Raw genomic sequence first — 57671 nt, forward strand, 5'->3', positions numbered from 1 at the left:
AAGGTGCAGGGTCAAGGTGCAGGGTCAAGGTGCAGGGTCAAGGTGCAGGGTCAAGTTGCAGGGCACGATGTTCTGCAAGAGCGCCTCGCGGGTTACCTTGCGGACATGCACGTCGGACTCGCCTTCGCCAACACCGGACCGTTCGCCGAACTGGACGGCCTCGTCTCGCTTGCCGCTGCCGCCGAAGGTGCCGGCATCGAATCGCTCTGGACCGTCGAGCACGTCATCTGGCCGAGTTCGTACGGGTCGGAGTATCCGTACTCGCCGACCGGCAAGATGCCCGGCGACAAGACCTCGCCGATCCCCGATCCGCTGATCTGGCTGTCGTTCGTCGCGGCGAACACCACCCGCCTGATCCTCGGCACGGGCATCGTCATCCTCCCCGAACGCAATCCACTCGTGTTCGCCAAGGAGGCCGCCACACTCGACCGCCTGTCTGGCGGGCGGCTGCGGCTCGGCATCGGTGTCGGCTGGTTGGAAGAGGAGTTCGACGCGCTCGGCGTTCCGTGGGCTCAGCGTGGCGCGCGGACCGACGAGTACGTCCACGCAATGCGGGCGTTGTGGGCCGGCGACGACGCCAGCTTCGACGGCGAGTTCGTGTCGTTCTCTGATGTCAGCTCCAACCCGAAGCCGGCGAACGGCTCGGTTCCCTTCGTCATCGGCGGACATTCGACGGCGGCGGCCAAGCGGGCGGGTCGGCTCGGCGACGGATTCTTCCCGGGCAAGGGATCGATCGCCGAATTGAGCGAGATGATCGACGTTGTTCGCCAGACCGCCGCCGATCACGACCGCGATGCGGCGGCCATCGAGATCACCGCTGCGCATCCGGGCCTGTTCGGCGACGATCCGGTCGGTGCCGCACAAGAACTGTCCGACATCGGGGTCTCCCGCACGATCATCCCGGCGTTCCTCCTCCTCGGCTCCGAAGGAGCGGAGGCGAAAGCGGCGCAACTCGCCGAGACGATCATCGGCCCGATCGCCGACGTCTGACCCAGGCACGTCTTGAACGTCAGGTCTCGAGCGTCACGTCTCGAGTCACGATGCCGCAACGCGGGTGCGTCGCGGTGACGGTGACCACCGCGCCCGGCGAGGCCCGTACGGTCCACCGAGCGAGGGCGCGGTTGGGAGTCCCGTCGTTGCCGTGTGAGAAGCGAGCAGCGGCGCGGCCGTCGAGCTGACCGAGTTGCTGGCGCGCCAGCGAACCCACCAACTCGATCGTGTCACCGGACAACTCGGCGACGAGCGGCGCCACGAGGCGCTCCTTGCGCGCGTGTGAGGAGATGTCGGTTGCGAGCCAACCGGTGTTGCAAATGCCGACGTCGAGGCTCCACAACCCCTCGCCCAGCGAGTCGACGGCGACATAGGTGATCTCGAGGTGCGGCGAACACATCGCCTGATGCACGGCGAAATCGGCATGCCCCTCGACCTCCTGTCGCAGCATCGACGGCGGCGGATTCGACCACGTCGTGAGCAGGTTCCACCCGCCGAGCTCGACCGGCCCGAGCGTCGGATGCTCGAACGGGTACCAGTCGACGTGCCCGTCGGGATGATGCTCGTCACACCAGTGCAGCACCGCCAGTGTCTGCTCCCTGGTCGGGCCCAGATACCAGAAGTCGGTTGCCTGCTTCGTGCCCGTTGCCGCGTCGACGATGTCCCAGAATTCCGTCGTCCAGGCGAACACGCCGAGGTGTTCATAGGCCCAGTCATCGGCAGCGCCGCTCATCGTCTCGTTCGGATCCCACGTGAAGTCCTCGAAGACCGAGTGTGCAGGGCAGCCGGTGAGTTCGGTGCCGCGTTCGGCGAGTCGGTTCCAGATCCACAGGTCGAGCGGTGCGAGTTTGGCATCGGGCCGCGTCGAGGACGGGCGCAGCAGGAGGCCGCCGCTCGTGTGGAACGCATTGGCACCGCAGATGTTGGGACGGGCGACGAACGCTCGCACGAGGGCGTCGATCTCGGGTTCGCTGAGCGGATGATCACCGCTCCCGGTCACCGAGGTACCCCACCCGGCCGGATAGTTGCGGTTGAGGTCGAGCCCCTCGGTCGCCGGTGGGGTCGGAATCGTGAACCCGTCATGGTCCACGACGCGGCCCTCGTCGAGCAGACGGTACGTCGCGACGCCGCGGGGCGCGCCGTCGGCGGGTACGGGAACCATGACCCGCTCGTCGTCGGGGTGCCCCATCCACGCACCGTGCGGGTCGGCGATGCGCATCTGCAGGATGCGGCCGTCAGCGTCGATGTCCTCGACGTGGAGTCCGGGCCAGTCGCGACCGTCGCGCCACGGCCATGGACGAGTGCTGGAGCGCCGGAACCGGGGGCGATCGGCGAGCGCCCACTCCGCACCGTCGGGATTGACCCGAGGCACCACGTAGAACGTGCGCGTCTGCAGTGCGCGGGTGATGCCGTCGTCGGTGCCGTATCCGTCGACGAGTCGACGGATCAGCGCGCAGGCCGCGACCGTGGCGGTGAGTTCGGTTGCGTGGATGCTGGCGTCGACCCAGTGCGCCGGCTTGGCGTGATGGCCGCCGGTGGCGGCGTCGGTGACGGTGACCAACCACAGGTCGCGACCTTCGTACGACGTTCCGTAGCAGTCGAGCGTGACGAGTTCCGGATGGTCGTCAGCGACTCGATGGAGCCAGGCGACGAGCTCGTCATAGCGAAGGAAACGATCGAAGATGTCGTCGGCGGCGGGGGCGACTGGCGAGGTGCTCACGTCACGAGTCTCGCGGTTCGTCACCGAAATCGCGCGTGAACCACTGGTGGATCGCAATAGCTATCATCTAATGTAGATACCACAAGGTGTTGCTCGCACATGAGTGACGCCGGTCAGAGGGAAAGTGAGTGACGGCCATGACTGCACTGCTCGCATCGACACCCGACACGGTCGATCTGCACGCCATCGCAGACGACCCAGTGCCCGATCCATCCGGCTGGCGCCGAGAACGAACGGTGGTCGTCGCCGTGAACGGCACGACCGAATCGATCGCTGCGCTGCGCTGGGCGGCGGCCACCGCCGACGACGCCAACCTGCACCTGTTGATCGTGACCGCCTTCTCGAGGGCACACGTGGGTGTCGACGCTCCGATCAGCTGCCACGATCTGCAGGTCGATGCCGAAGCATCGGCACGCGTCGCCGCACGGCGAGCCATCGATGCAGTGTTCAGCTCGACGTGGGGCGACCATCCCGATCGCCACGCCACGCGCCCGGTCAGGCACGTCGTCGACGTCGGCTCGATCGACACCGTGCTCGATCGCTACGGGACGGGCGCCGCGATGATCGTCATCGGCACACGACTCCGCCGCCGCTGGTGGCATCGCTTCCGCTCGTCGACCACCAACCGAGTGACCGGCTCGGCGACGTGCCCCGTCATCTCGATTCCGTCGACCGCTGCTCCGACCCCCCGAAAGGACGTCGCCGGATGAACCGTTCGCTCCTGAACCAGCTCCAACAGATGCGCAGCTACCCGAGCGTCACGATCCTGATGAACACGACCCGCGGGTCGGTGCTGGCCGACGAGGAGCTGACGAACGCCCGCAAGGCCGTAGCCGACGTCGACCGGCGTCTCGCCGGCGAGATCGACGATGTGGTGCTCGGCAATCTCGTCGACCGCCTCAACCGTCTCCTCGACCAGCGGAGTCGCACTCGCTCGGGCCGGGCGCTTGCGCTCTGTGTCTCGCGCGACATCGAGGTGGCCGTGCAACTCGGCGTGGAGGTCGACGAGCGCACGATCATCGACGAGACGTTCGCGACCCGCGACCTCGTGGCCGATCTGAACCGGACGGCGACATTCCGTCTGGTCACGGTCAGCGACACGATGACCAGGGTGCTGCTCGGCGATCGTCAGCGACTCGTGGAGCAGCGAGACGACGAGTGGCCGCTGGTGCGCGCCGACGACGTGAGCGACACCGTGTGGGCTCGCGAGATCACCGAGCGACTTCGCGAGCTCGACGCCGAACACCAACTGCCGGTCGTGGCGGCCGGGGTCAAGCGATCGATCTCGCGCCTGCTCGGCTCGGCCGAGATGGAGATGATCGGGGAGCTCCACGGCAACCACGATCGCTCCAACGCATCGACGTTGCACACGCTCGCGTGGCCCCTGGTGCTCGATTGGATCGCGACCGGCCAGCAGCGAGCGATCGAGCAACTCGATGCGGCCCGTTCGAGCCGACGCTTCGCGGCAGGCATCGACGAGATCTGGCCGCTCGCAAACGAGGGGCGCATCGATCTCCTCGTGATCGAGGAGGGGTACTCGCTGTCGGCCCGAATCGACGACAACGGCCATCTGCATCCGACCGACGACGAGCATCGCGACGTCACCGCCGACGTGGTGGACGAAGCGATCGAAGCGGTGGTCCAGAACGGTGGCCAGGCGATCCTCGTCGCCGACGACGCACTCTCCGCCGAGGGCCGCATCGCCGCCGCCCTCCGCTTCTGACCGCACCCCCAACACCTGGGGTCTGACCCTGGGTGATCAACACCTGGGGTCTGACCCTGGGTGATCAACACCTGGGGTCTGACCCTGGGTGTTGGGCGGGGCGGGTCAGCCTTTGGCGCGGCCGGTGTAGCCGAAGAGCTTGCCGGCGACCTTGCGGATCTGGATCTCGTCGGAGCCTTCGGTGATCCGGTAGCGACGATGATGCCGATAGATGTGCTCGAACGGCATCGCCCGGTTGTAGCCCTGGCCACCACAGGTCTGCATCGCCTGATCGGCGGCGTTGCAGCAGAACCGGTTGGCGCGGTAGTTGCACATCGCGACTTTGTCGGTGATCTCCATGTGGTCGTAGCCCTCGTCGAGCTGCCAGGCCGTCTTGTGGATCAGCGCGCGTAGCATCTCGGCTTCGGCGGCGAGGTCGGCGAGCGGGAACTGGATCGCCTGGTTGGTCGAGAGTCGCTTGCCGAACGTGGTCCGCTGGTTCGCGTAGTCGACTGCCATGTCGATGCAGTGGAGCCCGGCGCCCAATGACGACGCCGCCTGACGGATCCGGTTCTCGTGCACGAACAGCTGCGCCGTCTGGAGCCCGAGTCCTTCCTCGCCGAGGATGTCGTCGTTGCTGACCCGCACCTCGTCGAGCTTCACGTGAGCGTGATCGGTCGGCATGTTGAACGTCCACATGAACTCTTCGATACTGAATCCGGCGCTGTCGGTCGGCACGATGAAGCAGGTGATGCCACGGCCGTCGCCAGGCTCGCCGGACGTACGGGCGAAGATGTAGTCGTGGGTCGCGTGGTGGAGCCCGGTGTTCCAGTACTTCTCACCGCTGATGACCCATTCGTCGCCGTCGCGCACCGCGGTGGTCTCCATCCAGGTCGCGTCGGAGCCGTGGAGCGGCTCGGTCAACCCGAAACCGATGCGAGCGGTTCCTTCGAGCATCTTCGGGATCCACTCCGCCTGCTGTGCCGGAGAGCCGTACTTCTCCATCATCAAGACGGTGACGAGGTTGCCGACGATCGAGCTCTCGTTCTGCAGATCGTTGTGGAGGCCGAGCCCCTTGCGAGCGAGATGTTCGCGCACGATCGCCATCTCGAGGTTCGAGCCGTTCTTGCCGCCGAAGCGCTCCGGGAGTTGGTACCGGTAGAAGCCGGCCTCGTCGGCGGCGACGCGCATCCGTCGCAACAGCGCTTCCCACTCGGCGTTCGGAAGCCCGTCGCGGTCCCAATCGGTGCGCGAATCCTCTCGACGGTGATCGAAGAAGCGGATGTTGTCGTCCTCGTCTTCCATTGGCTTGATGGTCGACTCGATGAACGCGTCGAGGTCGTCGAGAAGCTGTTGCGTCGATGCAGGGATGGCGAAGTCCATGCATCGACCGTAGTGACCGGACAGAACGACGGCCGGATCGGAGCTACCACCGATCGTGGCCGCCGCACGGCGGTGCGCGCGTAGCGGCCGCCCAGGGAGCCTGTTGAGTAACGCGCTCTCGTCAATTCTCCGAGTTTGAGTAGCTTCGCGCTGGCAAGGACACTGCCACGAGGGTCAGGCTCGTTGCATGGAAGTCATTCCGGGAGGGATCCAGGCCGACCAGCACAGATGGGCACGTCGACGGCCCGGTGTCGGTCGTCCCAGTGCCGGGCGGCGCGGTGCCGGTCGGATGATCGGCGGTGCCGCCGCCGGGGGCCCCTCGGGCCCGGTGCGGAGCCGCCTCGGACGTGCGGGCGTCTTGTTCGGCGTGCTCGCGCTGCTGCTGGTCGGCTTGGTGATCGGTCTACTCGGTCTCCTCGGCCAACCCGCCGCCCGCGCCGCCACCGCGACCGTGGAGGCTCGCATCGCCGCCCCCGGTTCGCCCGGCATCGGATTCGCCGAACTCGACACGTCGTCGTTCTCGGCGGCCGAAACCCAGATCCTCGGGCTGCCGGACGGCACCGGCGTGGCCATCGGCTGGCCCGAGATCGACCCGACGAACGCGCTGAATGCGTTCGATCTGGGCACCGCCGACATGACGTCGTACCCCGGCACGCAGTCGATCACGTTCGAGGTGTCGGGCATCTCCTTCGGCGGCAACGAGGTCGACGCACTGGTCGTCGTCGACTGGGAGGCGGGTACGCCCGAGCCCTCGATCACGGTCGGGTTGGGTGGTCTCTTCGACCTGAGCACCTCCGACACCACCATGCTCCTCGGCGGCAGACTCGTGCTCGCCACGGGCCCCCAGGTCAACGCCACGCCCGAGGCTCAGGCGTTCTACCCCGACGTCGACAAGCTGCTCGTCGGTGTCACCTTCAGCGGTTCCGCCGACATCAGCGACCCACTCGGCGAGTTCCACGACGGCGGCAACGCGGCGGTCTCGGGTTCGATCGACACCAGCGTCGCCAAACTGCTCAACGACGGCACGATCGACACCAACACCAGCTTCTCGCTGAGCGCCTCGGTCGAAGCGAGCAGTCTGAAGCTGCCGTTCGGGCTCCCGTCGACCGCGTGGAGCTTCGCGATCGCCTACGACCAGCCGACCGACGCCGTCACGGTGGCCGGTTCGGCCGAGATCTCGCTCGACGACCCGGTGCTCGACGACGGCGAATTGACGTTCGAAGCTGCGGCGCAGATCACGGTCGGCGGCCCGAACGACGGCGACATCGCGTTCAGCGGTGCGTACTCCGGCGACACGCCCTGGGAGCCGTTCGGCCTCGGTGTCGGGGTGACCGGATTGAACCTCGACCTCGACATTCCCGGCTCGGGCAGCCCGACGATCACCGTGGGTGGCTCGCTCGTCGTTCAGGGCGTGTCGTTGGATCTCTCGGTGACCCTCGGTCAGACCGTCGCGGCGAGCCTCGATGTCGACGATGTCAGCCTCGGCAAGATCGCCGACATCGTGGCCAGCGGCACCGGCGCCACCCTCCCGACCCTGCCGACCGACGTCCGCAACGTTCGCATCGTCGACACGTCGATCTCGTTCGAGATCGACGACCAGAACACGCTGGCCGCCCGTCTGCAGTCGTCGACGGTCCTCCGGGTCGGGGGGCAGGACCGGGCGATCAGCTTCTTCGCGCAGTTCGACGATGCCGATGCGATCTTCGCGTTGGAATTGCCCGACGGACTCACCCTCGGCGACATCACCAGCTCCAACCTCGAGTCGACGTTCGCCTCGATCCCGATTCCGTCCGGATCGATCGTCATCAGCAAGAACACGCTGCAGCGCTCCGATCTCAGCGACGAGGCCGCCGACGCGCTCGCCCCGTCTACTGCGCCGACGACCTCGGGTGCGACTTCGAGGTCGCCTCCGGGATCGGCTTCACCGCGGGGATCCGGATCCCGTCGCTCGACGGTGTCCTCGAAGAACTGTGGCTCGCGCCCGGCTCGGAATTCCGCGTCACCGGTCAGATCCCGGTGTTCGGTGGCGGCGGACCGTTCTCGCTCGACATCGCACTGCCCACGATCGTCCCTCCCGCCAACAGCCCCGACGCCGAGTGGTTCAAGTCGGCGAACCTGAGCATGGCGATCGAGAAGGACGGCACCGACCTGTCGTTCAGCCTCGCGGGAGACCTCACGATCCAGTTCCCCGACGAACCGGCCCCGATCGAGTTCTTCGCCGAGGCGGAGCTGTCGATCTCGCCGACCGAGGTGTCGTTCACGCTCGCCGGCGGACTCAACGGGTGGGTCGAGCCGTTCGGTCTCGACTGGCTCTACCTGGAGAACGTCACCGTCGAGATCAAGGTGTTCACCGGCGTCCAGACGGGCGTGCAGCTGGGTGTGCGCGCCAAGGCTCGCTTCGGTGGCACCGACCAGGGCAACGGCACGATGGCGGGCGGCACCACGATCGACGCATCGATCGCGTTCGCCATCACCACGCCAGCGCCGACGCCGTGCAACTGCAAGCTCGACTTCGGCCTGCGACTCTTCGCCGACTCGCTGACGCGCGACGACATGGTGAAGTTCGCCAACCAGTTCGGAGCCGCCATCGACGGCGGCCAGCTGCCGGACTTCGCGGTCAAGAACGCCGAGTTCAGCTTCTCCACCATCGAATCCGATGCACTCTGCTTGCAGCGTGGTCTGATCATCGGCGGTGACCTCCACCTCGGCCCCGGCTCCTCGACGATCTCGGTCACCGACCCGGACCGCGATCTCGCCGCCTGCGGTGTCGAGTCGACCAGCGAGACCGACGGCGCCGAGCGGTGTTCGAACGACAGCACGTGCTTCGTCCACCTTCGTCTCGAGGTCAGCGAAGACGGCATCGTCGCCGAGGCCGCGCTCGGCGATTTCGAGATCGACCCGATCACCGTCGAGGACGCGTCCGTCGCACTCACGTTGACGAGTACCGAGCAGTCGTTCCGGATCGGGGGCGCGATCGCGATCGACGGCTTCCTGTCCGTCGAGGGCGAGGTCGCACTCAGCACCGACGGCTTCTCGTTCTTCATCACGACCGAGGATGCCGACGGCGACGAGAGTTGGTCGATCGCCGCGTCGGCCGGCATCGAGAACGGTCGACCGACCGCGTTCTCCCTCCAGGTGAGCGTGAAGAGCGAGTTCTTCGCCGACTTCTCCGAGGGTCTGACCGGCTTCGTCGCCGGCGCCGCCGACTTCTTCACCGGCGGCAATGCCAACCTCGATGTCATCCGGGTCCGGTGCTTCACGTTCGGGATCCAGATCGGTGGCGTCAACCCCGACGGCATCGACACCAACGGAGCGATCAACGGCGCGATCCGGTGGACGGCCACACCGAACCAGGGCGGAGCGACCCGAGCGTTCCAGTATGAGCTCGCCTGGGATTTCGACGAGTCGGTCGCGAGCAACCTCTCGGCGTTCACGAGCAGCTCGCCCGAGCCCGACACGGTCGGCTGCGGCGAACCGCCCGTCGGCACCGTCTTCGGCACCTCCAACGGCCTCGGCGATCCCGGCGGGCTGAACAACCAGAACGTCAACACCCAGGCCTTCATCGCCGCAAGCCAGAGCGGCATTCCCGGGGCGTGGAGCTGGGAACTGCTCACCGGCCAGCTGGTCGACGACCCCGGGGTGGTCGCCGTCCGCAACGGCGAAACCGTGCAGCTCGCTGCGGCGTTCCTGGCCGAGGAGCAGGCGAGCTACCAGGTCGTGTTCCGAGTGCCCGGTCGGTCCACCCCGATCGTCCGCAACGTCGGCACGGTCACCGACGGTGAGATCGGCTACGCACAGTTCACCTACACCGGGTCGCTTCCCGCTGATTCCGACTGGATCCAGGGCGTCGCATCGGCGACGATCCGCGTGACCGGAACCACCGAACCGCTCGTCGTCCAGACATTGCCGTTCAGCCTCTACCGCGACGGCGTCACCGACATCGAACTGTTCGCACCCGACACGAAGGTCGAAGGGACTGCGCTCAGGTTCGAGACGGCGTTCCAGCTCCCGCCGGCACCACTCGACATCACGTGGCGCTACGAGGTCACGGGCGTCCCGATCGACGTGTTCTCCGGCGCACTCGACCCGTTCGTGGCGCAGCCCGAACCGGTGGAGGTCAACAGCGCCTTTCCCGCCGAGTGGCAGCGCCGGCTCAACACCTCGCTGGTCCGCAACACGGCGGGCGAGCTGATCGAGCAGCCGTTGGTCATCTTCGAAAACGACGGCATCGCGTCGATCACCGTGATCGTGGAGACCGCCGCTGGAACCGAGCTGGGTCGGGCGACCCGCACCGTCGCGATCGTCGACCGGCTGCCAGAACCCCGCTCGATCCGTTTCGACTCCGACTCGGCCGCCGATGACATCACCCTCGACGCGCTCACCGACGAGTGGTCCGACACCTCGGTGTTCGTCACCACCGATCTCTCGATCGAGGTGGACTTCTCGTGGGTCGACAACCCAGCCGACGGACCGTGGACGTTCACGACCTTCACGCCCGATGGCGCAACCACGAGCACGACGATCCCCACCAGCGGCGTCTCGGGCTTCTTCCGTGTCGACGACGTCGTCCACACCCTGACCGACGTCCCGGTCGGACTCATCGACTTCTCGGCGGTCGTCCTCGACAAGAACGGGGAGACGTCGCGTTCATACGAACGACAGATTCTCGTCGTCCCACCGAACGACTCCGTCGCGAACGCGACGCCGATCAGTGGCATCACGACGGTGTCGGGTACGACCGCGCGCGCCACACACGGTGGTGCCGTGGAGGAGACCACGGGCGGCTTCGACCAGTGCATGGTCTGGTACCGGTGGACACCGCCGGCACCCGGCACGTACCTCGCCGAGGTCGAGGGCACCACGGCCGCCGACGGTTCGCCGCAGTTCCCCGAGGTGATGGAACGCGTGTCGAAGGACTCCGAGCTCGGCCAGTTCGGTCTCGAGATCACCGCGCCGAACACGTCGCCGATCGACCTCGGCGTCTATGTGCGCAATTCCTGCGACCTCGCCACCGGTGCGATCGACCTCACGAAGGTCGGACCGTTCGAGCTGTCGCTCCGCCGGACCCCGCCGATCCAAGACGATCACCCCGGTTTCTTCGTGAGGGTCGACAGCCCGCCGGTGACGACGAGTTCGGTGTTCGCCACGGCCGAGCCGGGCGAACCGAACTTCTCGGCCAGCCAACCGGCGCGCAAGACGACGTGGTTCCGAGTCAACCTCGACCCGTTCGGCATCCAGTTCGACGAGTACGACCCGTTCATGAACGCCGGTCGTCTCCGCATCACGACGGAGGGCAGCGACTTCGACACGCTGATGTCCGTGTACGTCGGGCCCGGACTCGCGCCGTTGAACGAGCTCTCGCTCGTCGCACGCAACGACGACGAGAACCCGCCACTCCGCTACAGCGCCGTGGAGTTCGAACTCCATGACCACATCATCCCGGGCACCGAGTTCCCGCAGGAATTGATCGTGCAGGTCGACGGGTTCGGCGGCGCGTCGGGCAACATCGTCCTCTCCGCCGAGTTCATCCCACCGGTCAACGACACCCCCGAGACGGCACTGCCGATCGCCCCGGGCGGCGGCACCAACCCGTCGATCACGGTCGGACACGCACTGCGCGAAACAGACGGCGACGGTGTCTGGTACCGGTACGAGGCGCAGGACGATGCGCTCATCGACTTCGACGACGCATCCGGACAGTTCGCGGTGTACGCCGCACGCGATGATCGGGCGGCGGGCGCCTCCAGCCCCGACCTCACATCGATGGGCTTCTCCCCGATCCAGACGTTCGCCGGCGAGACGTACTACTTCCAGGTCGACGACTTCGATGGAAAGGGCGACCGATTCGAGCTCGAAGTGCGACGGGCGACCGTCGACAACGACATGCGCGCAAACGCCACGCCGACGTTCGGCGGCACGATCACGACCACGAACGTGGGGGCCTCCCTCGAGGCCGGCGAACCCCTGCACGCCGACGTCCCGGTCGGCTCGTCGGTCTGGTTCGAGTTCACGGGCGTCAACTTCTCCCACGAGAACTTGCCGTACCTCGCCACGCCGTGGACGATCACGACGACCAACACGACGTTCGACACGGTGCTGGCCGTCTACCGCGACGACGGTGCTGGCGGTCTGATCGAGGTCGCCCGCAACGACGACTTCGGTGGCACGCTCGACAGCCAGGTGCGCTTCGACGTCGGGAGCGGCCGACCGAAGTTCCTCGTTGCGCTCAGCGGCTACGCCGGCGCCGAGGGCTTCGCTGAGCTCCACTTCCAGCAGCAGTTCAGCAATGATCTCCGCATCGATCGAGAGGTGTTCGTCGGTGGGTGGGCGGAGTCGAGCGCCAACTTCTCCTCCGGCAACTACCCGACCGGCAAGGAACCGGGCGAACCCGACCCCTCATGCGCATTCGGCGCCGACCCGATCCAGTATTCCGCCTGGTGGTCGTGGACCGCCCCGACGAGCGGGCCGGTCGACATCGACACGCGCCACTCCGACAACCTCGACACGCAGTTCGCGATCTACACCGAGACGGACGGCGTGCTCACCGAAGTCGGCTGCAACGAGGACATCGGCGAGCCAGTGTTCAGGTTCGAGTCCCACCTCCGCTTCGAGCCGACAGCGGGCACGGAGTACTTCATCCAGCTCGACACCTTCGAGGGCGAGTCCGGGTCGGCGAGGATCGTGCTGTCACCGGCCGGCGACTACGAGGAGAACGCCACGCCGCTGATCGGCGCGACCGACTACAGCATCCTGAGCAACGAATTCGCCACCAACCGCGACGGCGAGTTGTTCAACTTCCCAGGCACGGAGACCAGACCGAGTTGCCTGGAGTTCAGCGAGGTGGCTCGTCAGGGCCTCTGGTGGCGTTGGGTCGCACCGAGCGACGGATCCTTCACGTTCAACACGATCGGCTCGACCGCCGACACGATCATGTCCGTCTACGCCGATCCGGCGACGCTGGGTGGCGAGACCTGCCAGGACGACGCACCCGGCGACCCCTTCGACGGCGCGGCCTCGATCGACGTCACGGCGTCGGAGGGCCAGCCGTTCCTCATCCAGGTCGACACCATCGACGGCCCCGGCGACATCCACATCGCCATCAACCCGTCGGGCGCAACCCTGTGCAAGGGCGTCGCGGTCACGGTCGATATCGGTGCCGGCGAGTCCCCGACGGAGGGCGACGACGTCATCCTCGGCACCTCCGGCGACGACGTCATCGACGCGCTCGGCGGCGACGACATCATCTGCGCCGGTGCGGGCCGCGACCACGTCATCGGCGGGCCCGGTGACGACATCATCTTCGGTGAGGGCGACGACGATCAGCTCTTCGGCGACGCCGACGACGACACCGTGCACGGCGGTGCCGGCGGTGCCGACCTCTGCCACCTCGGCACCGGTGACGACACCGAAGGCGACGGGTGCGAGACCATCGTCGACGGCCAAGACTGCAGCACGCTCGGCGCACTCTGCAACCCCGACGACGACAACGACGGTGTCCTCGACATCGACGACAACTGCCCGAGCATCGCCAACCCGAACCAGGCCGATGCCAACGGCGACGGCGTCGGCGACGCATGCACCCCGCCCACCACGACCCCGCCGACCACGACCCCGCCGACGACGGGGCCGCCGACCCCGATCACCGTGCCGAATCAGTCGGACGAGGGCACCTTCGTGTCGTTGACGCCCGGCCGGCTCGTCGACACTCGCGAGAGCGGCGAGACCGTCGACGGACGCTTCCAGGGTGACGGTCCGATCGCATCGGGCGAGACCTACGAGGTCACGATCGCCGGACGCGGAGGCGTCGACCCCGACGCCACGTCTGCGGTGCTGAACCTCACGACGATCCGACCCGAGCAGCGCGGCTTCCTCACCATCCATCCGTGTGGGGAACGTCCGCTCGCCGCGAGCCTCAACTATGGGCCGAACCAGATCACCAACAACGAGATCATCGCCCGCCTGTCGGCGTCGGGCACCATCTGCATCTATGCCGAGAAGACGACCGGGCTCGTCGTCGACGTCGTGTCGTTCACCACCCCGATCGCCGGATATCGGCCACTCACACCGGCGCGACTGGCCGATGGACGCGCCACCGGCGAGACGGTCGACGGGCGCTTCCAGGGTGACGGCCCGATCGCATCGGGCGAGACCTACGAGGTGACGATCGCCGGGCGAGGTGGCGTCGACCCCGACGCCACCGCCGCGGCGCTGAACCTCACGACCGTCGGGCCGATCGGCCGCGGCTTCCTCACCATCCATCCCTGTGGGGAACAGCCGTTGGCTGCGGGGATCAACTACGAGCTCGGACAGATCGCGAACAACGAGATCATCGCCAAGCTGTCACCTGCGGGCTCGATCTGCATCTTCGCTCAGACCACGACCCAGCTGGTGATCGACGTCGTCGGCGACGTGCCCGACAACGCCGGATACGACGCGCTGTCGCCGGCCCGCCTGCTCGACACCCGAGCAACCGGCGACACGATCGACGACCGGTTCCAGGGCGAAGGTGCGATCGTCGGCGGCACGACGCTGGAGCTCGACATCGCCGGCCGAGGTGGCGTGCCCTCCGATGCGACGACCGCGGTGCTCAACCTCACCACGGTCGCACCGAGCGGTCGCGGGTTCCTGACCGTCCATCCGTGCGGTGACCTGCCGACCGCGGCGAGCCTGAACTACGGCGCCGGCGAGATCGCCAACAACGAGATCATCGCCACGCTCTCCGACGCCGGCACCATCTGCATCTTCGCCCAGACCACCACGCACCTGGTCATCGACGCCGTTGGCGCCACCTGACGATCATCACCGTCTCGTGTCGAACGCCAGTTCTTCCAGAGAGCAGCTGGCCAGGTATTGGAGCGACAACTCTGTCACACCCCTGTGCGCAGAATGGGCGCATGGATTCGAGCGGAGTGATCGAGCGGGTGGAGCGGCTGTGCGCCACACGACTGTTGATCCCCGCGGCTGCAGCGACCGTCGTCGACCTCCAGGATCGACTCGGCGACGTACGTGATCTACGAGCCTGGCTCGACCGCACCGAAGCCGACATCGTGCGAGCGCTCCGCCCCGCCGTGTCGTTCCCCGAAGCGTCGATCGCCGAACAATCACGCGGATCGCTCAACGGCGCCACCAAGACCATCGAACGCGCCGACACACTCGACGCCGCCCCATCGCTCGCCGACGCACTCGACGACGCAGCGATCACCGCCGGGCACGTCGACGCACTCACCCGCGCCACGAAAGGACTCGACGCCGAGCAACGAACAGCACTGATCGACGTCGCCGACACCCTCGCCGACATCGCCGCGCACTCGACCATCGAACAGTTCCAGCGCCGACTCGGCCTCGAACGCAAACGACTCCTCGCGAACGACGGCATCGACCGACTCGAGCAGCAGCGTCGCAACACGTCGATGCGCACCTGGGTCGACGACGACGGCATGTGGAACGTGCGCGGCCGATTCGACCCGGTCACCGGCATCCGACTCGCCTCGATACTCGACACGGCCATCGAGACGCTGTTCGCCGAGACCGTCCCTGAATGCTGCCCACCCGACGCGCGAGCGAAGCAGGATTTCCTCCGCGCCCACGCTTTCGCCCGCCTCATCTCAGCCAGCGGCGTCGGGGTTGGACCGCGCCGACCCGAGTACGTCGTCGTCATCGACGCCGACGCGCCACACCAACCGGGGCCCGTCGCGCACCACTCCATCCCCGTCGAACTCCCACCATCGGTTCTGGCCTCGCTGTCGAGCGATGCCGACGTGCACGGCATCGTGATCCGCAACGGCATCGTCCTCCACGCACCCGGACGCATCGACCTGGGCCGCAGCACACGCCTCGCCAACGCGGCCCAGCGCCGGGCACTTCGTGCGCTCTACACCACGTGCGCCATCCCGGGCTGCTCCACCCACTTCGACCGCTGCAAGATCCACCACATCATCTGGTGGGAACACGGCGGACCGACCGATCTCGACAACCTTCTACCGCTGTGCACGCGACACCACAGCAATGTCCACCACGACGAGTGGACATTGACCCTCGGCGCCCACCGCGGACTCACGCTCCGATTGCCCGACGGCACCATCCGCTCGACCGGCCCACCAAGAGTCACCGCAGCCTGACCCGACGCGATGATGACGGCGATGAGCGAGATCCGGCGGGGGCCGGATGATGCTCATCGCGCTGGGGTCAGGGGATGGTGGGGAGGGTGCAGGGGAACCCGGTGAACGTGGTGCCGACGATGGTGGAACCGCCCGACACGTAGGTGTTGCCGTTCGCTTGCAAGTAGGCGTCGACGGCGGCGGCGTTCGAGCCGCCGGAGAGACCGGCGATGTCGAACATCGAACCGGGCTCCTGATCGATCACGAGGTCGTCGAGCACGCCGCTGAACGTGTTGTCCGTCGCATCCAGGCACACCGAAGCAGCACTGGTGGTCGTCCGCACGAACAGCCCGGTGCTGGACAAACCCGTGACGCCATTGATCACCGACCCGTCGATCGTCGCATCGAGCTCGCCGCTTCCAGCGACGACGAGACGCGCCCCGTCGAATTCGTCGGCGATCGCGACGACGTTGCGAACGGCCAGGCGAATGGTCCCGTCGCCCGGGCCGACGAACAGCCCGTTGGTTCGCAGTGGGATCGTCCAGCCGATCGTCGAGTCCTCGATCACGGCGTCGAGCTGGCCGGAGAAGTCGGTCGTCAGCACCACACCGGAATCGAACCCGCCGGGGCCCAGCACGCCGTCGATCTCGAGTTCGTCGATGAGCAGCGTCGACGAACCGGCGACGACGTCGACCTGCACCCCGTTACCGGTCGCCCCGATCGATGTCACCCGCCCGCCGCCGGTCGACGCGTCGCCCGATCCCGGGTCGCCGATGACGGCGTCGAAGCGCGCCGTGCCGCCGGGCCGCAACGAGACGCCGTCGGCCAGGTTGGAGAAGTCGGTCTCGTCGATGACGATGTCGTAGTCGCCGGCCGACGCCGTCAACGCCACCCCGCTCCCCTCCGAGCTGCCGGCGAAATTGCTGATGGAGTTGCGTGAGTCCGTTCCCTGCAACGTCACCGAGCGGGCGCCACTCTCGAAACCGACCGACGAGATCCCGGCGTTGCCCAGCGAACTCGCCCACCGGGTGATCGACACGCCGTCGACCGTCAGCGAACTCGTCCGGTCGGCGAGGATGCCGCTGCCGCTCGTCGCCGCGATCGACAGTTCGGTCAGCACCACGGGCGCGGTCACCGACACGAGTTCGACGCCATGGGTGTTGGCCGTGATGGACCCGCCCGAGTGGTTCGCACCCGTACCGGTCACACGGAAGGTTCCCGTACCGCCCACCGACGTGAGGACGATGCCGTCGGTCGAACCGTTCGCGCCGACCGACTCGAGCGTGACCCCGGCCGCGCCGATCGTGGCACCGTTCAGGAAGATCGGCGCCGGCCCTACGGTCGCCGACACCGTGTTGGACCCGACCACCGGGTCGACGATCTCGTGCACGCCGGCGGTCAGCAAGAGCCCGACGTCGCCGGTGACGTCGATGCCGAGTCCGCCGGCGAAGCGCAGCGTCGAGCCCGCAGCGTTGTTCGAGGTGTCGACGCCGACAGAGGTCCCGGTGTGCGTGACGAGACCGTTGAACGTGACCGTGCCACCGGTCCGGTCGCGAACCACCACACTTCTGTTGGCCGAGTTCGTGATCGTGCCGGAGTACGTCACCGGGTTCGACCCGCCGTCGACCACGAACGCGTCGCCGCCCGCAGCGGTGATGTCGCCGGTGCCGAGATCGACGGCACCGGTGCTGTCGATGATCGCGACGCCACGGCTGCTCGGGCTCGACCCGGGGTCACCGATGTCGATCGAACCGAACGAGATGGTCGCCGAGTTGTCGACCAGGAGCACGCCGTCGCCGACGTCGCCGGTCGACAGCGAGGTGATGTCGATGTCGCCGCCGGTACCGGTGACGAACACCGCCTCGGTGTTCCCGCCGTCAGAGGAGACGTCGACGAGCGACAGGTCGATGTCGACGTCGGGCACGTTCTGGATGTCGATGGCACTGCCGTTCGACGCAGTGATGGAGCCCCCACCGATGCGCGCCGAATCGAGTCCGAGGGGCGCGCCCCCCAGGAACAGGGTGATGAAGTTGCCGCCGGTGAGGTTCAGCGCATCGATGTCGACGTGCTGGCCCGCCTCGGGAAGCGTGTGTAGCACGATCATCGATGACCCGCTCACCGAGTCGAGCGTGAGGGTGCCCGAGCCGTTGGTCGACTGGATCGTCGCTCCGGAGTTCGTCGAGATCGTCTCGGCCACCCCGGGGGCATCCGTGATCTCGACCGTCGCCGAACCCACCCAGATCCCGAGTGCGACCGTGGGACCGGTGTCGATCTCGAGGCCACCGTCGAACCGCAGGGTGTGGGTGCCGGTCGCCCGGATCGAGAAGCCGTTGATCTTGTCGAGCACGCGAACGGGGCCGTCGAAGTCGACGGTCATCGTCGAGTCGAGGGCCGGAACATTGCTCGGGCCTTCGACGAGGATGCCCGTACCGTCGCCGCCGATACCCGTGGCGCTCTGCAGCGTGACCGGCCCGGTGAACGTGACGGTGCCGATGGCCGTGCCGGTGTTGTTCGTCCCGCCGATCTCGAGGTCGTTGTCGGACGAGTCGAAGACGGAGCCACCGAAGGCGACGTCACCGCCCTTGCGGTCGAACACGCGCAGCGGGCCGATGTTGGACGTCGTGGTTCCGATGTCGGCGTCGATGGTGATCGCGCCGTCACCGTTGTCCAGGTTCACGCCGTAGCCGCTGCTCCCGTCGATCGTTCCGTCATTGATCGTCACCGCGCCGTCGCCGCCACCGAGCGCTCCCTCGACACGGATGCCATCGCCGCTCACGGCATCGATGTCGACGTTCGCGATCGTCACGGTGCCAGCGCTCTGCGGGGTCTCGACGAGGATGCCGGCGTTCGACAGCACGCCCTCGCCGTCGATCGTGATGGTGCCGGTCGAGACGATCGGGCCGGCGACGTCCAGCACGTACAGCCCGGACGAGCCGGAGCCCGAGTGGCCGACATCGTGCAACTCGACATCGTCGGCGAACGCGATCTGGATGCCCGGCGACGACCCGGTGGCGATCGAATGGACGCTGTCGAGTCGGGCGCCGGAGGAGATGTCGATGCCGGCGCCGACGGTGCTCGTGACCTCCGGAAAGCCGGGGTCCGGCGGGACGAGTTCGACGCCGTCGACGGTCAGCCCGGCCGGCTCGCCGACCACCCGCTGGTTTTCCTCGACAGCGAGGCCGCCCTGGTAGGCGTTGCCCGCCGTTCCGTCGGAGGTGCCCTGATACAGAAAGATGATGTCGCCGGGCTCGTCGATGTCGCCGCTGGTGCTGCGGACCGCGTCGGTTCGGCTGTAGGGATCGCCCGAGGTGCCGGTCCCCGAGAAGACGGTGTCGACCGACGAGTCGACGTACCAGACCAGTTCGGCGACTTCGATGACCGCAGATGCCACTGCCTGCTCCTCGCCGTCGGAGATCGTGTAGGCGAACGAGTCGAATCCCTCGAAGCCGACCGCTGGGTCGTAGACGAACGTTCCGTCGGCCATGACGGCGACCGTGCCGCCCTGATCGGTCACCGCCGACAGCGAGCCCGACGTCTGGACGTCGACGACGACGAGCGTGTCGGCGTCGACCTGACCGTCGTCGCCGTCGACGTCGTTGTCGAGCAAGCTGCCGGCGATCGAACGGGCTGGCACCCCACCCGAACCCGTTCCGACGGCAAGTCGGGTGTTGCCGACGGCGTTGCGGTCGTCCGGCCCGCCGGGCTCTGCCGCATCGGACTCGAACCGATCGTCGAATGCGACCGGCTCGTCGTTGACGCACGTCACCCCGACCGACACGGTCGCGACCGATCCGCCTGGGCTCAACGTGTACGTGAACTCGTCCGGCGCCGCACCGGTGTTGCAGTAGTCCGCATCCGGCACGTACGTCACCGCCGCACCCTCGTCGACGACCACCACCGTGCCGTTCGCCGGCTGCGTCACCGACCCGACGGCGATCAGACCGCCGTCGATGTCGAGGTCATTGGCGAGCACATCGAACTCGACCGCCGGATCGTCTTCGACGACGTCGAAACCAACGCCATCGTCGCCAACGGCGCTCGGCGCGTCATCGACGCACGACACCCAGACCGAAACGCTCGCGACCGATCCGCCTGGGCGCAACGTGTACGTGAACTCGTCCGGCGCCGCGCCGGTGTTGCAGTAGTCCGCATCCGGCACGTACGTCACCGCCGCACCCTCGTCGACGACCACCACCGTGCCGTTCGCCGGCTGCGTCACCGACCCGACCGACGTGATCGACGCGGCGCCGTCGTCGTTGGCGAGCACGTTCAGACGACTCGCCGGCGCATCCTCGACCACGTCGAACGTGTCGTCCACGGCCGACGGCTCGACGCCGAACCACCCGTTGACGTCGATCACGACGTCGACCGCTCGGTTCGACAGCAGGCAGGCGGTGCCGTCGGCAGCGATCGGCGTCAGCGCACCGTTGGAGATCGGCTCACCGGCTTGGAAGTTGAGTGACGCAGTGCCGTTCCACTCCTCGTCACACGGGAAGACGGCGAGGAATCCGGCCGCGGCGCCGCGAGCGGCGGCGATGTTCAGCGACACGGCGTCGACGCCGAACTCGGGAACGCCGCCCACACCAGCGAGCGCGATCGGCTGCGGCGTGAACGGCACCAACGGTCCGATCGGGATGCCACCGGTGCCATCTCGCGTGTCGGCCGCGCGCGCTGGAGCGAGCGCGCCGAATGCAGCGTCGGCGGAGAACCACGCCGACAGATCGACGACCAGGTCGACCGGGGTCGTCGTGTAGAAGCAGATGCGGCCGTCGGGATCGATCGGCGCGATGACCGAGTTGGCGATCGGCGCGCCCGCCCGGTGATTCAGGTTGGCGGTCTCCTGGTAGCCGTCGGCACACGGGAACACCGAGATGAAGCCGTTGGTTGCGCCGTTGACCGCCGCAACGCTCAACAACACGGCGCTGGCACCCGTCGTCGGTACGCCGGCGACCCCGGCGACCTCGATCTCGAAGGGCGTCCGCACCGCGGGTTGCTCGGCCGGGACAGGTACCGCTCCGGTGCCGTCGCGCGTGTCGAACAGCCGAGTCGCCGACACCGGTCGGAGCGGCCCGCCGTCGGGCAGGTAGCCGCTCGTGTCGACGATGACGTGAGCGGGCTGCGACGCCTCGATGCACACCGCACCGTCGTCGTCGAGTTGTGCGAGCACCTGCACGGCGATCGCGGAAGCTCCCCGTTCGGGTCGCGGCGTGTAGTTCAGTCGGGCCGTTCCGTCGTTGCCGTCGGCACACGGGTACACCGCGAGGAAGCCCCGGCCCTCGACGGCCGTGACGGCGATGTTGAGGTCGACCGCCGCGACGCCGGAGTTCGGAATCCCGGCCATGCCGGCGATCTGGGCGCGCAGCGGCTGGCCCGGCTGCACCTTGCCGACGGCGACCTGGATCGCCGCGTCGAGATCGCCACGCGTGTCGAGCAGTCGAGCGACCGGCACCGGCACGTACGAACCCCCGGTGGTCTGGGCGTCGGCCGTGTCGACGGTCGAGCCGAGCGAGAGCGTTCCGAGTGCAACCAGTGCGACACCGATCGCTCCAGACGCGCGAACAAGACAACGGGGTCGCGGCATCGCTCCAGTTTGAACGATCGAGAACGGCTCGTCAGTGATGTACGCACCCCTTTCGACTCGCGACGTCGGATCACACAGCGGTGGAGCACATTTGACGATTCTTCTTGTCAATTGGAGTTGCGCATGAGTAGGGTCGAGCCATGATCGACGTCCAGGTGATCGACGAGATCCACACGGCGGCGACGATGCTCGACCCGATCCGCGCCCGCGTCTTGGCCGAACTCGCGACGCCAGGCTCGTCGACCACGGTGGCCAAGGCGCTCGGCGAACCCCGCCAGAAGATCAACTATCACCTCAGAGCACTCGAGGAGGCCGGGCTGGTCGAGCTCGTCGAGGAGCGGCCACGCCGCGGTCTCACCGAGCGAGTGATGGTCGCATCCGCGCGCTCCTACGTGCTGTCGCCCGAGGTGCTCGGGAGGAGTGCCGCCGATCCGGCGCGAACCGACCGCCTTTCCTCGAGCTATCTGCTTGCCCTCGCGTCACGCCTGATTCGAGAAGTGTCGACGCTGATGCGCCGCGCCCACGCCGCCGGCCAACCGTTGGCGACGTTGGCGATCGACACCGAACTGAAGTTCGCGAACGCCGCCGACCGGGCGGCGTTCACCAGCGAGTTGACCGACGCCGTCGCCACCCTCGCCGCGCGATACCACTCGGCTGAGGCAGTGCGCGGGCGCTGGCACCGCGTCGTACTCGCAGCGCATCCGATCGAGGCACCGATCACTCCCACATCCACCGAGAGGAGCACCACACCATGACCGAAGAACGACAGACCGAAGAACGACAGACCGAAGAACGACAGACCGAAGAACAACGGAACGGGGAACAACGATCCATCGAACTCGAAGTCGAGGTCGCCGGCACCCCCGAAGAAGTCTGGGAGGCCATCGCCACCGGTCCTGGGATCTCCTCGTGGTACGTGCCACATCAGGTCGAAGAACACGAGGGCGGCGCAGCTATTGCGTCGTTCGGGCCCGACATGGATGCGCACGGACGCGTCGCCGCCTGGGACCCGCCGCGACGGTTCGCGATCGACAGCGGAATCCCCGGCGAGGGGCTCGCCTTCGAGTGGTTGATCGAGGCCCGCGACGGCGGCACGTGCATCGTCCGCCTCGTCAACTCCGGGTTCGGGTCAGGCGACGAATGGGACTCGCAGTACGACGCCATGACCGACGGGTGGCGCATCTTCCTCTTCCATCTCCAACTGCACTTGCAGCACTTCGCCGGACGATTCGCCACCGCAATGCTGCCGATGGCGATGTGGCCGCAGAACCCGGTCGAAGCGTGGGCCCGCCTCACGTCGTTGCTCGGAGTGCCGGAATCGCCGCAGATCGGCGATCGCATCGTGGCCTCGACGGACGACGCGACGGTGGCGATCAGTGGAACGGTGGCTGGCACCGGGCCGACTCGCATCTCGCTCCTGCTCGACGGCCCGGCACCCGGCACTGCGTTCATCGCGTCAGAAGCAGCCGGTGATCTGTCGAGTGTGTCGGTGTGGGCTTACCTGTACGGCCCCGACGCGACCGAGATCGCGGGACGCACGGGACAGGCCTGGCACACCTGGCTCAGTACCAACGCGACCAGCTGAACGTCTCTCGAGGTCGCAGCCGGTCGGAGACGATCTGATCGAGACGGACGAGCGATCAGATCGGGAGGCGGTCGGGGTCGAGTTCGTGAGGGCGCGGGAACGCAGAGCGAAGGAACCACGGGGCGCGGAACGGCTCCCAGGTTCCGGCCGGCTGAGCCAGGCGGTCGGCGATCGCATAGATCGCGCTGGCGTTGAAGCCGAGACCGCAGTGGCTCCCGTACACCTGGATGTTCTCGCTGTGCGGTGTGGAACGGATCAGACTCGATCGCCAGTTCACCACGCCGTCGGTCGTCGAGTAGATCGACGTGGCGGGCACGGTCAGCCGCGGGCGGTGTGCGTCGCGGACGTCGCGGTGGAAGTTCGGCGAATGAAATCGCCGCAGCCGCGCCCACACCGCGGAGGCGTTCGAACGATCGTCGCCGGTCATCTGGATCGGGCTTCCGAGCGTGATCACCTGACGAACCCGACGCGGATACGCCCGAGCCAGTTCGCGCGCGTAGATCCCGCCGAGACTCCAACCGATCAGACTGACCGGCTGGCCGTCGCGCTCGTAGGCCCGGTCGAGGCGGCGGACCAGCCCGTCGAGGATCGCCGGCGTCGGGCCGACGTTGACGCCGCTCCCCCAGCCGTAGGTGCGATACCCGAGATCACGCAGCAACTTGCGCAGCGGCGAGGTCGAGCCGTCACCCGCGGTGAAGCCGGGCAGCACGACGACCGGATGGCCGTCACCGCGCGGCAGTCGGCGCAGAAGCGGCATGAGTGCCGACATCTGCACACGCTCACCGACCGCCCGATACTCGAGCGCCGCCTTCCACGGCGGCGGCGCAGCGAAGCCCTGCTGCGTACCGGATGGAGTCGGCGCAGCCATCTCTCGGTCAGTCCGCCGAGGTGGGCTGCTTCGCCGACGACTTCTTCGCCGACGACTTCTTCGCCGACGACTTCTTGGCCGACGACTTCTTGGCGGGCTTCTTGGCCGCGGTCCGCTTCTTGGCCGCCTGCTGCTTCGGGACGGGCTGCGTCTTCGTTGTCGCCGTCTTCGTTGCTGGCGTCGGCGCGGCAGGCACCGGGGCGACACCGTCGCCGCCATAGCGCATCGGCGTCGGCAACGGTTCCTCTGCCCACTCGGCACCGGTCGCCTCGAACAGGCGGTGGATCTCCTCGATGTGCAAGTCGACGAGATGCCAGAGATCCGGGACCAGTTCGCGATCCGAGATCAGACCGAAGTCCATCCGGTCTTCGTAGCTGTGCACCGTGATGTTGAGCCCGACCCCGTCGGAGATCGTCGACACAGGGATGTACGCATCGAGCTTCGCGCCGGCGAAGTAGAGCGGATCGCGCGGGCCGGGCACGTTGGAGATCACCACGTTGACGGGCGTGTTCACGCGATCTGCGAGCTTGAGCCGTGACACCAATCGGATCGCCGAGGCCGCGACCACCGGCGACGTGTACTCCGCTGCCTCGGCCAGCGCGTCGGCCGGCACGAGGTCGAACTGGCGCTTCGCGACGTGCATCGCGTCGCGGCACCGGGTCACACGCTCGAGCGGGTCTTCACAGTCGGTCGGCAGTTCGGCGACGATCGCCGACACCCGATTCGTCCACGGATCTTCCTCCTGGCCGGTGCGGATCGACACGGGCACCATCGCCCGCAACGGATCGTCCGGCAGCGCGTCGTGTTCGATGAGGTACTGGCGCAGCGCACCGGTACAGACCGCCATCACGACGTCGTTCAGGGTGCCGCCGGTCGCTTCCTTCAGCCGCTTCAGGTTCGACAGTTGCATCGAGCGCATCGAGAACCGCCGATGCGGCGTGACCGAGTGGTTCCATGGCGTCGGCGGCGCCGGCGACAGCGGGATGTTCACCGAGCCTCCGCCTTCGGCATCGTGCGACGGGTCGTTGCGCCGAGCGATCGCACCGAGTTGCTTGCGCGCGTTCGACACGATCCCACTGACGCTGGTGATGCCCGCCGCGTCGGCCACGTCGCGGATCACACTCAAGCTGAGACGCATCCCCCGGATCGGGTTCATCGCCAGGTTGCGAGCCGCTCGTTGCAGCATCTCCGCGCGCGGCGGCGGAAGCTCTCCGACCCACGGCTTGTGCTCGTACGGGTACACCTCGTCGGGCGAGTCGTCGGTGAACATCTTGAGCATGATCACGCCGGACGCGCCGTCGATGGTTGCGTGATGGGTCTTCTGCAGCAACGCCCAGCGCCCGTCGGCGAGGCCCTCGATGACGTAGGCCTCCCACAGCGGCCGTGATCGGTCCATCTTGCGGCCCACGATCCGGGCGACCTGCTCGGCGAGTTGATCGTCGGCCCCCGGCGGGGCGAGGCCGATGTGTCGGACGTGATAGTCGAGGTCGAAGTCGGCGTCTTCGATCCAGTACGGCCGGTCGAGTTCGAAGGGAACCTCGACGAGCTTGCGACGAAGCGGCTCGAGGTGGCCGACCATGATGCCGAGTCGCTCGCGAACCACTTCGAAGGGGTCGAAGTCGTCGGACGGGCGCTCGTAGATGCTCAGACCGTTGACGTGGCCGTACGTGTTGGGCGTTTCCATCACCAGGAAACTCACGTCGAGTCCGGTCAATTGCTTCATGTCGTACCCCGCATGTGGTTCCCCTGTTCCGCCGGTCGTGGACTCGGCCACGCTTCCCCCGAAGTCGTGACACCTGCATCATGGCCCATCCAGCCGCCGAAGGCGAACGCGTCGGGGCGAACCGTCGGGTTTCGGGGTCGCTAGGTTCCGATCGGTGACGATCGACGAACGACCCCGTGACGTGCTGCGTGGCCTCGTCATGCCGGTGTACCTGCCGACCGTCGCCGGCACGTTCGGTCTGGCGCTGCTCGTCCCGGTCCTGCCGCTCTACCTCACCGACGCCGGGCTCTCGCTGCGAGTGACCTCGATCGTGCTTGCGAGCGTCGGTGCAGGAGCCACCCTCGGCGGCCTGCCTGCCGGCGCGGCGATCGCTCGCTTCGGTGAACGCCGGATCATGTTCGTCGCGCTCGGTGCGCTCGCGATCACGGCGGCGCTGCTCGGGGTGACCGACGCAGCGATCGCGCTGGTCGCGCTTCGGCTCGGCACCGGGATGGCCAACATCGCGCTGCGACTGTCACGCCAGACCTACATCACCCGCCAGGTCGGACCGCTGGTACGAGGGCGGGCCATGTCGACCCTGGGTGGGGCCTTTCGTATGTCACTGTTCGTCGGACCGTTGCTCGGTGGTGTCCTCGCCGACACGTTCGGCTTCACCACGACGTTCGCGGTCGCCGGTGCCGTCACCGCAGTCGGCGTGATCGCTCCGTTGTTGTCACCCGACGTCATCGACGAACCGCCGCCGGTCGGGTCGGCCCCAGCGCGACCTCCGATCGGTCTCGCCGCCACGATCCGGACCCATCGTCGGCTGCTCGCGATGGTGGCGATCGTGCCGATGCTGACGATGGCCGTGCGCGAAGGGCGCTACGTCGTGGTCCCACTGATCGGGGATGATCTCGGCTTGAGCCCGACGGCGGTCGGCGCGCTCGTCACCGTCGGGACGACCGCCGACCTCCTCTTGTTCCCGGTCGCCGGATTCGTGATGGACCGGTTCGGGAGACTCGCCGCGATGATCCCCTCGTTCGGACTCATGACCATCGGCCTGGTGATCCTCGGCGCTGCCGACACGACCACTGGGGCGGTCGTCGCCGGTGCGACGATGGGGATCGGCAACGGCCTCAGTTCGGGCACGTTGCTGACGCTCGGCAGCGACCTCGCGCCCGACGAGGGTCCCGGCCCGTTCCTCGCGGCAATCGCGGTCATCCAGGATTCGGGCAAGATCATCGGGCCGCTGGTCGTCGGCTTCGTCGGTTCGGCGGCTGGGCTCGGCGCAGCATCGTTCGTCCTCGCTGGACTGATGGTGGTGGTGATCCTCTGGCTGGTGTTCGTGCTGGGAGAGACGAGCCGGCGGTCGACGGCGTGACGGCCTGCCGACTCGCTCAGCTGCGCTCGACCGACCCGGACTCGATGTCGGTCAGCCGAGCCGAGTCGCCGAGGGGATGGTGCAGAGGTGACGCTCGACGCCTGAGGTGGCCGGTCCGATCGATCCGGGGAGCGCCGCAGTCGGTGCACGGAACCCCGACAGTTGCTCTACCGGCCAGCAGTTGCCGGAGTCGATCGACTCGAGGCTGTGGTCGGGTAGTGCGACACGCACGCAGAGGCGATCGATCGAACCGCCGAACGCACTGACCGGCGCTTCGAAGAACGGGGACTCATCCCACACCTCCCAGAGTCCGCCGCCGGTCGACACGCCGACGCCGTCGATTCCGGCCGCTTCGGGCTCGGTCGAGTCGGCAAAGAAGTGGAGGTGGTTCCCGGCGATCTCCCACGACGTCCCGCCATCGATGAACTCGGCGCGCACCGTGGTCCCATCGAAGGTGGCTGCGACGACGCAGGCCCACCGATCCTCGCTCTGGATCTCGTCGGTGCAGACCTCGTCGGGCTCCAGGATGTCGAGCGCCGACTGCACGCTCGTGATGCCCTCGACGCTTCCTGCAGCGGCGACCGCCGCATCGGCGGTCGTCTGATCGACTTGTCCGCTCAGCGTTGCGACCGCATCGGTGACGGAGGCACTGATCGCCGGGCTCACCGCAGCGACCGCCGCCTGAACCGCCGACGTGAGCTCGGCGTCACTCGGTGGCGGCGGCTCGGTGGGCTGCGTCTCAGGCGGCTGAGTCTCGGCGGGCTGCGTCTCAGGCGGCTGCGTCTCGGCCGGCTGCGTCTCCGCTGGCTGCGTCTCAGGCGGCTGCGTCTCGGCCGGCTGGGTAGCGACCGGTGCGTCGGTCGGTGTCGTCACCGTGTCGTCGTCACCGCCACCGCCGAGGACGACGAAGGCGCCCACGGCGATCAGCAGCAACGCCAGGACGCCGCCGACGAGCAACGGCGTCTTCGACTTCTGTCCACCGGCTCCCGCGTCGAGGGGCGTCGTCGCGGTCCCCGGAGGAACCGCACCCCCTGGGGCCATCGCTCCGGGCGGCGGCATCGCGCCCGGCGCGGTGGTCGGCATCTGTGCAGTCGGGTTCGTCGGCACCATGGGCATCGCCGCCGTGGGCGCCATCGACGGCTCGATCGGCACCGACATCGGCTGCGTTGCTTCGACGATCTCCGGAAGCGGCTCGGCGCCCACCTGGCCGGCCTCGGCGGCGCTGGCGACCGCGGCGCCGCCAACTGCACCGGCCACCGCTGCAGCACCCGCAGCCCCGAGTCCCCCGCCCCGATCCATGTCACCAGCACCGCCAGCACCGGCAACACCGCCAGCAAAGGTGGCCGCGCCGAGGGCGATCGAATGCTTTGGATCGGCGTCGACCGCCACCGGACGCCCGAGTTCGGACGACACCAACTGCCCGATCAGCGGAATGCGGCTCGATCCCCCGACGAGGAGCACCTTGCCGACGTCGTCCGCAGTGATCCCCGCCGACTCGAGAGCTCGATGCATCGCGGCGATCGAGTCCGACAGCGACGGCCGGATCAACGACTCGAACTCGCTGCGAGTGATGCGGACGTCGGTCTGCAGATTCGGCAACAACACCGGGATCGTGGCGTCGGTGTCGGACGACAGGGCGACCTTTGCCCCCACACAGTCCTCACGCAGACGAGCCACCCCACTCATCACCATCGGATCGTCGGGGTCGAGTTCTTGGAGTTTGCCGTCGAGCGCCCGATTGACATGAGCGAACACGGCCGCGTCGAAGTCGATGCCGCCCATGCGTTCGATGCCTTCCGGCCGGCCCATGATGTCGAAGCCGGTGTCGGTCTTGCGCAACACCGCCGCGTCGAACGTGCCGCCGCCGAGGTCGTAGACGGCGACGATCGTGCCGACCTCGACGCGTTCGTGCGTGGCGTAATGGATCGCTGCAGCCTGCGGCTCCGCCAGCAGGTCGACCGACGACGCGTCGAGTCCGGCCAGCCGGACGGCCTGCTGCAGCAGATCGATCTTGTACGGACCCCAGTTCGCCGGATGCGTCACCGCGACCCGGCTCGGCGGGGCCCCTTCGCGTTTTTCGACTTCGCGTAGCGTCGCGGTCAACAGCCGAGCCATCAACTGCTCGGCTGAGTACGGCGCACCGCCGACGATGATCGGGGTCGTGTCGCCCAGTCGACGCTTGAACTCTCGAGCCACCCGCTCGGGCTCGGTCAGCGCACGCCGCACGGCCGCTTCACCGGTCAACTCCGTCCCGTCCTCGCGAAGCAAGACGACCGACGGGATCGACGCCGCCTGGCTGCCCAGCGAAAAGATGCTGCTGCGGCCGTCGCGATGCACCGCTGCTGCGGTGAACGTCGTGCCGAGATCGATGCCTACCTGATATGTCACGAACGTGACTCCCTTGCGTGTGGTGTGCTCCGGGGGCGGAGTGCTGTGGGTCGATTATGGACGAACGTGGCGTCGCCGTGCACGCCGTTGCGGCACGTCGAGACGATCGACGACGAGGTTTCGGGGCCGCGACGGGGACATCCCCCATGCCGCAGCGACACCGCATCGCTACCGTGACGACGGTGACGATTCGAGACGCGATCGCAGACCTGCTGCGCAACGCGCCCGTCGTGCCCGACCGCGCTTCGTTCGAGAGGGCGTTGCGCGAGGCGGGCGTCGAGGGCGTCGATCCATCGCTCATCGACACAGCGATCGGGCACTATGCCGACACGGCGACCGTCGGCGATGCCGAACTCCTGGCAGACCTCGCGATCGAGGCGAGTCCGATCCCGTTCGACCCGGTGATCGATCGGCTGCCGCTCGATGACACACCTCCCGAGCCACCTCACGACGTCGATCCCATGCACGACATCGACCGCGACGATCCCGACGATCCCGACGACGACGGCGGCGATCCCGGTGATGCGCCGGCGCCGAACGGGCCCGGCTCCGACGACGAGCCGGAACGCGACACAGCGATCGACACCGCGTACGGCGCTGGCGCCGACGATGATCGGGAGCCTGTGCTCGACGAACCGCTGGACGCCGTGCCGAGCGATCCGATGCGAGACGAACTGGAGGCCGAACTGGAGACCGAACGGGAATCGGTGTTGTTCGAGCCCGCCGCGACCTTCGACGCCGACACCGACCACGACGGCGTCGACACGTTTGGCTCCCACCGGGAGATCGACGTCGGATCCGATGCGGACGGCGACCACGACCCGGCCGGGTTCGACGGGTTCGAGTAACCCACCCGCTCAGGTCGCATCGGCCAGGATCCCTTCGAGGGTTCGGATCACGACGCGGATCGCGGTGGCGAGATCGTGGGTGGTCAATGGGTTCTCCGCCGAACGCTGCAGCTTCGACAACGCGGCGGCAGCCGCCGAGCGGACCTCGTCGGCCGAGGCGTGCGCGTCGAGTCCGAGCCGTTGCTCGACCAAGGTCCCGTTCGCACCCAGGAGCCGTTCGAGCTCCGCGAGTTGCTGTGCATTGCCACTGATCCAGCCGCTGCGGATCGCGGCCATCGTGTTCATCTCGTTGAACGGATGCGCGCTCGCCGTCAACCGTTCGAGTGTCGACGCGAGACGCTCGACGCCCGGCAACGCGGCGTGATCGTGGCAGAGCCGTTCCACCCCGAGCATCGCCGAACGCGCCTTCAAGACGTCGGTTCGACCCAGAAAGAGCGTGTTCAACACCGACCGCAACTCGACCAACCCCGACAGGCGAACCAGCGCTTCGGACAGCTGCTGACTCGTCGTCGCGGTGCCGTCAGCGATCATGTCGATGGCGGTTCGCAGGCCGAACAACCCGAACCGACCGAGGAGACGCTCACGATCGAGCGACGTGAGCGGCGTCTCCGGCGTCGCCTCGACGAAACGGTCGGTCGACAGCAGCGACACTTCGAGGTCGCCTCGCCGCTCGGCCAACGACGCGAGTTCCCGATACTCCGACTCGGTGAGCGTCTCCGCGGTTTCGGCGAGCAGACCGGCCACGGGCACGATCATCTGCACGAGGCGCCGCAGCCGTGGGTCGTCGCCGAGTCGAGCGGCGATGCGTGCTGCGGAGTCCATCGAGTCCGCCCGACCAGCGCCGATCTCGTCAGCGCGCGAGAGCACGGCGATCGCGTTCACCGGACTCGGCGACGACACGGAATCGTCGTGAAACGCCTCCAGCAGCCGCAGATCCGACGCATGGATGTGTTTCATCAGATACAGCACCGCATCGGCCGGTGTGTCGTTGTCGTCGGGATCGAGGAACTCGAACGCTCGCGTTGCGACGCCCTCGGTCAACGAGTCGACGCCGGGCGTGTCGATCAGCGTCATCGTCCGCAGCCGGCCCGACGGCCAGGTCACCTCGAGGCGATCCACGTCGACAGCACGTCGGCTGCCGAGGTCGACGTCGATCGCGCCGTCGTCGCGCGAGAACCGCGCCTGCACCGCTGCGCTGCCATCGGCTGGATGCAGCATCACCTGATACGAGTGACCGTCGCGATACCAGGTCACCACTTTCGTGCACTCGCCGGTGTCGGTCGGGGCGAGCAACTCGCCCACCAGCGCGTTGAGCAACGTCGACTTGCCCGCCTTCACCTTGCCGGCGATCGCGACCCGTAGCGGTTCGTCGAGTCGCGTTCGCAGACGGATCACTTCCGTCTGCGTCGACGAACCGGCGAACACACGATCGGCTTCGTCGAGAATCCCTCGAACGTCGTCGACCATCGTCATCGCCCCACCTCCGTCGTACTCGACGCCGGTAGCAGCCGCTGGGCTCGCTCTCGCAGCGTGGCCAATCGAGCGAGCTCGGCCTCGACGTCGCGAAGGCGACCCGACCGCTCCTGCTCCCCGGTCTGCGCCGCCTGCTTCGCAGCACTCAGCGCTTCGGTCGTCGAACGATGCACCTCCTCGGCCCGAGCCGTGTAGAAGTCGCGAATCTTGCGTTGCGTTCGCCGAAGCGTGTCACGCGAGTCCTTGCCGACCTGGAAGGTGACATCGTCGCAGTACTTGCGCACGGCCGTACGGGCCTGACCGCGACGCTGGGTCTGCTGGCGTTCCTTTTCGTCCTTCAACCCTTTGCGTCCCATCACCAGGCCGATTCCGACGACGATCGGCGTCAACGGAGCGACGCCGATCATCGTGCCGAGCATCGTGAACATCAACACGCCGCTGTACGAGCCGCGCAACGCCGTCATGCCTTTGGCCCGCACGTTCGGAGCGTCGAGATCGATCGACGTGTCGACGTTGACACGAGACAGCGCCGTCGTCGGGTTCGAGATGTCGAGTTGGGCCAGCACCTCGCCACCGTCGAGTTCGAAGTGCTGCGCCACCGTGCGGCTCAACTCCAGCGACGATTCCGTCAGATAGCGATAGTTCGAAACGACTTCGAACGACACCCGTTCGGCCAGCCACGGCTCGAACTCCGCCCATGTCTCGAGTGGGTCGGAGTTGGCGATCGCAGCATCGGCTTCGGTGGTCACCTGGCGGATGCGTTCGCGGAAGTCGAAATCGACGTTGCTCGTCAGATCGGCGACTCCGTCGTTGAGCGTGACGCTCCATCGCGCCGCCTGGCTGCGCAAGCGCTCGGAACGAGCGGTCGCCTCCTCGAGACGACGGAGTTGTTCGGCTCTGGCCACCGGGTCGTTGAGCGCCGACAATTCCGCTTCGAACTGGCCGCTCAGGTGTTCGGTGACGGCGAGCAGATCGGCCTGCGCGATGGTGCGTTCCCGATGCGCGGCGCCCGCGACGATGTCGTCGGACAGGCGCGTGATCAACTCGGGAAATCCCGACTCTGCGTTCAGCGTCTTGTCATTGCGCCGGATCGCCTCGAGCCGCAGCATCGACGAGACGGGCAGGGTCGGCAGGTCGTAGCCCGCATCGCGCAAGTGTCCGTCGTTGAGGGCCTGCACCTTGCGCCACGCTGGGTAGAAGTCGGTCTTGGTCATCACGCAGACCACGTGCGGACACATCTCGAGTGCCTGACGGAGAAAGCCCATCTCGGTCTGGGTGTACTCCTGTGACGCATCGCTGAGGAAGATCGCGGCGTCGGCGACCGAGAGCGCCCCCAGGGCTGCCGTGGCGTGCGCCGAACCGAGACCGCCGACGCCAGGCGTGTCGACCAGCACGAGACCGGTCTCGAGGAGTCGACGGTTCAGTCGAACCTCGACGCCACGAATGCTGCCCGCGAGGTCGGCGTCGAGGTCGCTCGCTCGCTCGGTGGCGAACTCTGCGATCTGGCCGAACTCGATCGGGCGTCGTTGCATGCCCTCGTCTCCGCGATCGTCTTCTCGTGCACCATCGGACGCGTCGAGGACCGCAGCGGCGGAACGCTCGGCGCCGTGGCGAATCGACGTCGGCACCGCGGTGGCGATGTCGTCGTCGACCGGGCAGACCTCCGCATTCAAGAGCGCGTTGATCAACGAGCTCTTCCCCTGTTTGAACTCCCCGATGACCACGACGTTCACGCTCGTCTCGAGCAGGCGAGCGCGGGTCGCCTGAAGGCGGGAGGCGAGATCCGGGCGTCCGTACGCCGTGGCGGCAGCAATCCCGTTCTCGACCACCGCGAGCACGTCCGCGTTCGAACCACCATCTTTCGAACCATCATCTGGGGTCTTGTTGCTCGACGTCGCGTCGGGGTCGCTGTCGTTCGTCACCATCGGTTCGTCATCATCTTTCATGCTCGTCGTGCTCGTTCGTGCTCGTTCGTGCTCGTTCGTGATCGTGTCCGCCTGCGACGTCGGACCGGGCTGACGCCATCGTGACAGAGATCGACCATTCGACCGACCGACCGACGCACCAGAGCCCCGGAACCTGAGGTTCCGGGGCGCCAGTGCGTCGGAGTGGTCGACTTCGTCGTGGTCAGTCGATGATCATCTCGTCCATCGGCTCCATGTCCATCGCCGGCTCCATCTCCGGCTCGGGCATCGGCTCGGGCTCCGGCATCGGCTCCGGCATCGGCTCCGGCTCGGGCATCGGCTCGGGCTCCGGCATCGGCTCCGGCTCTGGCTCCGGCTCCGGCATCGGCTCGGGCTCCGGCATCGGCTCGGGCTCGCCCGCTCCGTAGGCGTCGGCCATCGCCGGCTCCATCTCGGGCTCGGGGGTCACGTGCCCGTTGCCGTAGGCGTCGTCCATCGGGGCTTCCTCGACGTACTCATCCATCGGGGCTTCCTCGACGTACTCGTCCATCGGGGCTTCCTCGACGTACTCGTCCATCGGCGCCTGGTCGGGTGCGTTGCCCTCACGGTCGTAACCCTGGGCGTCGTAACCCTGGGCGTTGTAGCCATCCGCGTTGTAGCCGTACTGGTCGTAGCCCTGGGGGTTGTAGCCATCCGCGTTGTACCCGTACTGGTCGTACCCCTGAGCGTTGTACCCGTCGTCGTCGTACCCCTTGCGGTCGTAGCCCTCGGCGTCGTAGCCGTCGGCGTTGTACCCGTACTGGTCGTAACCCTGAGCGTTGTACCCGTACTGGTCGTAGCCGTTGTGGTCGTAGCCGTTCTGGTCGTAGCCGCCACCTTCGTAGGCGTTGCCATCTCGGTCGTAGCCCTTGTCGTCGTACCCCTCACGGTTGTACCCGTCGGCGTCGTAGCCGTACTGGTCGTAGCCGTACTGGTCGTACCCGTAGCTGTCATAGCCATCACGGTCGTACCCGTCGCCGTCGTAGCCGTACTTGTCGTACCCGTCGGCGTTGTACCCCTCTCGGTCGTAGCCGTTGTGGTCGTAGCCGTCGACGTACTCCTGCTCGGCGTACGGGGCGCCGTCCTTGTCGTAGCCCTCGGCGTTGTACCCCTCACGGTTGTACCCGTCTTCGTTGTAGCCGTCACGGTCGTAGCCGTACTGGTCGTAGCCGTCCTTGCCGTAGCCGTACTGGTCGTACCCCTTGTCGTCGTAGCCGTACCGGTCGTAGCCGTACTGGTCGTAGCCGGCGTGGTCATAGCCGTACTGGTCGTAGCCCTGGTCGTCGCCGTAGCGATTGCCCTCGACGTCGTAGCCCTCGGCGTTGTAGCCGTCGGCGTTGTAGCCCTTCTCGTCGTAGCCGTACTTGTCGTACCCCTCGACGTCGTAGCCCTCACGGTCGTACCCGTCCTCGTTGTAGCCCTTCTCGTCGTAGCCGTACTTGTCGTAGCCCTCGGCGTCGTAGCCCTCACGGTCGTACCCGTACTGGTCGTACCCGTTGTGGTCGTAGCCGTCCTTGTCGCAGCCGTCAGCCACGCCGTAGCGGTTGCCATCGATGTCGTAGCCCTCGGCGTTGTAGCCGTCGGCGTTGTACCCGTTGTCGTCGTAGCCGTACTTGTCGTAGCCCTCGGCGTCGTGACCATCCCGGTCGTAGCCGTTCTTGTCGTACCCGTCCTGGTCGTAGCCCTTGTCGTCGTAGCCGTACTGGTCGTACCCGTCCTTGCCGTAGCCGTACTGGTCGTAGCCCTCGTCGTCGTAGAGCGGGTACGGCTTGCCGCCGTCGTTGGTCGGGCAGACGTCACGGTCGTCGATTCGTGGATACGGATCCTCGTAGGTACGCGTGTCGCAGAGCACCTCGGAGATCTCGCGCCGATCGGCGTGGCAGGTGACGACGCAGTTGCTGACCGTGTACTCGACGCATTCCGGACTCATCTCGACATCGGGCTGATAGTTGTCAGCGGCGTAGTCGGCCTTGTCGTAGTCGTCGCGTGGCTCGATGCACAGACCACCATGCCCGTCGGGGCGAATCACGACGTCGTCCATGGGCTTGTCATCCATGGGCTTGTCATCCATGGGCTTGTCATCCATGGGCTTGTCATCCATGGGCTTGTCATCCATGGGCTTGTCATCCATGGGCTTGTCATCCATGGGCTTGTCATCCATGGGCTTGTCATCCATGGGCTTGTCATCCATGGGCTTGTCGTCCATGGGCTTGTCGCCCTTGCCGATCGGCTGGTCCTGATAGACGACGCCCGGCATGGGCGCTCCGGTGGAATCGATCATCGGATCGCCCGGAACGCGGATCGCCTGGGCGGGCTGGAACATCGCCTCTTGGACCTCTGTCGCCTTGGCCGGCGGCATCTCCGCGATGACGGTCGCCTGCTCGACGCAGGTGCGCATGTCGATCGACGACATGTCGGCGTCGCCCATCTTGTCGTCGATGTACCCCTTGGGGTCCATGGCGTACGCCTGCGCTTCCGCTGGGCGGCGGAGCAGCGTGGCGAGCAGTTCGGTGAGCGTGTCTTGAGGATTCATCGGTTCGACTCCTGTCGGTGGTGGTTCTCAGTGGCGTTCGGTCGAACCGAACACTCACCACTCTGACGACCCACCGTTAACCAGGCATCGGGGATCGCCCCCCAACCGCCTGGGTGTCGTAGGGGATCCTCACGTCGGCAGCGCCGTCGACCGGCAGAACCCGCACGTCTTCCCTGCTCAGCGGACACTTCACGTTCCAGCGAGTGCCCCAACAGCGGCCGGTTCGTCATCGCGTCATTTCTCGCCGAGCTCGCGAATTCGTGCGATCATCTCCGCTCGCGACGACGCTCCGAGACGCTGACGGATCTTTGCGACGTGATGCTCGACGGTCTTGGGCGAGACGAACAAGGTCGCACCGATCTCTCGATGGGTGTTGCCCTCGACCACCAGGCGAGCGACGTCGGCTTCTCGTTCCGAGAGCCCCGCGGCGACGAGTCCGTCGTGGGATTCCGTGGGCGCGACGACCATCGCCCGCGCCGACTCCAAGAGCGCGCGTGCCTGCACCGGGTCGGGATGGTCCAGAGCCGCCTGACCGAGCAGGCGCGATGCCTCCCACGCATCGCCGACACCCGCGAGTTCGTCGGCGGCGACCCGGATCGACGCGTCGTCGCCACGTCCGTTGCCGATCGACGTCCAAGCGTGCAACGCCGACCGCCGAGCCGCGCTGCGGGCATCGGTTCCCCCGGTCAACGGTGCCGGGTCGGGGAGCAGCGACCAGTCCTGCGACGCCACGGCGACCTGCGTCTCGACCCACGCTGCCGTCGTTGCTCCCGGTCCGGCCGCCGGGAGCCCACGGAGCTGCTCGACGAGTGAACGCTGTAGCGGACCCGTGCGTCGGGTATCGCCGAGCCGCGCGCCCGCTGCCAGCAGCTCGATCAGCAGATCCGCGAACAGCCACGAGACCGTCTTGCTGGCGAGCAAGATCTCCGCCCGCTTCCACCCGTCGCGCAGCCGGGCCATGTCGCCCGATCGTCGAGCCAACGCGACGTCGATCGCCGCTCGCACGAGCCGATCGCGATGCATCCACGCATCGTCGTCGCGGTCGCGCACCAGATCGAGTGCCAGTTGATACTCCCCGAGTTGCATCGACGCGAACGCACGAAGTTGGTGGTGAAAGCGGCGCTCCCCCGGGCCTCCCGTGTCGCGTCGTATCGCAACATCGAGCAGATCGATGGCGAGCGATGCGTCGCCGACGTCGAGTGACACCAGCGCCGCGAGCGCCGCGGGAGTCACGCCCGCCGGGACCTCGGCGCCATCGTGCGATGCGTCGGTGGCACCACGGGTCGCTGCGGTGATCGCGGCATCGGCGTCTCCGTGGGCCCACGCGACGATCGACTCCGCAATCGTCGCCCACGCCGCGGGTCGACTCGTCGCGTCTGCAAGGACCGCGCGGTCCTCGAGACGACCGACGAGCGCACTCGCCACCACGTTGAGCGCGCCGACCTCGGTCCCGACACTTCGCTCGGCCGCTCGTTCCCAACGCAGCATCCGCGCATCGACGCCGAACCGCACCAGCTCCGCCTCGGAGTCGTCGTCCGGCAACGCGCCGACTGCTCCGAGAGATGACGCGTCGCCGAGATGCAGCGCCGATGCCGCGACCTCCGTCGGTGAGATCCCGAGCTCGCGTGTCGAGTCGTCGTCGAGCATCAACACGAGCTGTGACCGCAAGGTCGACTCATCAGGTCGATGAGCAAGCAGCTGCGTCGCCCGACGGCGTCGGGTCGCGTCGGTGAGGTCGAGATCGATCGCGTTGAACACGAGCGGGATCATGCGTTCGCTGTCGAACAACCCCGACGCGCGACAGGCGCGCTCGAGCTCATCACCGTCGGCGAGCGAGGCCGATGCCGGCGACGCAGCAACGGCTGCTCGCGCCAGCAGCGGGTCGGCGCCGATCGAGCAGAACTCGGCCACGGCGACGACGTCAGCGGGCTGGCGCCGGACCCGCCGGACCACGGCGTCGACGAGGGCAGGCGGCAACGGGGCATCGGGGCCGGCCCACCCGTGCTCGAGTGCCAGGTTGGCGAGTCCGACCATGCCGGCGGTCGAGTCGTGCAGCATCTCGATGCTGGCTCCGTTGCCGGCTTCGGTGCGGTGACCGGCGCTGTGACCGGCATTCCTGCGGTCGGCGAGGACAAAGCCGAAGTCGGCCAGATCGAGCGGGCCCGTCCGAGTCAACGAACCGCGTCGTGCGATCGCCTCGAACAGCGAGTCGAGCGCTCGACCCACCGGCCAGCCCGTCGCCGTGACGGCGAGCGCGGTGTCGGGCTCGCTGTCGAAGTGGTCGAGCAACTCCTCGATCAGCTCGCTCCCACACCAGTGAACCCACTCGATGTCGTGGATCACCACCGCCTCGTCGGATCGAAGGACGTCGAACAGATCACTCGACCAGCGTTGGATCATCGTCGACGAGGCATCGACGAGACGTCCCGCGTCGAATCGGCGACACGAGCGGCCCAACGAGCGCTGCACACCGTCAACCCAGCGGTCGGTGTGTACCGAACGCCCCGAGCCCGCCGGGCCGACCACGGCGAGAGGCGAGACGGCGAGCGGCACGGGCAGAAAGTAGCCGCCATCGCGACGCTGGCGAACCGAATTCGTTCGTATCGCCACCCGACAGCGGGCGCCGATGCAGCCGGCGACCTACGATTGACGAATGATCCGACTCCGCCAGGTCGCCCTCGTCGCCGCCGACCTCGACGCCGTCGTCGACGAACTCTGCTCGACGTTCGATCTCTCGGTGTGCTTCCACGACCCGGGTGTCGCCGAGTTCGGACTCCACAACGCGCTGATGGTGATCGGCGACCAGTTCCTCGAAGTCGTCTCGCCCACCAGTGACCTCACCACAGCCGGTCGGCTGCTCGACAAACGTGGCGGCGACGGCGGCTACATGGCCATCTACGAAGTCGACGACCTCGACCGGCGCGTCGAGCACCTCCGAGCGAACGACGTGCGCATCGTCTGGGCGGGAGACTTCCCGACGATTCGCGGGCGCCATCTGCACCCACGCGATGTCGGCGGCGCGATCGTGTCGATCGACCAGCCCGTGCCGCAGGGCAGTTGGACGTGGGCGGGGCCGGCGTGGACCCCGTTCGGTTCCGACGTCGTCGGCGGCATCGCGGGGGTGACGGTCGGCGCCGACGATCCAGCCGGCATGGCCCAGCGTTGGCGTCGCCTCGAACTCGACGCAAGTGTCGGTTTCGCTCCGGCCACCGCCCGCGGGGAAGGCATCGACGGAGTCGACCTCATCGCGGTCGACCGCTCACGGGTCGGCGAGACGCACCACATCGGCGGCGTCGACTTCCGACTGGCATGAGCCATATCCGACTGCATCTCCGACCGACGTGACCGACGTGACCGACCCTCTCCCCCGACTCGAGCGACGACCCTGGCTGCCTGATGGCGCAGCGGCTCGCATCGACGACCTCGCAAGCTCGATCGAGCCCGAACTCCAGGCGACCGACGACCGTCTCGCGTCGTTGATCGAACGGAACCGGGAGATCCACGAGATCGAGTGCGTCAATCTCAACCCGGCCGCCAACGTGATGAATCCCCGGGCCGAAGCGATGCTGTCGGCGAACCTCGGAAGTCGCCCGTCGCTCGGCTACCCGGGCGAGAAGTACGAGATGGGGCTGGAGGCGGTCGAGGAAATCGAGGTCATCGCAGCCGAACTCGCCGCTCGCGTCTTCCGGGCGCCGTTCGCCGAGGTGCGCGTCGGCTCCGGGGCCCTCGCCAACCTCTACGCCTTCATGGCCTGCGCTCAGCCGGGTGATGCGATCATCGTTCCTCCGGCGTCGATCGCCGGTCACGTCACCCACCACAGCGCAGGCGCCGCCGGTCTCTACGGCCTCGAGATCCACGAAGCACCGATCGATCCCGACGCGTACACGGTCGACCTCGAGGGCGTCGAGGCGCTGGCCCGCCGCATACGTCCGGCCGTCATCTCTCTCGGATCCAGCCTGAACCTGACGCCACATCCCGTCGCGGCGATCCGCGCGATCGCGGACGACGTCGGCGCGACGGTGCTCTTCGACGCAGCACACCTGTCCGGGCTCATCGCAGGCGGGGCGTGGCCCGACCCGCTCTCCGACGGTGCCCACGTCATGACGATGAGCACCTACAAGAGCCTCGGTGGGCCTCCATCGGGGTTGCTCGTCACCACCGAGGCGGCCATCGCTCAGCGGATCGAGACGATCGCGTTCCCCGGACTCACCGCGAACTTCGACGTGGCGAAGACGGCGGCGCTCGCGTTGACGTTGCTCGACTGGCTCGCCGTCGGCTCCGCATACGCAAACGAGATGGTGGCCACAGCGACGGCGCTGGCCGACGAACTGCTCGCCGTCGACGTCGACGTCCACCTCGCGCATGGGCGACCAACGCAATCCCACGCCTTCGCCGTGCAGTCCCGTGGGCACGGCCGTGAAGGCGACCATGGCGACGGGCATGCTCTCGCCCTTCGACTCCGACGAGCGAACCTGCTCACCTCAGCGATCGGCGTCCCCGGCGATGCTGCCGGCGCGGCGAGCGCGATCCGGCTCGGCACCAACGAGATGGTTCGATGGGGGATGACGCCGAGCGACATGCCCGAACTCGCTGCGCTGCTCGTTCGGGCACTCCACGCATCGGATCCCGAACTCGTCGCTGCCGATGTCGGCGAGTTTCGCCGTCGCTTCGATCGCATCCATTTCGTTCGCTGATCCGGCTACGGTCACGGTCTCATGAACGCACCCGACGCTGGGCGAGATCTGACGACGGGTTTGACGAGTACCGAGGTCGCCGAACGCCGAGCCGACGGCCGCACCAACGACGTTCCCGATGCACCGGTGCGGACGCTCGGTCAGATCGTGCGGGCCAACGTGCTCACGCCCGTCAACGCGATCATCTCCACGCTGTTCGTGCTGATCCTCCTCGCCGGCTATCCCGCCGACGCGCTGTTCGCGGGCGTGGTGATCTCCAACTCGGTGATCGGCGTGGTGCAGGAGATCCGGGCGCGTCGGACGCTCCACCAGCTCGAACTCCTCAACGCGCCCAAAGCTACCGCTCGCCGCGACGGCATCGACGTCGAACTCGCGGTGAGCGAGGTGGTTGCCGACGAACTCCTCGTGCTCAAGCCCGGCGACCAGATCGTCGTCGACGGCGAGGTCGCCGAAGCGATCGGACTCGACATCGACGAGTCGCTCCTCACCGGCGAGAGCGACCCGGTCGAGAAGTCGATCGGCTCGAACGTCATGTCGGGCAGTTTCGTGTCAGCGGGCTCCGGGCTCTACCGAGCGACCGACATCGGCGCCGACAGCTACGCCGCCCGACTCGCAGAAGAGGCTCGCGTCTTCAAGCTCGCCGACTCAGAGCTCCGCAACGGCGTCAACACGATCCTGCGCTGGCTGACCGTGATCATTCCGCCCGCCGCCGGACTGCTCCTGATCCGTCAACTCCGATCCGACGAAGTCGACCGTTGGCAAGATGCGCTGCAGGGCACCGTGGCCGCCGCGGTCGCAATGGTGCCCGACGGGCTGGTGCTGCTCACCAGCCTCGCCTTCATCGTCGGCATCATCGCCCTGGCTCGCCGGCGGGCACTCGCGAAGGAGTTGAGTTCGGTCGAACTCCTCGCCCGGGTCGACACGCTGTGTCTCGACAAGACCGGAACGATCACGACCGGTGAGATCAGCTTCGGATCGGTCGCGGCCCAAGGCACCCATTCCGACGAGTTCGTCGCCGCAGCGCTCGGCGCACTCGTCGCCAGTGACCCCAATCCGAACGCGACCCTCGCCGCGATCGGAACCCGATTCGACGCTCCGGCCGACGAGTGGATCGCGGCCGAGATCACGCCGTTCAGCTCGGCGCGCAAGTGGGCGGCGACGCACTTCGAGGGTCGCGGTTCGTTCTACATCGGCGCGCCAGAGATCCTCCTCGACGTCGACGATCGCACCACTCGGTCGCTCGTCGACGCGGAGGCTGACGCCGGCAATCGTGTGCTCGTGCTCTGCCACGCCGACGGAGCACACCAGGGCGAGACGCGCCCCGACCACCTCGATCCGGTTGCGATCATCAACCTCACCGACACCGTCCGGCCCGACGCCCCGGAGATCCTCGAGTACTTCCGAGCCCAGGGGGTCACGATCAAGGTGATCTCCGGCGACAACCCTGCGACGGTCGCAGCGGTTGCCCGGCGAGCCGGCGTCGGCGGTGCCGATAGCGGCTTCGACGCTCGCGAACTGCCCGACTTCGATCGGGAGGCGGGCGCGTTCGCCGATCTGGTCGAGGAGCAGCGCGTGTTCGGCCGCGTGACGCCGCATCAGAAGCGAGCGATGGTGCGGGCGCTTCAGTCACGCGGTCACGTCGTTGCAATGACCGGCGACGGCGTCAACGACGTCCTCGCACTGAAGGACGCCGACATGGGGATCGCCATGGGGTCGGGGTCATCGGCGACACGAGCGGTCGCACAGTTGGTGCTGCTCGACAACACGTTCGCCACCCTGCCGCGTGTGCTCGCCGAAGGTCGACGGGTGATCAATAACATCGAACGAGTGGCCAACCTGTTCATCACGAAGGCGACCTACGCGGTGATGCTGACGCTGCTGGTCGGCATCAGCGGCGCGCCGTTCCCGTTCCTGCCGCGCCAGCTCACGCTGATCGGCACCTTCTCGATCGGGGTCCCCGGGTTCTTCCTCGCACTGTCGGCCAACGAGGCGCTGGTGCGCCCCGGCTTCCTGCGACGAGTCCTGCTTTTCTCCCTACCGGCGGGCGCCGTCTCGGGGGCAGCGGCCTACGCCGTCTACGAGATCGTGCGACGTTTCGACAGCGTGTCGCTCGCCGAGGCCCGTACCGCCGCGACGATCACACTCTTGGCGGCGGGCCTCGTCGTGCTCGTCTTGATCAGCCGGCCGATGCAGGCGTGGAAGGTCGGCCTCGCCGTGGCGATGGGGTTGCTCTATGTCGCCGTCATGTCGATCGGCTGGCTGCGCGACTACTTCGAACTCGACGTTCCGCCAGGTGACGTCTGGGCCGTCATCGCCGGAGGCTCGCTCGTCGCTGGCATCGGAGTCTGGCTCGCTCCCGCATTCACGGCGCGCATCGCTGCACGATCGTCGCTCGACGTCGCGACCTGAACGCTGCCGCTGCACCCGCTGTGCGAACCCGGCGAGTGGCGTCGTTCGACTCGACGCGTCGGAGGCCCCACATCGTCGGGTGTCGGCGAGATCAGTGCTCGACGACGAAGGTCGGCGTGAGGCGCAGCGTGACCCGAGGGGTGTCGGGCTGGTCGAAGGCGGACCCATCGGGGTAGCCGTGTTTGCGACAGACGGCGTCACGAGTGGCCGCCTGCGGATCGGCGTTGACCGTCATCGTGCCGCGAACCTCGACGTAGCGCATCGGATTCTGCGGATCGAGGACGGTCAACGCCACGTGTGGGTTCGCACGCACGTGACGCTCACGGAGCCGTCCGCCGACCGAACTGACGAGGATGTCGTCACCGTCACGAAGAAACCAGACCGGCGACACCTGTGGAGCACCGGTCTGCATGACCGTGGCGAGCAACGCGGTCAACGGCGCGTCGAGGAGGTCGAGGTAGGCATTGGGGAGGCGAACCGATTCCATCGCGCCCTCGACAGGAATCGAACCTGTGGCCTGTCGCTTAGGAGGCGACCGCTCTATCCGACTGAGCTACGAGGGCAAGTGACCGTCCGTACGGTATCCGCCCGAACTCACGGAGGCGATCATGCGCTCGCACGGATGCGAGATGCGGCTGATCGCAGATCCATCGCCTTCAGCTTGTCGGCCTCCTCCAGCGCTCGCTGCAGGCTGACCTCGGCGAGCCCGAGGCCAGCCACCAATGCCGGTCCACGCTGGTAGTTCGTCTTCGGCAACACGCTCTTCGCCGTGCGAACCTGCGATTCCCAGCGGTTCGCTGCCGCAGCATTCGTCCGCGCCTGCTGGTCGACGCTCTCCATGAGCCCGGCGACGCTGCGAGCCGTCGACTTGTCGAACACCCCGGCCCGCAGCGCGTCGACCTCTATCGACACCGATCGCAGGTATTTCAACGAGTCGGCGATTCGAGCCGCACCGAACCCCGCCGCCGTCGCGTCGACGACGAAGTGGCTGACGACGCTGCGGTTGCGCGGTTCCTCGGACTTCGACTTGAAGAGCCCCTTCTTGCGCAGTTTCGTCGGCGACACCTCCTGATCGACCCGACGCCTCGACGACTCGACGAATCCCGGTGTCGACGTCAGGATCTCGTACGGCTTCGGTTCGAGCACCCCGTACTCCCGAGCGACATGCTTGAACAGCGTCGGCGACAACAGCCCGGTGTCCACGACGTCGGCCTTCAGCGCCTTGCCCGACGGGGCAGCGACGGTGCGTCGGTCGAGCTCGTCACGCGGTGGCGTCATGCGATCGTGATCGACGGTCTCCATCCACTTCGCGGCCATCATCCCAATCGAGCGCCCAACGGACTCTTCGTGCGACTTACCCTGCGCACGCTCGCCGATGTACGCCAGGTTGGACTTGAGTGACGTGGTGTCGGTGTCATCGTCGTCGAAGCCTGCTCCGACACGATCGACCTCGCTGCCGTCACCCATCGACAGCGACAACGCGGTGATCATCGCGTCCTGCCAGCCGTATTCGAAGCTGGCCAGGAATCGGTTGCGATTCGCTGCATAGGTGGTCTCGATGACCTCCCAGGCCGGCGGGATGCTCGGGTCGCCACCGCCCGGCGTCGAGTTCTTGATCCGAGCGACCAGCACCTCGAAGAACGCGTCGAGGTGGTACGCCGGCCCTTTGTCCAACGAACGCTTGAGCGAGTTGAAACCACCCTGAGCCTTCACCTCCTTCGCGACTTCGGACGGGTCCATCACCTTGGGCAAGTACGCGGTCGTGTCGATCGCGGCCAGTTGTCCGGTGCCGTCCTGCATCGACAACATGACGTTGCCGAGGTTCATCGCCCCGAGCACCATGCGGTCGGGGTTGCCGAGCATCAGGTCGCCGATGCAGAGCTGGCCGAGCTCGGCGAGGAAGACCGAATCGAACACGGTTCGGTAGAGGTCGGCGCCGGCGCGCTTGTCGGTTCCCGCCTTCTCGGCGAGACCGGCGACCGAGGTCGCGTTCGGCACCTCCGACATCACGACGAAGCCCTGCGCAGCCGAGAGCGGTACGAAGTCTTCACGTTCTTCGTCGGTCGTCGGCTGCGGCTGTTTCGGTGTGCAGACCTCGACCAGGTGCGCGAACTCGGTGCCACCCGAGTTCACGATCCGCGAGACCGGACTCCGCAAGCCGAGGAGGTCGCCGAGCGCCTTGTCACTGAACGCCATCTGCTCGCCGGACTCCTTCAGCCCAAGCCCGTTCGATCCGAAGATCGGTTTGGCAACGACCTTTTTCACCGCCCCGTCGGGCTGGTTCGTGGTGAGGATGTAGACGCCGCCCGACGCCCCTTCACCGGGGCGGAACACGCTGCCGGTCAACCCTTTCCACGGCACCGGCGATGTCGCCCAACTCGCCGGGAACCGATGGACGGCATCACTCGACGAATCCTGCACCGTGTGCGCCAATTCGTGTGCCAGCACGTGATCACCGTGCGTCGTGCCGGGCTGGTACGCCCCGTCGGAGAAGAACACGTCGCGACCGTGCGCGAACGCTTCGGCGTGGATCGAGCGAGCCACCGAGTCGGCCTGCGACCCCGTGTGGATCCGAACGTCGCCCAGATCCGCTCCGAGCCCGTGCTCCATGCGCTCGATCACGTTCGCATCGAGCGGCCGGCCCTGCGTCGACGCCTGCTCGAGCGCTGCGTGATCGAGCGACACGTCATCGAGCCGGTCGTGGCCGGCCGCAGCGGAGCGATGAATCGGGTCGCTGACAGTCGCTGCATCGCCGGTCACGGGCATCGCGGTCGCGGGCGTCGAATCGTCGGTGCGATAGGACCGAGAGATCGCCAGTGCCTGCGCGGCGAGTCGATCAGCGTCGCGTTCGGCCGGGTCGTTGACGGAGCCGACGGAGATCGGGCGGCGCCGGGCACCAGGCTGGTCGAGCGGTTCGAAGTCGGCCGTGGTGCGCGGGGTCCGATTCGCTGCCTCGTTGCGTTGGGCTGCGTGCTTCAACGTTCGACCCTCCCAGGTTTCGGCGTCGATGAACCCTAGCCCGCCGCCAGCCACGGTTCGAGTGCTCCCGCGGTGAAGAGCCGTCCCATCTTGCGGTACTCGCGTGCCGACGCCACGACCAGATCGCGCATCGTCACGGGCTGTGAGGCACTCGCAGCGAGATGGGCGGCGGTGAGGGTGATGTTGCGGATCACGCCACCGGAGATCTCCAACTGCTCGGCCAGCAGCGCGAGATCGAGGTCGTCCGCACAGGGGAGGCTGCTCGGCAGGTGCTGTTGCCACAGTACGAGGCGGGCGGCCTCGTCGGGCTCGACGAACGCGCAGACGACGTCGAGTCGCCGCGAGAACGCGTCGTCGAGGTTGTTGCGCAGGTTGGTCGTGAGGACGGCGATCCCGTCGTAGCGCTCCATGCGCTGCAGCAGGTAGGCGACCTCGACGTTCGCGTGCCGATCGTGCGAACTGCGCACCTCCGACCGCTTGCCGAACAACGCATCGGCTTCGTCGAACAGCAGGACGCCGTTGACGAACTCCGCTTCGGCGAACACCCGCTCCAGGTTCTTCTCGGTTTCGCCGATGTACTTGTCGACGATCTGGCTGAGGTCGATGACGAACAGGTCGACGCCGAGCGCGTTCGCCACGACCTCGGCGGCGAGCGTCTTGCCGGTTCCCGACGGCCCTGCGAACAAGCACGTCACCCCGTTGCCGTCGCCCGACCGGTTGAGCCCCCAGGTCTCGCGCACGACGTGGCGATTCGCGTAGCGACTCGGCAACGCTCGCAGTTCGGCCACGAGATCGTCGGGCAGGACCAGGTCGTCGAAAGTGGCGCTCGGCACCAGCCGTCGAGCGAGTTGCCCGAGCCGAGTCGCGCCGTGACCGAGTGCCGCCGCCCGCAGAACGGCGGTCGACAGCGGAGCACCCGACGCCACCGCGGCTGCCGACGCCGAGGCGACCGCCGACTCGATCTGAGCCGGGCCGAGACGCAGTGCGGCCATCTCGACCGCAGCATCCGGCGCGTCGATGCCCTGCCGCTCCAACGCGTCGCTCCAGAGTGTCGCTCGAGCGTCGGGGCCGAGGGCGGGTGCCTCGACCAGGGCCGGGGTGACGGGCGACGTCGCCGGATTCCACGTCGCAGCCGAGACCATCACCAGCGGGCGAACGGGGTCACGGTCGAGTCCGGCCAACGCCTCGGCGTCGCGTCGAGCGTCGATCGGACCGACGACGACGCCACCGCCGATCAGACCGGCCTCCCGGAGGGCGATGCGCAACACGTCGACCAACCGCTGTTCCGGCCCCAGTCGCTCCACGTCGATCGACACCGCGGGTGCGCCCAGGGCCGCCAACGCAGTGGCGGCAATGCTCGCGCCGCTGCCCGACCGGTCGTGGATCCACACGTTCCACAGCCCGGCCGCGAGCGCTCGCTGCACGCCCTCGATCACCGGCGATGCGATGGCGGACGGCCGCTCGATCAGCGGAACCAGCACCGGGTCGATCTCGTCACCGCCGAGCAGATGCGCGATCACCCGTTCGGACACCGTCAGGGTGTCGTCGAGGGACGAGCCAGCCGCCGGGGAGCGCGTGACGAGACCTCCCCGGATCAACACACCCATCGGACTCAGCGCCGCTCGATCCGTCGCGCTCCAGGCCGTGGCGCCGGTGAGGGACAGGGCGAGGTCGACCGTGAGGCGACTGCGCCCTGCACGGTCGAGATCTGCGAGCAGGCGAGCGAGACGGGCATCGACCGCCGGGGCGAGTGCGGCGACGAGTACACCGACCTCGTACGGACCCAGACCGAACGAATCGACGAGATCGGCCAACCGACCCGACTGCGGCATGGCGAGTGACACGGCGACCGCGTCATCCGATGCGCCCGCTGCGTCGGACGCGCCCGCTGCGTCGGACCCCGTGTCGGCGGTGATCGCGAACAACGGGCCCACGACGAGCGGCCGGCCAGCGGCTGTGGCCTCGACGAACGCCGCCAATCGCGCGCTCGTCGCCGCCACGCCCGAGCGCAGCACGGCCATCGTCTCGTCGCCACCCTCCACGCCCTGCAAGCTAGCTCAGCGCCGACGACGCAGTGACTGCCGTGCTCGCCGCTACAGCGGGCGGGGCGCTCGCCAGTCCCATCGCATCGCCGCGAGGCGCAGGGCGAACACGATCACTGCTGCGCCCACGGCGACCCCACCCGAGTAGAGGTCGTTGCGCCAGGCGACGACGATGATCGTCGCCCCGACCGTGGCGGGGATCGCGTAGAGCCGGCTCTCGGGATGGAAGAGATGCGGCTGATCGTTGGCCAGTACGTCGCGGATGATGCCGCCGCCCGTCGCCGAGATCACACCGATCAAGACCGCGCCGACCGCGCTGACGCCGAACGCCGACGCCTTCACCGCTCCCGTCGCTGCGAACAATCCGAGGCCACCAGCGTCGAACAGATTCACCGGCGTCGTCAGTCGCCGCTCGATCACACCGTGCCCGACGAAGGTGACCGCGGCCGCAGCGAGAGGCACGACGAGGTACCACACGTTGCCGAAGGCGGTCGGTGGCGCGGCGCCCAGCAACAGGTCACGCATGATTCCGCCGCCGAGCGCTGTCACGAGCGACAGCGCGACGACCCCGACGAGTTCGAAACCCTTGCGTACCGCCAGCAACCCACCAGACAGGGCGAAGAAGAACACGCCGATCAGGTCGAGGGATCGTTCGAGCGTCGCGTCGAGGCCCGACACCGAGTCGACCTGTGCCAAGAGTCCAACGATCACGGCGGCGCAGCGTACGTCAACGCCAACGTAACCTCACGAGATGACGCTTCCGTCGATCGACCGCACTCGCTTGTCACGCTCGGCCTTCGCTGCGCTCAACAGCGTGGTCGAGCCGACGGTGAAGGCCGGTGTCGGCAATCCGTGGCCACTCGGCGGCGGTGTCGTGGTCATCGAGACCGTGGGCCGAAAGTCGGGCCTGCTGCGCTCGGTGCCGCTCGTCGCGACTCGGGTCGGTGACGTCCTGGTCGTGAGCACCGTGAGGTCCAACTCGCTGTGGCTCAAGAACATCGAGGCCGAGCCCAGCGTCGGCGTGTGGCTCGCCGGCCAGCGGCGAACGGCGAAAGCGACCGTCGTGCGCGGCCCGCTGAACACCGTCGTACTCCGCCTCGACTGACGCGATGACGACCGGCGCGTCGCCGCACCGTCAGTCGATCGGCGCGCAGTCGTGACTGCAGCCCGTTGCCGACCCCGCGAAGTCGTCGGGCGCCGGACGATGGAGGACGGCGCCGATCGGGGAGAACCGGATCGCCGGACCGCTGTGTCGATCCTCGGAGCTCACGGTGGCGGTGCCGTCGACGATCAGGGTGTATCCGGTCGGATCGATCGGCGGATAGGTGAGCGTCACGGTCGGGCGCGCCGACGCATTGCGCGCCGAACGACCACGTTCGTCGATGCACAGCGTCGAGGCGTCCCACGTCGGTCGCACCGCCACGATCTTGGGCGTCTGATCGTCGTTGACGGTGAGGAGATACGCCCATCCGTACTCGCTCGTCTTCGCTTCGAGGGCATCGAGTTCGACCGGAATGCTCATGGATGCCATCCAATCACACCCGGCGCGCAAACCAGCGTGACGGCCTGGTGACTGGTTTCCGGATAAACCCGATCAACTTTGTCGGGTTTCGGGAAACCATCGCTAGCCTCGGCTGCGCCACCAGACGATCGGTGGCGAGCACTCACGTCAAACATCGCGGCGCATCACACGTCCACGTCCAACAAGGAGCCTCACATGGCAGTCCGTCTCGGCGACATCGCCCCCGACTTCACCGCCCCGACCACCCAGGGCGAGATCAGCTTCCACGAGTGGCTCGGCGACTCCTGGGGCGTGCTGTTCAGCCACCCGAAGGATTTCACGCCCGTCTGCACGACCGAGCTCGGCTACGTCGCCAAGATCAAGCCGGAGTTCGACAAGCGCAACGTCAAGGTCATCGGTTTGTCGGTCGATCCGGTCGACAGCCACGTCGTGTGGGAGAAGGACATCGAAGAGACGCAGGGCACCGCCGTCAACTTCCCGATGATCGGTGATCCTGACCGCTCGGTGGCCGACCTCTACGACATGATCCACGAGAACGCGAGCGACACGCTCACGGTTCGCTCGGTGTTCGTGATCGGCCCCGACAAGAAGGTCAAGCTGACGCTCACCTACCCCGCCTCGACCGGCCGCAACTTCGACGAGATCCTGCGCGTCATCGACAGCCTCCAACTGACCGCCGACCACAAGGTCGCCACACCGGCCAACTGGAAAGACGGCGACGACGTGATCATCGTGCCGGCGCTGTCCGACGACGAGGCGACCGCTCTCTTCCCCGCGGGCTGGGATCCGGTGAAGCCGTACCTGCGGGTCACCAAGCAGCCGAACCGCTGAGCCGAATCAGCGCTCGGCGAGCAACCAGTTCGACTCGATCCACGCCCTGACCGGCGGCGCGACCCGGTCGAGATGCGAGCCGGGCGCCTCGCGAATCTGCGTTGCACTGATCGGCACCCGCGATCGTTCGGCGTCGACGACCACCGCGTCGGCGCCGAAGCGATCAGCCAAGCTGGCGACGTACGAGTCGGACGAGAACACCGCGTGCGGGCCGTCGTCGAATGGCCAGTGTGAACGAAACAGGTCCATCCACCGAGCCCACAGTGCCTCGTCGGAGAAATCGGTCTCGAGGCCGTGCGCCACAGCGCGGATCTCGACGCCGGGGTGGAGATCCGCCAGCCAGGTGGCGCGCAGTTCGCCCGGGATCGCGTCACGGCGCGCTGACCAGTTGACGTAGACCACGAGCCGGTCGACAACGGCCGCCGCCTGCTCGATCATGAACGAATGACCCAGGTGGGGCGGATCGAAGCGACCGACGATGAGGCCGGTCGGATAGCGCATCGGCTTCACTGCGTCACGAACCCGGGGTCGGCAACTCGGTGGTCTGCATCTCCTCGGGCTCGCATCCCATGGCGATCAGCACCTTCGAGAACCCGTGGAACAGGGCGAGTCCGACACCCAGTTCGGCCTGTTCGGCGTCGTCGAACTCGGCCTCGAAGGCCGCCTTCACCGGTGCCGTCATCGGGCCGTCCGCATCGAGGTAGGCGTCGGCGAACCCGAGCGCCGCCTTGTGCCGATCGGACAGACTCGTCTCGGTCCAACCGTCATCGATCGCATCGACCAGCGACTCGTCGAGACCGTCCTGCTTTGCGACCGCAAAGCGCACGTTGCGTCAATAGCCACAATCGGTGATCCGAGCGTTGCGAATCCGCACGGCCTCTTTGGTCGGATGGTCGACGACCCCACCGCTCCAGAAGCGGGCGTACAGCGCACCGAAGGAACGAGCGAGTTCGGGCTGATGGGCGAGGAGCGTGCCCATCGTGGCGGGATGACCGTCGATCGCCGACGGGAGTCGCGGTGTCGTGCTCATCGTGTCGTGCTCATCGTGTCGTGCTCATCGTGTCGTGCTCATCGTGTCGTGCTCCGGGCTTGGCTGGCTGGCGTGCACACCGTCGAGCTTGACGAAGCCGTCGGTGAGCGCGAGGTGAAAGAGGATCGCGACCTGCTCACCCGGCGAGAAGAACGCCGACATCATCGAGAAGCGCTCGTCGGTGATGCCGTGCACGTCGATCACGAACTGCTCGGTGAGGTCGATCACGAGTCGCTCGGCATCGGTCAGGTCGTCGGGAAGCGCAGCACCGTCGATGTCCAGGTCGACATCGAGGCCGAGGAGTTGGCGGATACGCAGTTCGATCAGCGGGGCCAACCGACCCGGCACCCGTTCGGACGCGTCGCGTCGGAACTCGGCGGCTTGCTGGAGGAGCGTTGTGTCGTTGGTCAAGTCGTGCATCCCGGTGCGGTCTCGTCGTGCCCGGCCCATCCTGGCGCGCCGGCGCCGTCGAAGTCCATCTCGACGAGCACGACCAGCGGGACGAACGGCCCTGGACGCCCTGGGGTGATCGGACGATGATGAATTCACGACACCGAACTCGCGGTGTCGTCGACATGCCGAACCGAATCGGACCACCAGGATGCGCGCAGAGTACGAACCCCAGCGAGAGCGGATGAGCGAGAGTCCCGGCTTCATCGCCGCACTCGACCAGAGCGGCGGAAGCGCGCCGCTCGCCCTCGCCCGCTACGGCATCGACATCGACCCAGCCGGCGGGCCCGGCGCCGACGAGTCGACGATGCTCGACATGATCCACGAGATGCGCGTTCGGATCATGACCAGCCCGAGTTTCACCGCGGATCACGTCCTCGGAGCGATCCTGTTCGCGGGCACCCTGGACCGCACCGTCGACGGCCTGCCGACGGCGGAGTATCTGTGGAAACGCAACGGCATCGTGCCCTTCGTGAAGATCGACGTCGGCCTGGCCGAAGCTCGAGACGGCGTGCGGCTCATGCTCCCGATCCCCGGACTCGATGCAACGCTCGGCCGGGCCGTCGAGGCCGGCGTGTTCGGGACCAAGATGCGCTCGGTGATCGACGGCGGCGACGCGTCGGCGATGCGGACGCTCGTCGACCAACAGTTCAGTGTTGCACGGCGTGTACTGGCCGCCGGGCTGATCCCGATCATCGAACCCGAGGTGTCGATCGAACATGCCGCCAAGGTCGACGCCGAGCACGTCCTGCGGGATCTCCTCATCGCGGCGCTCGACCGGGTCGCGACGCCACATCAGGTGATGTTGAAGCTCACCTTGCCGACCGTCGATGGCGCGTACCAGTCACTGATCGACCACCCGCGAGTGTTGCGCGTGGCCGCACTGTCGGGCGGCTACTCCCGCAACGACGCCACGGAACGACTGAGCAGGAACCCGGGGATGATCGCGAGTTTTTCGAGAGCGCTGACCGAAGGGTTGCGCGCCGAGCAGTCCGACGCCGAGTTCGACGCCGCCCTGGCAACATCCATCGCGACGATCTACGCCGCCTCGATCACCTGACACCGGTGACGCAGATCCGGCTGCGAGCATCAGCATCAGCATCAGCATCAGCATCAGCACCAGCACCAGCACCAGCACCAGCATCAGCATCAAGGAACGAACATGCGCCACGATCCGGCTCGCCCCAACTCTGCCCCGACGAGCGCGTCGATCAACCCGGCGACCGGGCAGATCGTCGCCGAGTACCCCGAGCATTCCGATGCCGAGGTGAACGCGATCATCGAGCGGGCCGCGCAGCGTTTCGCATCATGGCGGCGCGCATCGTTCGCGCAACGCAGCGCGCTGATGCACCGGGTCAGCGACGTCCTGCTCGAGCGTTGCGATGAATGGGCCGAGTTGATGGCCATCGAGATGGGCAAGCCGCTGCGCGAAGGCCGTGCCGAACTCGCCAAGTCGGCATCGGTCTGCCGCTACTACGCCGACGGGGCCGAAGCGATGCTCGCTGATCGCGAGGTCGCCACCGATTCGCGGCGATCGTTCGTTCACTACGAGCCGCTTGGCGTGATCCTCGCCGTGATGCCCTGGAACTTCCCGTTCTGGCAGGTGATCCGGTTCGCAGCACCCACGCTGATGGCCGGCAACACCGTCTTGCTCAAGCACGCATCGAACGTGACGGGGTCGGCGCTCGCGATCGAGGAGTCGTTCACCGCAGCCGGGTTCGACGCCGGGTGTTTCTCGACGCTCGTCATGGCGAGTTCACGAGTCGCCTCGGTGATCGAGCATCCCGAGGTTCGAGCGGTGTCGCTCACCGGATCGGAGGGCGCAGGTCGCGCGGTGGGCGCGACAGCTGGTCGGCAACTCAAGAAGGCGGTGCTCGAACTCGGAGGGTCGGACGCCTCGGTCGTGCTGTCCGATGCCGACGTCGCCAACGCTGCGGCGGGCTGCGCCGCCGGCCGCTTGATCAACGGCGGCCAATCCTGCATCGCGGCCAAGCGGTTCATCGTGCACGAAGCCGTGTATGACGAGTGGCTCGACGAGTTCACCCGGCAGATGGCGAGCCGCGTCTCGGGCAATCCGATCGATGAGGCGACCACGCTCGGACCGCTCGCCCGCGTCGATCTGCGCGACGAACTCCACGATCAGGTACTGCGATCGGTCGAGGCCGGCGCTCGAATCCTCTTGGGCGGCACGATGCCCGACGATCGGACGAGCGCGTTCTACCCCGCGACCGTGCTCGTCGACGTGCCGCTCGACAGTCCGGCCTGGGTCGAGGAACTGTTCGGACCGGTGGCGGCCGTGGTTCGGGTGTCGTCGGACGAAGAGGCGATCGAGCTGGCGAACCAGTCTCGTTTCGGCCTCGGCGGGGCGGTCTACACCTCCGACGTCGAACGCGGCCTCGACCTCGCCGCGAGCCAGGTCGAGGCGGGCACGGTGTTCGTCAACGGCCCGGTCGCCTCCGACCCTCGCCTTCCGTTCGGCGGAATCCGCGAGTCGGGATACGGCCGCGAACTCGGCGAGGAAGGCATCCGCGAGTTCGTCAACGTGAAGACCGTCGTCGCCGTCGAGTGACTCCGCGTCGGAGTTCGACGCACCGTTGTCTGGCGGCAACTCCAGCCGCCCACGCGACGACGCTCGCATCGCCTGGGGCGAGGCTTCACCGAGCGACGATGTCGATCGCTCACGGATTGGACGGATGACGTCGGCCTGTGAGGCGTGCGGCGCGCCGTCATTGTCGACCGAGGCCCGTGACCGGTTGCCTCACACGGGTGGAATTCTGGCTTCGGCTCTCGCGTTCCATGTCCGCAGCGTCAACCAACCGGCGAAGAGGCGGGCCTCGAGCGGGATGCCGACCGGCATGTCCACGGTGACCGTCCGACCGGTGAACTTCGACAGGGAGATGAGTCCGGCCGCTCGACCGTCGACGGTGACGTCGTAGGGCTTGTTGCGCACGAACGGGCAGTCGAGTTCGACGGTCTGGTCGCCGTGATCGATGACGAAGTGCTTCCTTCCTTCGGTCCTCACCGCTGTTGCTGCTGGTTCCCCATCCCGAGTCATCTCGAAACTCCATGGCTCACCGACGGGAGAAAACACCAACGACGAACCGGCAATCTCGACCTCGCCGATCTGTCCCTTCCCGCATCCCTTGAGGGTCGCGATCTCGCCACCATCGCCGTCCGTCACCTTGTACGACATCGAGACGCCCTTTTTCGACAGTTTCAACACGGCCTCAACAGTACTGAACCACCGTGTCTCGAATTGCCGGCACTCTGCTTCCGAGCCTCTGCCCATCGACGATGACGTCGCAGCGACCAACCGACGTCGTTCGGCCGCCGCGGCTCGAGTCCGACGCATGCGCTCGCCCGCGGCGCCGATCGAGCACGACCCACGTCGCAACGCTGGGGTGTGATGCGATGACCATGTGCGACGCTCGGATCGTGATGCAGCGCGGTCGGACAACCGATGGCCAGACCGTCGAGCGTGCAGTACGCGCAGTGTGCGCTGACCCGCATGATCACCATGACGGGCCTCGGGCGACATGGGCGGGCCAGGTGCCCGGGAGCGAGGCTGACGAGTCCGACGCGCGAGTACTCGGCAAGGGCGGAGACGCCGACACGGAGCGGTGGGCCGGATTCGGAGAATGACCCAACCGACGACCGAAGGTGCCTACCCGGCACTCGTCGTGGCTCGTTCGAGGAGGAACGAGTCCACCGCGCCGCGGTTCGGGATGCCCGCGCGAGCGCCCGGCCGCGAACACTTGACCGCGGCCGTCGCCGCCGCGAACCGAAAGGCGTTCGGCGTGTCGCGTCCTTCTGCCAGCGCGAGCGCGAACGCACCGTGGAACACGTCGCCGGCGCCGGTCGTGTCGACGACGTCGACAGCGAAGGCGGGCTGGCGGATGATCTGATCGTCGTCGACCCACATCACACCGCGCGCCCCCAAGGTCACCGACACGTGCGCACGCACGCCCCGAGCGAGTTCCCGCAGACCGACCTCGAGGTCATCGGAGCCGACCAACTCGATCATCGCCGGCTCGCTGAACACCAGATGACTCGCCGCATCGAGAATGCTCGCGTCGGACGGAAGCCGATCGACGTCCACGACGCCAGGGATTCCGGCCTGCTGCGCGACATCGAGCGCCACACGGGTCGCTGCAGGCCAGCGGGCATCGACGAGCACCGCCGACAGATCCATCGTCGGGATCGACGTGACCGAGACGTCGCTCACGTCGATCGCGGTGCCAGCGATGATCGTCCGAGCGCCGTCGGGCTGCACGATCACGATCGACTCGGGCGTCTCTGCGCCATGCAACCGCTGGATGTGCTGCACCCCGACTCGCTCCTCGACCAATTCCGCGATCACCTGCGCCCCGACGGGATCCGCACCGACGACGCCGAGCAGGGCCGCAAAGCCGCCGAGTCGCGAGATCGTCACGGCCGCGTTGGCAGCCACACCACCGCCGACGACGAAACGCGACGTCGACCGGTGCTTCTGGCCGGCCGCGAGCGGCTCCCCGATCGTGTAGACGTGATCTCGGGTGATCGATCCGGCACACAAGATGAGCTTCGCGTCGGGCGCGACGGCGGCGTATCGGCGGACCATCTCCTCAGGTTCGACGACTCGGCGCCGCCGCTCCAGGGTCCAACGACCCGTCATCTCGCATCGCGCGACCGGTTGCATCGCCGCCGAGCAACACGACCGGAATCCCCCACCGTCGGGCCAACTCGACCAGCACCTCGCGGTGATCGCCGTAGACGACGCCGAGATGGTGCTCGATGCCGAGGTCGAAGATCGTCCGGGCCACATCGGCCGCCGGGCGGTCCCAGTGCAACGTGCCCGACGTGCCGTCGTAGGCCCGCGGTCGATCGAGCATCTCGCCGCTCCCGAGCACGAGGTGGAGCCCACCCGCGAGCTGCGACACACGCGCCACGGTGACGCGACCCGGACGCAACGCGAACTGATTGACCAGCGGCACCCGACGATTGGGATGCACCGTGCCGACGAGGTCGGCGCCGGGGTCGGCGAGCTTCGACGAGGCAACGCCACAGTGCCAGAGCACCGACGTGTCGTCGCTTTCGTCGAGGTCGACGAGGTCGGCGATGAACGGATCGGTCCCGGCAACGTGCTGCAGGACCAGTGCGGTGACCGCACCGAGCACGTCGGCCTCGCACACTCCGGGCACCCGATCTTCGGTGAGCATCGCGTGCGGGGTGCAGACCGCGCCACCGAACTCGGTCATGCACTCGGGCCAGCATCTCGTGGCGACGGCACCGAGCCCGCCCGCATCGACCGCGTCTCGAATCCCGCGATAGAGCCGAGCGCTCGGTACGAGGTCGTCCGCCGAGATCGCTGCGTCGACGTCGACCGTTGCGCGGATCCGCTCGATCGTGGCGTCGACGTCGGCACGCCGAGCGTTCGTCGCCAGCGTGAACAGGTCGCCGAGTTCGAGTCGCGTCACCTCGACGCCGAACGTCGATGCGATCGACTCGTCGTCACCCAGACACGGCTCGAACCCGTCGGGA

The 57671-nt window shown here is 67.4% G+C and carries 39 protein-coding genes and 1 tRNA gene (1 of these 40 running past the window's edge); 17 read left to right on the plus strand and 23 right to left on the minus strand.

The window, feature by feature from the left end; genetic code table 11:
- The first annotated feature begins 105 nt into the window (after positions 1 to 105).
- Positions 106 to 990, plus strand: coding sequence for an LLM class F420-dependent oxidoreductase (locus ACE37B_RS20770; protein WP_409925259.1), 885 nt, complete (start codon positions 106 to 108; stop codon positions 988 to 990).
- 19 nt (positions 991 to 1009) lie between these two features.
- Here ACE37B_RS20770 and ACE37B_RS20775 read toward each other — a convergent pair whose 3' ends face one another.
- Entirely contained in the window at positions 1010 to 2710 is a 1701-nt protein-coding gene (locus tag ACE37B_RS20775) for a M14 family metallopeptidase (protein ID WP_409925260.1), read from the minus strand.
- Positions 2711 to 2847: 137 nt separating this feature from the next.
- Between ACE37B_RS20775 and ACE37B_RS20780 the strand changes: the two genes are divergently transcribed.
- A complete protein-coding gene (locus tag ACE37B_RS20780; RefSeq protein WP_409925261.1) occupies positions 2848 to 3420 on the plus strand; it encodes a universal stress protein in 573 nt (190 codons plus the stop codon).
- Complete coding sequence (locus tag ACE37B_RS20785; protein WP_409925262.1) at positions 3417 to 4433, plus strand: hypothetical protein; 1017 nt, start codon at positions 3417 to 3419, stop codon at positions 4431 to 4433. Before ACE37B_RS20780 ends, ACE37B_RS20785 begins: the two co-directional genes overlap by 4 nt.
- Positions 4434 to 4538: 105 nt before the next feature.
- On the opposite strand, the gene ACE37B_RS20790 is transcribed toward ACE37B_RS20785, so the two are convergent.
- The gene (locus tag ACE37B_RS20790) at positions 4539 to 5795 is read right to left on the minus strand and encodes an acyl-CoA dehydrogenase family protein (RefSeq protein WP_409925263.1); all 1257 of its coding nucleotides are present in this window, start codon (positions 5793 to 5795) and stop codon (positions 4539 to 4541) included.
- A 187-nt stretch (positions 5796 to 5982) separates the two neighbouring features.
- Here ACE37B_RS20790 and ACE37B_RS20795 point away from each other — a divergent pair, with 187 nt between their 5' ends.
- From ACE37B_RS20795 to ACE37B_RS20805, 3 genes are all read left to right on the plus strand, one after another.
- Complete coding sequence (locus ACE37B_RS20795; protein ID WP_409925264.1) at positions 5983 to 7914, plus strand: hypothetical protein; 1932 nt, start codon at positions 5983 to 5985, stop codon at positions 7912 to 7914.
- Entirely contained in the window at positions 7812 to 14588 is a 6777-nt protein-coding gene (locus ACE37B_RS20800; RefSeq protein WP_409925265.1) for a calcium-binding protein, read from the plus strand. Before ACE37B_RS20795 ends, ACE37B_RS20800 begins: the two co-directional genes overlap by 103 nt.
- Before the next feature lie 101 nt (positions 14589 to 14689).
- Positions 14690 to 15913: an HNH endonuclease signature motif containing protein gene (locus tag ACE37B_RS20805; RefSeq protein WP_409925266.1), complete on the plus strand. Its 1224-nt coding sequence runs from the start codon at positions 14690 to 14692 to the stop codon at positions 15911 to 15913.
- Between the two features lie 67 nt (positions 15914 to 15980).
- Here ACE37B_RS20805 and ACE37B_RS20810 read toward each other — a convergent pair whose 3' ends face one another.
- Positions 15981 to 21473, minus strand: a complete 5493-nt coding sequence (locus ACE37B_RS20810; protein WP_409925267.1) for a beta strand repeat-containing protein — start codon at positions 21471 to 21473, stop codon at positions 15981 to 15983.
- Positions 21474 to 21613: 140 nt separating this feature from the next.
- Here ACE37B_RS20810 and ACE37B_RS20815 point away from each other — a divergent pair, with 140 nt between their 5' ends.
- Together ACE37B_RS20815 and ACE37B_RS20820 are read left to right on the plus strand one after the other, a co-directional pair.
- Positions 21614 to 22228, plus strand: a complete 615-nt coding sequence (locus ACE37B_RS20815) for a helix-turn-helix domain-containing protein (protein ID WP_409925268.1) — start codon at positions 21614 to 21616, stop codon at positions 22226 to 22228.
- Positions 22225 to 23058 carry an SRPBCC family protein gene (locus ACE37B_RS20820; RefSeq protein WP_409925269.1) on the plus strand — a complete coding sequence of 278 codons (834 nt, stop codon included), beginning with the start codon at positions 22225 to 22227 and terminating at the stop codon, positions 23056 to 23058. Before ACE37B_RS20815 ends, ACE37B_RS20820 begins: the two co-directional genes overlap by 4 nt.
- A gap of 55 nt (positions 23059 to 23113) precedes the next feature.
- On the opposite strand, the gene ACE37B_RS20825 is transcribed toward ACE37B_RS20820, so the two are convergent.
- Together ACE37B_RS20825 and ACE37B_RS20830 are read right to left on the minus strand one after the other, a co-directional pair.
- Positions 23114 to 23926: an esterase/lipase family protein gene (locus tag ACE37B_RS20825; protein ID WP_409925270.1), complete on the minus strand. Its 813-nt coding sequence runs from the start codon at positions 23924 to 23926 to the stop codon at positions 23114 to 23116.
- Between the two features lie 7 nt (positions 23927 to 23933).
- A complete protein-coding gene (locus ACE37B_RS20830) occupies positions 23934 to 25649 on the minus strand; it encodes a WS/DGAT/MGAT family O-acyltransferase (protein ID WP_409925271.1) in 1716 nt (571 codons plus the stop codon).
- A gap of 154 nt (positions 25650 to 25803) precedes the next feature.
- On the opposite strand from ACE37B_RS20830, the gene ACE37B_RS20835 reads away from it, so the two are divergent.
- Positions 25804 to 27009 (plus strand): MFS transporter, encoded by a 1206-nt coding sequence (locus ACE37B_RS20835; RefSeq protein ID WP_409925272.1) that lies wholly within the window; start codon positions 25804 to 25806, stop codon positions 27007 to 27009.
- Positions 27010 to 27060: 51 nt separating this feature from the next.
- Here ACE37B_RS20835 and ACE37B_RS20840 read toward each other — a convergent pair whose 3' ends face one another.
- Positions 27061 to 29397, minus strand: coding sequence for an Hsp70 family protein (locus tag ACE37B_RS20840; protein WP_409925273.1), 2337 nt, complete (start codon positions 29395 to 29397; stop codon positions 27061 to 27063).
- 182 nt (positions 29398 to 29579) lie between these two features.
- On the opposite strand from ACE37B_RS20840, the gene ACE37B_RS20845 reads away from it, so the two are divergent.
- The gene (locus ACE37B_RS20845; protein WP_409925274.1) at positions 29580 to 30245 is read left to right on the plus strand and encodes a hypothetical protein; all 666 of its coding nucleotides are present in this window, start codon (positions 29580 to 29582) and stop codon (positions 30243 to 30245) included.
- Between the two features lie 9 nt (positions 30246 to 30254).
- On the opposite strand, the gene ACE37B_RS20850 is transcribed toward ACE37B_RS20845, so the two are convergent.
- From ACE37B_RS20850 to ACE37B_RS20865, 4 genes are all read right to left on the minus strand, one after another.
- Complete coding sequence (locus ACE37B_RS20850) at positions 30255 to 31718, minus strand: dynamin family protein (RefSeq protein ID WP_409925275.1); 1464 nt, start codon at positions 31716 to 31718, stop codon at positions 30255 to 30257.
- A complete protein-coding gene (locus ACE37B_RS20855; protein ID WP_409925276.1) occupies positions 31715 to 33664 on the minus strand; it encodes a dynamin family protein in 1950 nt (649 codons plus the stop codon). Before ACE37B_RS20855 ends, ACE37B_RS20850 begins: the two co-directional genes overlap by 4 nt.
- Before the next feature lie 181 nt (positions 33665 to 33845).
- Complete coding sequence (locus ACE37B_RS20860; RefSeq protein WP_409925277.1) at positions 33846 to 36194, minus strand: hypothetical protein; 2349 nt, start codon at positions 36192 to 36194, stop codon at positions 33846 to 33848.
- Between the two features lie 234 nt (positions 36195 to 36428).
- Positions 36429 to 38747, minus strand: a complete 2319-nt coding sequence (locus ACE37B_RS20865; RefSeq protein ID WP_409925278.1) for a LuxR C-terminal-related transcriptional regulator — start codon at positions 38745 to 38747, stop codon at positions 36429 to 36431.
- 100 nt (positions 38748 to 38847) lie between these two features.
- Here ACE37B_RS20865 and ACE37B_RS20870 point away from each other — a divergent pair, with 100 nt between their 5' ends.
- Genes ACE37B_RS20870 through ACE37B_RS20880 form a run of 3 tightly spaced genes read left to right on the plus strand, consistent with a single transcriptional unit; the run spans position 38848 to position 43297 of the window.
- Positions 38848 to 39507, plus strand: coding sequence for a hypothetical protein (locus tag ACE37B_RS20870; RefSeq protein WP_409925279.1), 660 nt, complete (start codon positions 38848 to 38850; stop codon positions 39505 to 39507).
- A 37-nt stretch (positions 39508 to 39544) separates the two neighbouring features.
- A complete protein-coding gene (gene glyA, locus ACE37B_RS20875) occupies positions 39545 to 40888 on the plus strand; it encodes a serine hydroxymethyltransferase (RefSeq protein ID WP_409925280.1) in 1344 nt (447 codons plus the stop codon).
- Positions 40889 to 40909: 21 nt separating this feature from the next.
- The gene (locus ACE37B_RS20880) at positions 40910 to 43297 is read left to right on the plus strand and encodes an HAD-IC family P-type ATPase (RefSeq protein ID WP_409925281.1); all 2388 of its coding nucleotides are present in this window, start codon (positions 40910 to 40912) and stop codon (positions 43295 to 43297) included.
- Between the two features lie 91 nt (positions 43298 to 43388).
- Here ACE37B_RS20880 and ACE37B_RS20885 read toward each other — a convergent pair whose 3' ends face one another.
- From ACE37B_RS20885 to ACE37B_RS20905, 5 genes are all read right to left on the minus strand, one after another.
- Positions 43389 to 43784 (minus strand): PPOX class F420-dependent oxidoreductase, encoded by a 396-nt coding sequence (locus ACE37B_RS20885; protein ID WP_409925282.1) that lies wholly within the window; start codon positions 43782 to 43784, stop codon positions 43389 to 43391.
- 2 nt (positions 43785 to 43786) lie between these two features.
- Positions 43787 to 43860 (minus strand) — tRNA-Arg (locus ACE37B_RS20890).
- Between the two features lie 43 nt (positions 43861 to 43903).
- Positions 43904 to 46276, minus strand: coding sequence for a DUF4157 domain-containing protein (locus ACE37B_RS20895; protein ID WP_409925283.1), 2373 nt, complete (start codon positions 46274 to 46276; stop codon positions 43904 to 43906).
- Positions 46277 to 46311: 35 nt separating this feature from the next.
- A complete protein-coding gene (locus ACE37B_RS20900) occupies positions 46312 to 48318 on the minus strand; it encodes an ATP-binding protein (RefSeq protein ID WP_409925284.1) in 2007 nt (668 codons plus the stop codon).
- 51 nt (positions 48319 to 48369) lie between these two features.
- Positions 48370 to 49029 (minus strand): trimeric intracellular cation channel family protein, encoded by a 660-nt coding sequence (locus tag ACE37B_RS20905; protein WP_409925285.1) that lies wholly within the window; start codon positions 49027 to 49029, stop codon positions 48370 to 48372.
- Between the two features lie 40 nt (positions 49030 to 49069).
- On the opposite strand from ACE37B_RS20905, the gene ACE37B_RS20910 reads away from it, so the two are divergent.
- On the plus strand, positions 49070 to 49423 hold the full coding sequence (locus tag ACE37B_RS20910; RefSeq protein ID WP_409925286.1) for a nitroreductase/quinone reductase family protein: 354 nt from the start codon (positions 49070 to 49072) through the stop codon (positions 49421 to 49423).
- Between the two features lie 30 nt (positions 49424 to 49453).
- Here the strand turns inward: ACE37B_RS20910 and ACE37B_RS20915 are convergent, their stop codons facing one another.
- The gene (locus ACE37B_RS20915) at positions 49454 to 49840 is read right to left on the minus strand and encodes a pyridoxamine 5'-phosphate oxidase family protein (RefSeq protein WP_409925287.1); all 387 of its coding nucleotides are present in this window, start codon (positions 49838 to 49840) and stop codon (positions 49454 to 49456) included.
- Between the two features lie 195 nt (positions 49841 to 50035).
- On the opposite strand from ACE37B_RS20915, the gene ACE37B_RS20920 reads away from it, so the two are divergent.
- Positions 50036 to 50671: a peroxiredoxin gene (locus ACE37B_RS20920; protein WP_409925288.1), complete on the plus strand. Its 636-nt coding sequence runs from the start codon at positions 50036 to 50038 to the stop codon at positions 50669 to 50671.
- 6 nt (positions 50672 to 50677) lie between these two features.
- Here the strand turns inward: ACE37B_RS20920 and ACE37B_RS20925 are convergent, their stop codons facing one another.
- From ACE37B_RS20925 to ACE37B_RS20940, 4 genes are read right to left on the minus strand one after another with little or no spacing between them, the layout of a single operon-like run.
- Positions 50678 to 51172, minus strand: a complete 495-nt coding sequence (locus ACE37B_RS20925) for an adenylyltransferase/cytidyltransferase family protein (RefSeq protein WP_409925289.1) — start codon at positions 51170 to 51172, stop codon at positions 50678 to 50680.
- Between the two features lie 13 nt (positions 51173 to 51185).
- Positions 51186 to 51497, minus strand: coding sequence for a carboxymuconolactone decarboxylase family protein (locus ACE37B_RS20930; protein ID WP_409925290.1), 312 nt, complete (start codon positions 51495 to 51497; stop codon positions 51186 to 51188).
- Positions 51498 to 51503: 6 nt separating this feature from the next.
- Positions 51504 to 51701, minus strand: coding sequence for a hypothetical protein (locus tag ACE37B_RS20935; RefSeq protein ID WP_409925291.1), 198 nt, complete (start codon positions 51699 to 51701; stop codon positions 51504 to 51506).
- 24 nt (positions 51702 to 51725) lie between these two features.
- A complete protein-coding gene (locus ACE37B_RS20940) occupies positions 51726 to 52112 on the minus strand; it encodes a hypothetical protein (protein WP_409925292.1) in 387 nt (128 codons plus the stop codon).
- A gap of 190 nt (positions 52113 to 52302) precedes the next feature.
- On the opposite strand from ACE37B_RS20940, the gene ACE37B_RS20945 reads away from it, so the two are divergent.
- Together ACE37B_RS20945 and ACE37B_RS20950 are read left to right on the plus strand one after the other, a co-directional pair.
- Complete coding sequence (locus tag ACE37B_RS20945; protein ID WP_409925293.1) at positions 52303 to 53211, plus strand: fructose bisphosphate aldolase; 909 nt, start codon at positions 52303 to 52305, stop codon at positions 53209 to 53211.
- A gap of 102 nt (positions 53212 to 53313) precedes the next feature.
- Positions 53314 to 54720 (plus strand): NAD-dependent succinate-semialdehyde dehydrogenase, encoded by a 1407-nt coding sequence (locus ACE37B_RS20950; protein WP_409925294.1) that lies wholly within the window; start codon positions 53314 to 53316, stop codon positions 54718 to 54720.
- 189 nt (positions 54721 to 54909) lie between these two features.
- Here ACE37B_RS20950 and ACE37B_RS20955 read toward each other — a convergent pair whose 3' ends face one another.
- The 3 genes from ACE37B_RS20955 to ACE37B_RS20965 form a co-directional block, all read right to left on the minus strand.
- Positions 54910 to 55374, minus strand: coding sequence for a hypothetical protein (locus tag ACE37B_RS20955; protein WP_409925295.1), 465 nt, complete (start codon positions 55372 to 55374; stop codon positions 54910 to 54912).
- 441 nt (positions 55375 to 55815) lie between these two features.
- Complete coding sequence (locus ACE37B_RS20960) at positions 55816 to 56751, minus strand: PfkB family carbohydrate kinase (RefSeq protein WP_409925296.1); 936 nt, start codon at positions 56749 to 56751, stop codon at positions 55816 to 55818.
- A 4-nt stretch (positions 56752 to 56755) separates the two neighbouring features.
- Positions 56756 to 57671 carry the 3' portion of a hypothetical protein gene (locus ACE37B_RS20965; protein WP_409925297.1) on the minus strand. 578 nt of this gene lie beyond the right edge of the window, so only the last 916 of its 1494 coding nucleotides appear in the window; its start codon lies off the right edge, out of view; its stop codon occupies positions 56756 to 56758.

Source organism: Ilumatobacter sp., from assembly GCF_046290335.1.
GTDB lineage: Bacteria > Actinomycetota > Acidimicrobiia > Acidimicrobiales > Ilumatobacteraceae > Ilumatobacter_A.

Excerpts from the sequence above, each read along its gene's own strand:
- ACE37B_RS20770 (WP_409925259.1), top strand. The coding sequence starts at position 106 with ATGCACGTCGGACTCGCCTTCGCCAACACCGGACCGTTCGCCGAACTG.
- ACE37B_RS20780 (WP_409925261.1), top strand. The coding sequence starts at position 2,848 with ATGACTGCACTGCTCGCATCGACACCCGACACGGTCGATCTGCACGCC.
- ACE37B_RS20785 (WP_409925262.1), top strand. The coding sequence starts at position 3,417 with ATGAACCGTTCGCTCCTGAACCAGCTCCAACAGATGCGCAGCTACCCG.
- ACE37B_RS20790 (WP_409925263.1), bottom strand. The coding sequence starts at position 5,795 with ATGGACTTCGCCATCCCTGCATCGACGCAACAGCTTCTCGACGACCTC.
- ACE37B_RS20795 (WP_409925264.1), top strand. The coding sequence starts at position 5,983 with ATGGAAGTCATTCCGGGAGGGATCCAGGCCGACCAGCACAGATGGGCA.
- ACE37B_RS20805 (WP_409925266.1), top strand. The coding sequence starts at position 14,690 with ATGGATTCGAGCGGAGTGATCGAGCGGGTGGAGCGGCTGTGCGCCACA.
- ACE37B_RS20810 (WP_409925267.1), bottom strand. The coding sequence starts at position 21,473 with ATGCCGCGACCCCGTTGTCTTGTTCGCGCGTCTGGAGCGATCGGTGTC.
- ACE37B_RS20815 (WP_409925268.1), top strand. The coding sequence starts at position 21,614 with ATGATCGACGTCCAGGTGATCGACGAGATCCACACGGCGGCGACGATG.
- ACE37B_RS20820 (WP_409925269.1), top strand. The coding sequence starts at position 22,225 with ATGACCGAAGAACGACAGACCGAAGAACGACAGACCGAAGAACGACAG.
- ACE37B_RS20825 (WP_409925270.1), bottom strand. The coding sequence starts at position 23,926 with ATGGCTGCGCCGACTCCATCCGGTACGCAGCAGGGCTTCGCTGCGCCG.
- ACE37B_RS20830 (WP_409925271.1), bottom strand. The coding sequence starts at position 25,649 with ATGAAGCAATTGACCGGACTCGACGTGAGTTTCCTGGTGATGGAAACG.
- ACE37B_RS20850 (WP_409925275.1), bottom strand. The coding sequence starts at position 31,718 with ATGACGATGGTCGACGACGTTCGAGGGATTCTCGACGAAGCCGATCGT.
- ACE37B_RS20855 (WP_409925276.1), bottom strand. The coding sequence starts at position 33,664 with ATGAAAGATGATGACGAACCGATGGTGACGAACGACAGCGACCCCGAC.
- ACE37B_RS20860 (WP_409925277.1), bottom strand. The coding sequence starts at position 36,194 with ATGAATCCTCAAGACACGCTCACCGAACTGCTCGCCACGCTGCTCCGC.
- ACE37B_RS20870 (WP_409925279.1), top strand. The coding sequence starts at position 38,848 with ATGATCCGACTCCGCCAGGTCGCCCTCGTCGCCGCCGACCTCGACGCC.
- ACE37B_RS20880 (WP_409925281.1), top strand. The coding sequence starts at position 40,910 with ATGAACGCACCCGACGCTGGGCGAGATCTGACGACGGGTTTGACGAGT.
- ACE37B_RS20885 (WP_409925282.1), bottom strand. The coding sequence starts at position 43,784 with ATGGAATCGGTTCGCCTCCCCAATGCCTACCTCGACCTCCTCGACGCG.
- ACE37B_RS20910 (WP_409925286.1), top strand. The coding sequence starts at position 49,070 with ATGACGCTTCCGTCGATCGACCGCACTCGCTTGTCACGCTCGGCCTTC.
- ACE37B_RS20915 (WP_409925287.1), bottom strand. The coding sequence starts at position 49,840 with ATGAGCATTCCGGTCGAACTCGATGCCCTCGAAGCGAAGACGAGCGAG.
- ACE37B_RS20920 (WP_409925288.1), top strand. The coding sequence starts at position 50,036 with ATGGCAGTCCGTCTCGGCGACATCGCCCCCGACTTCACCGCCCCGACC.
- ACE37B_RS20925 (WP_409925289.1), bottom strand. The coding sequence starts at position 51,172 with ATGCGCTATCCGACCGGCCTCATCGTCGGTCGCTTCGATCCGCCCCAC.
- ACE37B_RS20935 (WP_409925291.1), bottom strand. The coding sequence starts at position 51,701 with ATGAGCACGACACCGCGACTCCCGTCGGCGATCGACGGTCATCCCGCC.
- ACE37B_RS20945 (WP_409925293.1), top strand. The coding sequence starts at position 52,303 with ATGCGCGCAGAGTACGAACCCCAGCGAGAGCGGATGAGCGAGAGTCCC.
- ACE37B_RS20950 (WP_409925294.1), top strand. The coding sequence starts at position 53,314 with ATGCGCCACGATCCGGCTCGCCCCAACTCTGCCCCGACGAGCGCGTCG.
- ACE37B_RS20960 (WP_409925296.1), bottom strand. The coding sequence starts at position 56,751 with ATGGTCCGCCGATACGCCGCCGTCGCGCCCGACGCGAAGCTCATCTTG.